The organism is Undibacterium sp. Ji83W (assembly GCF_049340385.1).
GTDB lineage: Bacteria > Pseudomonadota > Gammaproteobacteria > Burkholderiales > Burkholderiaceae_D > Undibacterium.
In genome coordinates this window covers 1-57,671 of the sequence record NZ_JBMPOZ010000016.1, presented here as the reverse complement: position 1 = coordinate 57,671, position 57,671 = coordinate 1, and the positions used below count along the sequence as shown (strand labels likewise).

The following is a 57,671-nucleotide window of genomic DNA, read 5'->3' as shown; positions in this document are numbered from 1 at the left end:
GTGGAACTTGCATTAGAGATAGCGCCACGATCTGCCTGCCATTGCTCAAAGCGGCCACCAACAATGGCTTTCCACTGAGGATTGATGCGCCAGGCATCTTGTGCATACAGGCTTTGTAATTGGGTATTGCCCTGGAAAGCAGAGAAGCGCTTGAGCGCGCCGCCGTTAATCCAGTCATCTGTATCAGACACCAGGGTACGCATCTGATAAGCCTCGCGCTGGTAACCAAATTCGGCAGTATGCTCTGCCGTTGGTCGCCAGATGCCTTTCAATGCCAGGGTGTTCCAGCCTGTGCCTGCACCATCTGTAATGCGGCCATTACCACCGCCGTTGGCCTGTGGGATGGCTACCGTCGGTGCGCGGACTATATCTTTGCTGTAGTCATACAGGCTGGCCGCCACTTCCCAGTCAAACTCGCCCCTGGTATTGCTCTTCAGGTTCAGGCCATGAGTGATATGTTCGAGCTGGTTTTTGCTGTTTGATATATCGGTAGGGGCCAGGGTGTATTTTTTACCGGCAATATTGATGTCACCGCTATATACCGCATTGCCCGCAGCATCACGCAGATAGCTTTCGACGCCACTATTCATATTATTGCGCCAGTAACCAAAGGTATAGCTGGCGCGCAAAGTTGGGCTAAAGTCATAGGCAAGCTTGATCTTTGCATGGTCTTGCGTGGTATGGTATTGGCCTGTCGCACCCAGTATCCACCAGTCCAGCCCTTGTGGATTTTTGTCGGCAATGGCACCTGTCACTGCGGTGCCCGCGCTGCTGCTGATACCAGTGGAAGCCAGTTTGTTGGCGAAGGCGATAGGGTGGCCATCGCTATCGAGTTGATTCACATTCAACCACCAGGAAAATGCCCCCTGTTTATTGCCAAGACTGGCGCTGAGCTGTTTGCCGCTATAGTTTTTGTCTGTGCCATATTGCTGGAAGTTTTCGCTAAAGCCCACCAGTTTGGCATGGGCTTCAAACTGCTTGGGCATGCGCGTCACGTAATCGACCACGGCACCAGCAGAATTGCCAGCATAGGCAGCAGAAAAGGGGCCATACAGTACATCCACCCTTTCGATTTCTTCCGGTGTTACCAGACCCCAGCGCGGGGTGAAGCTTGCACCATTGCCCAGCAGGTTAGACAGCAAGATGCCATCGGCATACACCATGGAGCGCGCACTGTTACCTGTGCCCGATGCCCGTGTCGCCAGCACGGCATGGTTGTAGTCGCCGACATAGCGTTTGCGCACCAGCAGGCTGGGCAGGTATTTCAGGGCATCTTCTGCATCAATGGCATTGATGGTCTGCTCCATGGTCTTGGCGCTGATGCCTTCTATGGTGGTCGGGATTTCCTTGGGCAGGGAAGAGGGCCTGTCGCCATTGATGATGACACGCTCGGCCTGGGTGGCATTTTCTGTTGCTTCAGCAGCGAAGACAGTCGCTGGTAACAAAGGGAAGGCGGCAGCCAGTGCCGCTGCCAATGCACGTAAGCGCAAAGGACGTAAAGAATAAGACATATGAATAATCTAAAAATTTGGAAGACGCATACAAATGCGCAAAACGAATCTGCGAATGCGCGTGGCAAAGCAGATTCGAACTAAACCGATTTTTTAGATGGCTGGCGGCCCGCGTGCGGGTAAAGGAGCGGCAACGATCGACGCCAGGCGCGCTGCGGGTATGGCGCGGGTGGCGTAGGATAAGGCGTGTGGTGCTGCAAAAACCGTGGTTTGCGGGAAGCCGGCAGGCAAACTGGCTGCCAGGCACATGGAGCAATCCAGCATGTGTGTCATGCCCTTGCCTGTTTCTTTGGCGCCACTGCCATCAGCTTTGATGAATTTATAGCCGGTGCTGGTACAGATCAGATTCATGCCCTGTTCGCCAGCTTTCACCACTGAAGATGCCATGGCGACACCCAGCGTCAGTACATACATAAGCAGTACTGCGCGCACCAGTTGGCGAAAACACGACAGGGGAAAACCTTGGGCGGACATAGGGCGGCATTGTACCATCCTTCTGTACTGCTACAAATCTGCTGTTGGAAGTCAGGAAAAATAAGCGAACTGACATCAAAGCAGACAATTTTGGGGCTATCATGGCGATTTTCGGGGCAAGCCTGGCCTGGACCACACAATGGCAGATAGCTAAACCCGGACGAGTAGTCCGGATAATAGTCAGGCATCAGCTCCTTTACTCAACAGGTATTTGGCATAAGTAGAAGGATAGATCTTGAGACAAGTTAGCCTGGGTCAGCAACTGACCCGCACCAAGCCCATAGACCATAACGAACAAGTCACTGATGATCAGGGCCACGCCCTGCACCGGTCGTTGGGATTGTTTGCCCTGACCATGATAGGCGTGGGTTCTACTATTGGTACCGGTATTTTCTTTACCATGGTTGAGGCTGTGCCCAAAGCCGGGCCTTCAGTTATCCTGTCCTTCATCATCGCCGCGATTACGGCTGGTTTGACTGCCCTGTGCTATTCCGAGTTGTCTTCCCGTATCCCGGCATCCGGTTCTTCTTATTCTTATGCCTATGCAACGGTCGGTGAATTTGGTGCCTTCATCGTTGCTGCCTGCCTGTTGCTGGAATATGGTCTGGCAGCCAGTGCCACGGCGATAGGCTGGTCAGCCTACCTGAATAATTTCCTGACCAATGCCCTCGGTTGGCAGATACCGGAAATGCTGCGCTCTCCCATGATAGTGGCAGGTGCCAATGGGGTAGAGTTTCATGCCGGGCAGTTCAACTTGCCGCCCATGGTATTGGTAGCGATATGCTGCATACTGCTCTTGCGTGGTGCCAAGGAATCCGCCACTGTGAATGCGGTCATGGTCATGATCAAGCTGGTGATCCTGACATTCTTTGCCATCGTGGCATTCTCAGGTTTTAATGCCGAGCATTTCACCCCTTTCTTTAATACGGATAACAGCAAGGGCCTGGCCGGCATGGCTGGCGTAACCGCAGCTGCTGGCACCGTATTCTTTTCCTTCATTGGCCTCGATACCGTAGCAACGGCCGGGGCAGAAGTCAAAGACCCCAAACGCAATGTGCCTCTGGGCATCATGGCAGCACTCATCGTCGTGACTGTATTTTATTTGCTGGTAGCCGTTGCCGCAGTTGGTGCCCAGCCTGCCAAGATGTTTGAAGGCCAGGAAGCTGGTCTGGCGGTGATCTTGCAAAACGTCACAGGCAAAGCCTGGCCTGCATTGATTTTGTCTGCCGGTGCCGTGATCTCGGTATTCAGCGTGACTCTGGTGACTATTTACGGTCAAAGCCGGATTTTGTTTGCGATAAGTAAAGACGGCTTGATCCCAAGTTCCTTCCAGCGTGTGCATGCCCGCACACGTACCCCTGTCAGCAATACCATCATGGTTTGCGTGCTGGTGGGTATAGTCGCTGGCCTGGTTGATTCTACCTTCCTGTGGGATATGGTCAGCATGGGTACCCTGGTCGCCTTCATGGTGGTGTCGGTTGCCGTACCTGTCATACGCAGGCAAAAACTGGGTGAAGGCGCGGGTGGTTTTCGCGTGCCTTTCGGCCCTTACCTGATACCGGGCATGAGCATACTGGCCTGCCTGTATATCCTCAAAGATTTGTCGGCAACGACTTACCATGTCTTCTTTATCTGGATGGCAGTCGCTATCGTTATTTATTTCCTGTATAGCAGAACCCATTCACACTTGAATAAACAGCAATAAGCCTGATATTCCTGAAGCGCCCGGCTTGTGGCGTCTTCAGGAAAAGAGCGAGATTATGAAACTGCCATCAATAAGTTTTGCCGCTATAGTTATCTCTACAGCATTCTCTGCATTCACCTCTATTGCGTCGGCAGAAAACATAGGTAGCGTAGACACAGCCTTCAAACTCATAGGTCCCGACCATAAAGTGGTGGTTGAGGCCTATGATGACCCCAAAGTGAATGGCGTTACCTGTTATATATCACGTGCCAAGACGGGTGGTATTTCTGGTGGCCTGGGTCTGGCAGAAGACAAGTCTGAAGCTTCCATCGCTTGCCGCCAGGTTGGCCCTATCAGTTTCACAGGGTCGCTCAAGCAACAGGATGAAGTCTTTAATCAAAGCTTGTCCATCCTGTTCAAAAAACTGCGCATCGTCCGCCTGGTTGATCAAAAACGCAACGCTTTAATCTATCTGACTTATTCCGACAAACTGATTGATGGTTCACCCAAGAATAGTGTCACTGCTGTTGCGGTAGATCGCAGTACTCCCATACCTGTCAAATAGTGAGCCGGAAGCGAGCCGGAAGCCAGCGAGAAGCAAGCCGGAATCAGGCAGGCTCTGATATGTAAAAAATGTTTGGGTTTTTCTACCCAGCAATGAATTACGCTTACAATAGCAGACTGTAAGCGTAAGCCTCCCCTAGCGTATCAACTGTACTAATATGACAAGCCCTGCTGCAGCCCCCAGGCTGACCACTGAACAATCTGTTGATGCGCTCGTCAAGACGATACGCATACCGCCGCGTCCCAGCTTGCTGGCAGACGTACAGGCCGAGCTTGCAGCCGATGACCCGGACCCGCGCAGACTGACTGGTATTATTTCCAATGATGTGGCCATGTCCGCATCTTTATTAAAGCTGGCAAACTCGTCTTTCTTTGGTTTGCGGCTGAAAGCCAAATCGGTGGAGCATGCAGTCAATTTATTAGGAATTACCCAATGCGGTAATTTGATGACAGGGATTATTGCCAGGCAAAGCATACAGGTTGAAAAAATATCACTGGTCAAGTTCTGGGATTTTTCCACCAAGCGCGCCCAGGCCATGACACAACTGGCAAGACGCATGCGTGTATGCCCGGCTGACATGGCACATACGTTTGGTTTGTTCTGCGACATAGGCATACCCTTGTTGCTGGAACGCTTCCCTGATTATGCCGAGACCCTGGAACTGGCCCATGAGGAAGCTCAAGAGACCTTTAGCGCGGTAGAAGAGCAGCGTCACAATACTTCGCATACTGCCATAGGTTCCCTGATGGCCCGTACCTGGGGCTTGCCTGAAACAGTTTCACTGGCGATACTGTTGCATCACGACTATAACGTGTTGCATGATCCGAATACCGAAGATGCAGTCAAGAGTCTGATCGCGCTGGCCTTATTGGCTGAGTATGGAATACAAAAATACCATGGTCAGGAGTATTCTTGCGAATGGGAAAAAGGGGGCGAAGCCGCCTGTGAATTTCTGGGTCTGTCTGCCGATGAAGTGGACGACCGATTTGAAGAGCTACACGAATTATTCAATCACGTGCACTGAACTTATTCTTGCTGCTGACCACAATTCTCTAAAGAGCCGTCCAGTATCATGGACGGCTTTTTAACAAGTTGGCAGGCAACATGAAGATAGCCCGTAATAATTCAAACACGCCAGTCACCGCTATGCCCAATACACGGAAGGGTAGCAGCAATAGCCACACCAGTGGGTACAACACCAGAGCCAGTATGGCTAAAGGCCAGCAGAGTACAAACAAGATAATCCAGATCAAAAAGCCTAGCATCATTTTTCCTTAAGCGATGATGAGGTGCAACAAGCTGCTCAGGATAACCAGGGCGATAGTAGCGATAACAACGCCGTCCATGTTTGCTGAGATGTTCATGATATTTCCTTTCAATTCGGGTGGGAGTGATTGCACTGTAGATCGCCGTCATGCAGGCCGCCAGCAGCAAGCGACGAAGTGCAATTTCCTAGTATCGGAATGCGTTTGGGGCGGATGAATTGAGGGGGGCTTAATTGCGATGGCACAGGAGGGCACAGGAGTTTAGCGCCTTTAGAGTGGTCACTTGATTGTGGCTTCTTTCTCCAGCAATTTCCTGTATTCACTGGACTTTTTTAATTGCAACAAAGCCTTGTTGAAACGCTCCAGTGCTGCAGTCATATTCATGCTTTTCAGGAAAGCCAGGTGCAGCGGATCACTGACCAGCGGGCGTGGCAAGATGACAAATTTATCGCGGTTGCTGATCAGTTCGGGGGAAGATGCAATCAGCCTTTCATAACCGGCCATGCCATTGCCTATGATGGCGGCATCCATGCGTCCATACATCAGCTTCAGCAAACGGGTTTGCTGGTTAGGGTCCCGTTCCATCTGAAAGATACCATTTGCTATTGCGGCATCAATGTCATCGCCATAACTGGCCGCCGCTGCGCCACCTATGGATTTGCCCTTCAAGTCCTTGAGTTCCTTGAAAGTAAATTCCTTTCCCTTCAACACCACCATTTGCAGATCGTCGTTGTAGATAGCCTCTGAAAAATCAAAGGCTTTTTCTCTTTCAGCATTGCGTGAAATATTTGTTATGCCGCCATGTCCGGCCACGGCTTCATGCATGGCACGCTTCCAAGGCAGCAGCACCAGTTCATATTGATCTCCTGTTTCTTTGGATAGGGCAGCAAAGATACTGGGAATGATGCCAGCCGGTTTGCCCTGGACTTGATAAATCACTGGCGCATAAGCCTCGTCACCAAAAATCACCAGTTTTTCTGGATAGGAGTCTGTAGCAAACAAGAGCAGGGCGATGAACAAGAGCTTGCGTATCCACATGTGATGCATGCAGGTCTCCCAGAGTGAATTGCATGGTAGTAGATGTCAGCATAGTACAAAAATGATATCTAATTTGAATGTTTTATAAACAAAAATCATGTGCGGTGTTTTTTAGCGACAGCTTTTTCCGGGATAGACAGGACAAATAAATCCTTGACAGTGGTAGTCAAAACTCGCAAACTCTTATTATTAGTCAACTGCATAATAATTATTAAATAAAGAAAATGGCACGCCCATCTCAACAACTCGATGAAGTTTTATTGCAAAGTGGCCGCGCCTTGTTTGCGCAACATGGCTGTGGTGGTTTGTCACTGCGCATGCTGGCCGAGCATGCTGGTGTGAATGTGGGCATGTTCCATTACCACTTCAAAAACAAGGACAATTTCCTGACTCAATTGCTGCAAACCATGTATGAGGAAGTGTTTGCGCAACTGCAAGCGGAAGTTAATCATGAAGGCTCACCTGTACAGCGCCTGCGCGAAGCCCTCTACCTGTTGGGGCGCTTGCTGCGCGAACACGGCAACTGGATAGGGCGGGTCTGGGCAGACGCCGCCTTGGGTGAAAAAGTCGCCAGACAGTTTCTTGAAAAGAATGGCGCACGCCATGTATTGCTGATCACTGGTTTGCTGATGCAAGCCATGCAGGCAGGCGAGATAGCCATGATGCCGCCTGCCCATGCGTTGTCATTTTTGATGGGCAGTGTTGCTGCCCCCATGGTCATCGTCCCGCGCGCATTGGACATGGGTTTTGTCCCGGCCATGCTGCAAGAACCCCTGAGCCAGGTATTAAGCGATGCCGCAATTGCCGACCGCGTCAACCGCGCCTTGTATGCCCTGGCTGCAACGAATGAGGAGTTACAACGTGTATAAAAAATTCAAACCCGCGATGACATTTACTTTGGTTCTCGCCATGTCTGTCATGCTGACCGCCTGCAATGAAAAGACATCAACAAACTGGTCAGGCTATGCAGAGGGGGAGTACGTCTATATTTCTGCGCCGCTGGGCGGAAAACTCGACAGCATCAAGGTCCAGGCAGGTCAGCAAGTTACAAAAGACAGCTTGCTGTTTGCCCTCGATGCCGAAGCTGAAAATGCTGCCCATGACGAAGCCAGTGCCCGCCTCATGAGCGCGCAGGCACAAGCCAGCAATACAGAAAAAGGCAGACGCACAGAAGAGATTGCCGTCAACCAGGCGCAACTGACGAGTGCCCAGGCACAAGCAGCACTGGCGAGGCAAGAACTGGCACGCCAGCAGCAATTGGTGGGGCAGGGCTTCGTCTCCAAATCACGCATGGACGATGCACAAACCAATGTCAAACTCAGCGAAGCCCGCGTGGCAGAATTGAATGCGGCACTGAGTGTAGCAAAACTGCCAGCGCGCGTAGATGAACGCGCCGCTGCCCAGGCCAGCGCTGACGCAGCAAAAGAAGCATTGCGCCAGACTACCTGGCGCTCGGGACAAAAATCACAAAACTCACCTGCGAACGCACTGGTGGCGGAAGTGTTTTTCCGTCAGGGTGAATATGTGCAGCCAGGTCAACCGGTATTGTCCCTGCTGCCGCCAGAAAATCGCAAAGCCAGGTTCTTTGTGCCGGAAGGCGAACTGGGCAAGATCGCTGTCGGCCAGGCAGTCAGCCTGCATTGCGATGGCTGCGCAGCAGCTATCCCCGCTCATATTTCCCGGATCGCCAGCCAGGCTGAGTACACACCACCCGTGATTTATTCAAATGCGCAAAGAGCCAAACTGGTGTTCATGGTCGAAGCCAAACCTGACCAACCCGGCAAACTCTTGCTGCATCCTGGGCAACCTCTGGATGTATCACTGCTGGCTTTAGCAACGACAGGAAAAGCACAGTGAATGCCGCACTGACTTCCGCACTGAATACCGGCGTCGATACGGATAATCTCGCCATCAATGTGCATGGCTTGAGTAAATCCTATGGGGGCCGCGCCGTGGTTGACAAGGTCGAACTGCAAGTCGCCAAAGGCCGCATCTGCGGTTTTCTGGGACCGAACGGCAGCGGCAAGACTACCACCATACGCATGCTGTGTGGCTTGTTGACGCCCGATGCTGGCACCGGTTCCTGCCTGGGTCTGGATATCATCAAACAGGCAGAGCAGATCAAGCGCCAGGTAGGATATATGACGCAAAAATTCGGGCTGTATGATGATTTGTCGATACGCCAGAACCTGGATTTCGTGGCACGCCTGTTTGAACTGCCATCCAGAAAAAATGCGGTTGACCAGTCGCTGGAAAGACTGGGTCTGACAGCTCGCCAGCATCAACTGGCAGGATCATTGTCAGGCGGCTGGAAGCAACGCCTGGCACTGGCTGCCTGCCTGATTCATGAACCTCGCCTGCTGTTGCTGGATGAACCAACGGCTGGCGTGGATCCCAAGGCGCGTCGCGATTTCTGGGATCAGATCCACTTGCTGGCCGACCAGGGCATTACCGTTCTTGTCTCTACCCATTACATGGATGAAGCCGAACGTTGCCATGAACTCTGCTATATCGCTTACGGGAAAATACTGGCACGTGGCACTGAGGCAGAAATCATACGCGACTCCAAACTCAAGGTCTGGACACTGCAAGGTGAACAACTGGGTTCCTTGCTGGAACCATTGAAGTCTGCACCCGGTGTATTGAGTGTGGCTGCCTTTGGCAATGCGGTTCACGTAGCCGGGCTGGATGAAGCACTGGTCTTGCAGGCGCTCGATACCATCAGGCATCAGGCCAATATACAAATCACACCCAGTGCCGCCAATCTGGAAGATGTCTTCATCAGCCTGATCGCCAGTGCACCTGATAATTTTTCCAAGGATGACATCCGACAAAAGGTAGCAGCATGAAGCGCTTTTCAATGGCCCGCATGTTCGCCATCTTCATCAAGGAATTCCAGCAAATGATGCGCGACCGCCTGACCTTTGCCATGGCAGTCGGCATCCCGATTTTGCAGCTCATCCTGTTTGGCTATGCCATCAATACTGACCCCAAGGGTTTGCCAACCGCCGTGGTCAGCACAGACAACAGCCCCATGGCACGCAGCTTTGTCGTTGCCATGCAAAACACGGGATACTTCCGTATCGATTCGGTAGGTCAGAGTGAACGCGAGGCAGAAGCCTTGCTGGAAACCGGAAAAATACAATTCATGCTGGTGATACCGTCACAATTCACCGAGCAACTGGTGCGCGGTGAAAAACCGGCCTTGCTGATATCTGTCGATGCGACCGATCCTTCTGCCTCTGGCAATGCCATCGCCGCGTTGAACGTCATTGCTACTCAGGCTCTGCATCATGACTTGAAAGGCCCTTTGCAATACCTGCAAACCGCCACTCCTGCTTATGAGGTGCGTGTGCATCGTCGATATAATCCCGAGGGCCTGTCACGCTACAACATCGTCCCTGGCCTGATAGGCACCATACTCACGATGACCATGGTCATGCTGACTTCACTGGCCATGACAAGAGAGCGTGAACGCGGCACCATGGAAAACCTGCTGGCAACGCCAGTGCGCCCGGCAGAAGTCATGGTAGGAAAAATCTTGCCCTATGTGCTGATAGGTTACATACAACTCGGCGTCATCATCAGCGCCGCCTTCCTGTTGTTTGAAGTGCCGATGATGGGCAGCTTCAGCCTGCTGATGAGCATGATAGGCGTCTTCATCCTGGCCAACCTGGCAGTCGGTTTCACGTTTTCGACGATAGCCAAAAACCAGTTGCAAGCCATGCAGATGACCTTCTTTTTCTTCCTGCCATCGATGCTTCTGTCCGGCTTCATGTTCCCCTTCCGCGCCATGCCGGAATGGGCGCAAGTCATAGGCGAAGCCCTGCCCCTGACGCACTTTCTGCGCATAGTACGGGGTATTTTATTGAAAGGGAATACTGCAGGCCAACTCGCACCAGAGCTATGGCCCATGCTGATATTCTTGCTGCTGGCGGGGTTTGTGGCTTTGAAGAGGTATAGGCAGACTTTGGACTAAGTTTGAAAACACCAATGCCAGGGTTCATATTGAAACCCGCTGCTATTCCCTGGCGGGTAAGACAGATGAAAACCAAAGCGCCCGGCATTATTTTGCAACCAGGCAAAGGCTGCCGTGGTGTCGAAAGAAATTTCCAATTCCGGGTCTTCTGGTGTGGCGATGTCGATGGCGCGGCCAGTGTGGTGTTCGCTGTAGCCGGGTGGGGCGCAGACCAGTAATATGTCTTTCAGTTGCTGGCCCTCGGCCAGCTTGTCGCTGATGATTTCAGTTTGTCTGGCGACGCTGCGGAAGGCTGAAATCATTAGCAGTGCTATGCCATCCTGGCTGGCGGCAGCCTTCATGGCTTGCCAGGCCAGATTGGTGGCAGGGGTCAGCAGGTATTGCCTGCCATCTTCGCCGGTTTCTGCCAGTACCAGTTCTGTGGCTTCTTGCTGCAGTAGCAGGCCACGCTGTTCCAGCAGTTGCGGCGGGATGGTGAAGTTTGCAGCGTGACCAACTGCCATGCTTATTTCGCTTTCAGGTTGGCGAGCAGGGTGTCGAGCATGGCGGCGGTTTCTGCATCTGGCATGCCATCAAATTTTGCTGGCCTGTACTTGGTCTGGAAGGCAACCAGCACGCTGCGGGTGGCTTCATCAAGCAGACCTGTTTGTGGAATACCATAACCATATTGTGCAAGCTTTTGCTGGAACCATTTGATGTCGGGTAATTGCAATTCATAGGCTGTCATGCGTTGTGCGACTTCATCTGCCTTGGGCCAGGGGATCAGGCCAGCATCGGCCAGTTGCTTCCATGGGAATAGCGGGCCAGGGTCGGATTTGCGTAAAGGGGCGATGTCGGAATGGCCGAGTATGTATTCAGGGCGTATCTGGTAACGCAGGGAGATATCCTTGACCAGGGCAATCACGCGGTCTATCTGGGCTTGCGGGAAGGGGAAGTAAATGCGGCCTTCTGGCGTATCCTTGAAGCCGAGATTGACGATTTCTATGCCTATGGAACTGGCGTTCAGGCGGCTATAGCCTTTCCATTCGCTGAGGCCAGCATGATAAGCCAGATGATTCTCTGGCACCAGTTGCCATACCTTGATGGGGTCTTCATCACCGACCAGATAATTTGCGCTGACTGCCTGCTGGCTGAGTACCCGCAATGAAGTGGGCTGATCCAGTGCGGTGTAATGCAGGATGATGAATTGCACACGTTCTTCCTGACTCTTGGCAGAAATGCTGGCATCGAGTTTGCCCATGGGGCCAACCGTAGCACAGCCGCTGATGAAGACGCTGACAGCAGCAAATACGCTATATAGACTGATTTTATTCATGATTGTTTTTTGAGTTGTCGGGCAGCGAGTCGTGCTGCGGAAAAATGGGCTTCGCAAGTGCTCTGGCGAAGGCTGATTTCTGGTGGCAGATGCAGGCGCAGGGATTCTACTATGGCAGGATGCAATTCCTGCACCCTGCCACTGAGTGCAATGGGTTTATTACCAAAACGGGTGCACATGGCCATGCCCAGGCGCGCCAGTTCTTTGCCCGCGCTTTGTAATATGGCCATGGCGACCGGGTCACTGTCGGCAGCGGCGGCGACAGCCATAGCCAGCTTGCCGATGTCGCCACGGCTGCGGTGATAAATAAAGTCACGCGACATGTTCCAGTCATTGCCACCGATGAGCTTGAACAGGCGCTTCGCCATTTCTGAATTTTTCCAGTGATCGGGATGTTCATCTTCGGCACGCCAGAGTTTGCGCATGGCTTCACGCGCTATCCAGAAACCGCCACCGGCATCATCCAGCAAATAACCACGGCCACCGGCGCGGTGAAACTCACCATTGCCATCAATATAGGCTGCGATGGAGCCGGTGCCTGCATAGATCAGGTAACCCGTACCAGGTTTGAAAATATCGAGATAGGCAATTTCTATATCATTACTGACCAGAATTTGTTCTTTTTCCAGATCAAAGCAATCGGCCAGCATATCTGGCAGGGTATGGGCATCGCCGCCAAAACCGGTAATGCCTGCGCGTATGCTGCTTACCTGACCATGGCTGCGGGTGGCGGCGGCCAGACCGGCAAATACCTGGTGTACGGCTTGTGCACCCTCAGCGTTATCGGTTTGCAGGGCAGTCAGGCCAGCAGCAGTACCGCTGGCAAGGATTTGTTCATCTTTAGTCGCCAATGCCCAACGGGTTTGCGTGCCGCCCGCATCTATGCCCAGCGCGATGTAGGTCGTTTGCTGTGGTAAGGGCGTTTGCTGGTCAGATGACATAAATGTAGGTTGGGGTGCTGATTTCTGGGGAATTTGATGAAACATCGTGGATCTGAATCGCAATAACTGGCAGTTGTTCGTTTATCATAGGGCGCTTCTGGCACTGGCAGCGAATGAAAAGATGCATCCGGCTTATAACTTTTTGCTATGAAGCAGCAGCAAAATTTCAATCGCAATCCCGGTATTTTACTGGGAAGATGAGCCCTACCACTTAAGAAAAAGATCAAGATGACAAGCGAGACAGTTACTGCGGTCAACAATCCTGAAGTTCCTGCGGGCGGGGTCTGGCGCTGGATACCCTCATTGTATTTCAGCCAGGGGATTCCATACGTCGTGGTAATGACACTTTCAGTCATTATGTACAAAAACCTCGATATTTCCAATTCTGATATTGCCTTATATACAAGCTGGCTATATCTGCCCTTTGTGATCAAGCCTTTCTGGTCACCTTTTGTGGACATGTTCAAGACCAAGCGTTTCTGGATTGTTACGCTGGAACTGGTCATTGGTGCCATGTTCGGGCTGGTGGCCCTGACCATACCCATGCCAGCGTTCTTCCAGGCGACCCTGCTGGTTTTCTGGCTATTGGCATTTAGTGCTGCTACTCATGATATCAGCTCGGATGGTTTTTATATGCTGGCGCTGGAACAGTATCAACAGGCCGCTTTCGTTGGTGTGCGCAGCATGTTTTTCAGGATGTCCATGCTGACTGGACAGGGTGCCCTGGTTTATCTGGCTGGCACACTGCGCGACATGACTGGCGATGCCAGGTTTGGCTGGATCGTCGTCTTTTGTGTGCTGGCTGTGATGTTCATCAGCTTGTCTGCCTACCATAAATGGGCCTTGCCACGCCCAGCCAGCGATTGCGCGCATGGTGACCCAAACCAGGTAGTGGCAACATTCTTTACGATTTTTGGCAAGTTCATCAAGAAGAAAAACATCTTGCTGACCATTGCCTTTCTCTTGTTGTATCGCTTTGGTGAAGCGCAACTGGTGAAGATGGCACCGCCATTCTTGCTCGACAGTGTAGATAAAGGTGGCCTTGGTCTTTCTACTCAGGCGATTGGTATCGTATATGGCACCATGGGCATGATTGCGTTGACCATAGGTGGCCTCGCAGGTGGTGCCCTGATCTCGCGTTTTGGCTTGAAACGCATGCTCTGGCCGATGGCGCTGGCGATCAATGTGCCGCATCTGGTGTATGTCTATCTGGCCTTTGTGCAGCCACAAAATATCTACCTGATCGGGGCTGCTGTCGCCATAGAGCAAATGGGTTATGGCTTTGGCTTTACAGCCTATGTGCTATATATGATCATGATCGCTGATGGCGAACACAAGACCGCGCATTATGCGATTTGCACAGGCTTCATGGCACTGAGCATGATGTTGCCCGGCATGTTCAGTGGCCGCTTGCAAGAGCATCTGGGCTATGCCCATTTCTTTGTCTGGATATGTATCGCTGCCGTGCCTACCTTTGTCGTCACAGCTCTCATTAAAGTGGACCCGGCTTTTGGCAAAAAAGCTGAATAGAGGCTGAATAAAATATGAACAGAACCGCTTACCCCTATCATTTTCAGAGCACCAGCTACAGTTCACCACAGCCTGGCAGCAGTGTCATTATCACTGGCGCAGTACATGGCAATGAAACCTGCGGCACCCAGGCCATACGCCGCGTCATTACAGAACTCGAAGGGGGCAGCTTGCAATTGCTGGCTGGACGTTTGACGCTGGTGCCGGTATGCAATCCGCTGGCCTACAAACTGGGGCAAAGGGAAGGGGAGCGTAACCTCAACCGTCGCCTGATACCGACTAGCGATGTACAGGAATTTGAAGACCACGTGGCAAACTGGTTATGTCCCCTGATGGCCCAGCATGATGTCTTGCTCGATCTGCATTCTTTCCGTGGACAGGGCGAACCCTTTGTCCTCATAGGGCCAGAAAATAATCGTGACCCCATAGAATCCTTCAGCCACGAGCAGCAGGAACTGGCCATGGCCATGCGCCTGGGTGTACACAGGCTGGTCGATGGTTGGTTAGGAACTTATGCTCGTGGCGTACAGCGTCGGCAGGAGCGACTCGCTCACGATGCTGATGCCAAAACCGTGGCAAATGCAAATACACAGTTTGGTGTGGGGACCACAGAATACATGCGCTCAGTCGGTGGGTATGCCATGACGCTGGAATGTGGCCAGCATCTTGACCCGCAAGCACCCGCAGTAGCTTATGCAGCCATCGTCAACAGCCTGCGTCATCTGGGTGTGATCGCTGGCGAAGTGCCAACACCTGTAACACGGATGGAAGCCCTGCGCATTTATGATGTCATCGATAAATTGCACGATGGCGATAGTTTTGTGCGCGAATGGCGCAGCTTTGATGAATTGAAACAGGGTGAGCTGATAGGCCTGCGCGCCGATGGCAGTGAAGTCCGGGCAGATCAGGATGGCCGCATTATCTTCCCTGACGCTGGTGCCAGTGCTGGTGAAGAATGGTTTTACCTGACCAAACCCAACCCCCGACTGGCCTTGGCCGAATTTGGAAAGGCCAAAGCATGAGTTTGCGTTTTTTATTTGTGGCATTGCTGGGTGTTTCTGCCTTGATCAAGGTTTTGCCCGCACATGCAGCAGCCAGTACTGAAAAAGTCTTGCGTGTATTGGTGACGACGCCAGAGAGCAGCCTGGACCCGGCTGTGGCATCGGACGTACCTTCCGTCAGCATCAATGAAAATATTTTTGAACCCATGCTGCGCTATGACTACCTGGCGCGGCCTGTGAAGCTCAAGCCCAACACCCTGAAAAGCATGCCAGAAATCCTGGATCAGGGTAAAACCTATGTCCTGCATCTACAACCGGGCATCATGTTTACGCCTGATCCCGCATTCAAGGGCAAGCCCAGGGAATTGACGGCAGAAGATTACATCTACAGCATCAAGCGTATCTATGACCCAACGGTCAAGTCGCCCTGGCTGTTCATGTTTGAAGGCAAGTTGCTGGGTGATGAAAAACTCAGGCCAGCCAAAGATGGTAAAAGCCAGGACTTCAACCTGCAAACCAGCATACCCGGTTTGCAGGCCGTAGATAAATACACGCTGCGCGTACGCCTGAACGCACCGGACAGTAATTTCCTGTTCATCCTGGCGACTACGGCAACTGGTGCAGTGGCCAGGGAAGTGGTCGAGGCTTATGGCAACCAGGTCGGCAATCATCCCATAGGAACTGGCCCTTTCATACTCGGCCAATGGCAGCGCAGTTTTCGCATAGAATTACTGGCGAATCCGCAATACCGCAAAGTCGTGTTCAATGACCAGGGTACGGATGACGTCACCAGGAAAATCGCCGCCAACCTGACGGGGCAGACTTTGCCACGTGTCAGCAAGGTAGAAATCAAGATCATGGAAGAACAGCAGTCGCGCGTGCTGGGCTTCCTGAACCACGAATTTGATTATCTGGAGCAAGTGCCACCACCGCTGTCAAATATGGTGCTCGATGATGGCAAGCTCAAGCCTGCATTGCAGCAGCAGGGCGTGCGCCTGTCGCTGTTCACGCCACTGCAAACCTATTACATGTGGATGAATATGGAAGACCCGGTAATAGGTGGCTATACCCCAGAGAAAATCGCCCTGCGCCGCGCCATTGCCCTCAGTTATGACAGCAAGGAAGACATCGCCCTGATGGAAAAAGGCCTGGCAATACAGGCGCAATCTCCATTGCCACCGAATGTGCTGGGTTACGATGCCAGCTATAAAACCCCGGTGCAATATGATGTGAAGCTGGCCAATGCCTTGCTCGACAAGTTTGGTTACAAGCGAGCGGCAGATGGTTACCGCAAGCTGCCTGATGGGCAAGCACTGTATTTGCAAATGCATAGTCTGGCCAGCACGACTGGCCGCTTGCGCGATGAAGTCTGGCGAAAGAATCTGGATGCTATCGGCATTCACGTCAGCTTCAAGACTGACAAGCATTCAGAAGTCTTGCGTGCTGCCCGTCTGGGCAAGGTCCAGATGACCGAGGCCAACTGGATTGCGGACTTCCCCGATGCCGAGAATTTTTACCAGCTTCTGTATGGCCCCAATGCCGGTCGTGCCAATTATTCGCGCTTCAACCTGCCAGCTTTTAACAAGCTGTATGAAGAAGCCATGCGTCTGAGCGACAGCCCGGAGAGAACGGCCATTTACCGACAAATGGCGCAACTCATGCATGGTTATAGCCCCTGGGTGCCACGCATACATCCGGTAACGGCAGATTTATCCCAGCCCTGGCTGCAAAACTTCTATAGACATCCAGTGGATTTCACAAGCTGGCGCTATGTCGATGTGGATGTTGCAGCTCGTAATAAAGTACTAAAATAAATTGTATTGATAGTCTGATGGAAGTTCAAAGCTTGATCATTCCATCTGGTTATATGTCATCGGTAAGTTTTCATTGGCAGGTGCAGGTGACTCACCCTATGCTGCGATTATGAAAAACTCTGTTGTGTGGAGAATGTGTGCGTTGTGAATTGATTGCGGATCATCCTGATTTTTGCCGGCTCGACACCGTCGGCGGCATAGTTATCGATTTACGTTATGTTGGGGCTGACAATTTTGTCGGTCGCGAGTTATATGGTGATCTGGACTGTAGCTGGCTGCACCGCGAAGCGGTAGCCGCCCTGCAATCCGCAGCCGACTGGTTGCAGGAACATCACCCTCACTTACGCATTTTGGTGCTGGATGCTCTGCGCCCGCACCGTGTGCAGGAAATGCTATGGCAACATCTGGATGGCACACCCTTGCGCATGTACGTCGCCGACCCGGCACGGGGTTCCATCCACTCCTTCGGCATGGCGGTGGATGTGACTCTCATTGATGCCAACGGCAAGGAGCTGGACATGGGCAGCGGCTTTGATGCCCTCGAAGAAAAATCCCACCCAGCTCTGGAACAAAGGATGCTGGCCGAAGGGCAACTCACCCAGCATCAGTTGGACCAGCGTGGCATATTGCGGGCAGCAATGGCACACGGCGGTTTCAGGGGTATCAATAGCGAATGGTGGCATTTCAATTGTGGCGACCCTGTAGTCGTGCGTGAAACCTATTTGCGTATTGATTGAGGATGAAGTCATATCCTGTCCGATACGTGCTATTGCTTTTATCCTTGATGGCAAGCACGGCCATGGCGCAAGTCAATCCGACCACTGAGCAGCTGGTGACACAGCAATTGGCTACAATTGTCGCGCAGCCTGATACAGCGCTTTCCAGCCTGTCTGTACTGGCAATCAAGTCTGGTGAGGTCGTTTATCAGCAACAGTTCGGTCAGCGCTATATCGACCAGCAAAATCCAGCCAATAGCCTGCCAGTTGACAATCAAACCCTGTTTCGCGTTGCCTCGGTTTCCAAGATGGTTGCCTCCATAGGTGCGATGTGTCTGGTAGAGCAGGGCAAGCTGGATCTGGATGCCGATATCAGCAACTACCTGGGTTTCAAACTCAGGAACCCGCATTATCCAGATATAGTCATTACTACCCGCATGCTGCTGAGTCACACCTCGTCCCTGCGGGATGACGGTGGCTATAATTTCCCGGCAGATGTCACTATGCAGAGTTTCCTGCAGCCTGATGGCAAAAACTTTGCACAAGGTGTGCAATGGGCTGATCCGGCGACAGCCAAACCGGGAGAGAATTTTGCTCCTGGTCTTTATTTTCATTATGTGAATTTGAACTGGGGCGTGCTGGGTACGGTCATGGAAGCCGTCAGCGGCCAGCGCTTTGATGTGCTCATGCAAAATCTGGTCTTGCAGCCTTTGCAGATAGAAGGTGCTTATCACCCTGAACTTTTATCGGCAGATGCCTTGTCACGGCTGGCTGTCTTGTACCGCAAGCAGGCCAATGAAGTCTGGAATCTGCAAGGCCCGTGGGTGGCGCAGACAGATGATTTTCGCAATAATCCTCTACTTAAAAGACAATTGCAAAGCTACCGGACAGGTACAAATGCAACTTTGTCCAGCCCGCAAGGTGGCTTGCGCATCAGCGTGCAAGGCTTGAGTCGCATCATGTTGATGCTGATGAACGAGGGTGAACTTGACGGCGTGCGTTTGCTAAAACCTGCCAGTGTCAGGGCTTTGACTGCGGAGCAATGGCGCTACGACGCAAAGACTCACAATGGGGATGATTACCGTGGCCTGTTCCTGTCCTGGGGGCTGGGTTTCCAGCGTTTCACTGATACCAGCGCTGCGCATTATGGCGACAGGCTGGTACAGGCCAGGCCTGTCTTCAAACCTGTCGGTCATCTGGGCTTTGCCTACGGCTTGCAATCGGCTTTCCTGTTTGATCCTGCAACACGCAATGGCATTATCTATGCCATAGGCGGGGTCGCCGCAGACCCTGATAAAAATCAGGGAGCTTATTCCAGCCTGAGTATCTGGGAAGAGCAGATACTCACTGCGACTTACAAATTGTTCTAGCTGGTGCGGGCAATAAACTCAGCCCCAGCTTCCTTGATACATTCTACAAAGGCGCGCGCAGAGCGTGACAGTGGCGTTGATTTCACCGTCAACAAATACAAATCCACAGGCACATTCGGCGACAGCGGGCGACATTGTACTTTGCTATGGTCAGATGTGGCGGCAGTAAAGGGATCAATGACGGCTGCGCCAGCACCCAGCTCCACCAGCGTCCTGGCCAGCAAGTACGTCTGCACCACGGTATAAGAAGTAAAGCTCAGGCCCTGTTCTTCGCAGGCATCCATGACGCGGCTGACTAGATGGTCGTCAAGGTCCAGCGCAATCAGGTTCTTGGGCAGGTCAGCAACTGGCAGGGCAGTATTGTCCAGTTTTTTTGCCCAGCTACCCAGCGGTGCGATGGCAGTCATGCTGCCACGTATCAAGGGTTCTGAGGCTATATTCGGGTGGCAGGGATCATACAGGGACAACGCAAAATCCACATCGCCGAGCAACAGCGCATTCACAATCTCACTGGTGTGATGGGTCGCCAGTGTGCAATGCACGTTAGCAAATTTTTTGCGCCAGGTAGCCAACGCCGTGGGCACAACAGTAATCGACAAGGTCGGTGTGGATGCCAGCCTGACGGCTTCGTCAGGATGGTTTTTCAGATTACTCGCCAGCCTGCGTACAGATTGCAAATCGCGGTTGAGCTTGTCAACTTCAGCAAACAGCTTATGTGCTTCTGGTGTCGGGTGCAGCTTGCCCTTGATGCGTTCGAACAGTTTCAGGCCCAGTTGTATTTCACAATGCTGCAAGACCTTGGTGGCCGCTGGTTGTGAAATATTCAGCAATTGTGCGGCACCACTGATCGTACCTGCCTGCATGATGGCATGAAAAACTTCGATATGACGCAAACGCATGGTGAAAGTCCATTCAGCAAAAAATCGAGCTTGATTGTAACGCCTGACGGGGAATATTGTCGCGCTTATCGCCGCGTCTGCGGTTTATGGCGTTATGGCTTGCTAAGCAGGGCAAGGCGCAGATCATCGCCACAGGCAAGCAGTTTTTGATGGGCAGCAGCGACGCTGATATTGTTCAGGATAGCCAGTATCGCTGTCTTGACGTGGAAATCACATTCTTCCAGTATGCGGCGGCAATGCGCTTCATCCCGGCCAGTCGCATGCATGGTCAGGGCAACGGTGCGTCGCAGCAGTTTGACATTGGTCGGTTTGACATCCACCATGAGGTTGCCATAAACCTTGTGCAGACGCACCATCAAGGCGCTGGAAAAACTGTTCAGGGCGACTTTTTGTGAGGTGCCTGCTTTCAGGCGAGTGCTGCCAGAAATCACTTCGCTGCCTGTATCCAGGGTGATACCTATCTCGGCCTGCGAAGTCACAGGTGCATCTGGGTTATTGGCAAAGCCTATGGTCAGGGCACCAGCCTGGCGTGCTGCCTGCAAGGCGCCCAGCACATAGGGTGTGGCACCGGATGCGGCAATCAATATCACCACATCATTGGCCGTCAAACCCAGTTGCTGGATTTCTTTTGCACCCTGGTCAGCATCATCTTCTGCACCTTCGACTGCAACAAACATGGCCTGCTTGCCACCTGCCAGCAAGGACAGGGCACGTTCATTAGGCCATGAAAAGGTCGGTAATAATTCGACACCATCCAGCACACCCAGGCGGCCAGAAGTGCCGGCACCCACATACACCAGGCGGCCACCTGCCAGTATGCGCGGTGCGGCGGCATCCACAGCCGCCGCGATTTGTGCCGCGGCCAGGCTGACTGCACGTATTGCATTGAACTGATCATCAATGAAGGCATCAACCAGTTGCGTGGTCGGGTATAAATCCAGTCCTGTGTGGTTAACGCTAGGTGCTTCTGTATTCAGCATGGCTTGATTCCTTTTCTCTCATTACCTTATGTCCTCTGCCCGCAGAGCACAAATGAAAGCTGATACCCGGCCCATAACTTCAGGTAATGCATGCGGCTGCATGAATTATTTGCAGATACCCTTTGATCAGCTTATGCTGGCTTATCGTTAAAGCACAGATAAACAATGCAAATTCTTCGCCGTCACTTGATATTGATACTGGCTGCCAGCTTGCTGCTATCAGCTTGCCAGTGGGGTTGGCTGCAAGGCGGCGATACCCGCCATCAATTGATCATTTCAGTCCCTGATCAAAAAATGGTGTTGCTGGAAGATGGCAAGCCTGTAGCGACTTATGCGATTTCCACAGCCAAACGTGGCATAGGTGATATGCCTGATAGTTATATGACGCCAGGCGGCCGCATGCAGATCGCCGAGAAAGTCGGTGCTGGCGTACCCTTGGGTTCAGTATTCAAGGACCGCAAGCCTACCGGCGAGATTGTGGCTGCAGACGCGCCTGGGCGTGATCCTGTCGTGACACGCATACTGTGGTTGCGGGGTACCGAAGTGCGCAACCGCAATGCCTATCCGCGCTTTATCTATATTCACGGTACGCCGCAGGAAGGCCTGCTGGGCACGCCAGCAAGTTATGGCTGCATACGTATGCGTTCTGTGGATATTGCTGAATTGTTTGAGCGCGTGGGAGTAGGGGCAGTAGTCGATGTAGTTGAAAAGGCCGTAGATACGGCAACATCTTGATTGTCTATTTGAAAATATCTTTCAGTATTTACAATTTGATGACAATTTGAGTACATTTTTGAGCTGATTCAATAGATGGCCGGGCGTATGATGGCCAGGTGTTTCTATTCTGACAGCTCAATTGAAAGCTCAAAATGCGTCCTACATTATTATGCTCATGCTTGTTGCTTAGCCTCATTTCTGCCTGTGGTGGTGCAGGTACCACCGCTACAGCCACCACTATTGAGAGCAAACCTCAAGCAGTCAGCACAGCAAAGTCTTCGCTGATACGTAACGCTGCCCCACAAGCCAGCGATGCCGACCTGGCTGCAGCAGTCGCCGGTAATACCGAATTTGCCTTGAAAATCTTGCCATTGCTGGATGCGCAAGGGGACAGCAATCTGGTGTATTCACCTTATAGCCTGACACTGGCACTGGAGATGGCGGCAGCCGGTGCCAAGGGTGATACCCTCAGTGGCATGGAGAAGGCGCTGGCTTTCCAACTGCAGCAAAGCCGTTTGCAACCGGCCCTGAATCGCCTTGATTTACTGCTGGCAGATAAGACCTCGACTGCCGCCAAACCGAATGCACAATTACCCAACCTGAATATCGCCAATGCCCTGTGGGCGCAGCAGGGTTACAGTTTGCAAAGCAGCTACCTGGATGCACTCAGTGTGAATTTTGGCGCTGCTGTGAACTTGCAGGATTTCGTTAGTGCTGCTGAACCTTCACGCCTGACGATCAATAACTGGGTAGCTGACCAGACCCAGCAAAAAATCAAGGATCTGATACCTGCCGGTGGCGTTTCACCGATGACACGCGTGGTACTGACAAATGCGATCTGGTTCAAGTCAGACTGGGCGCAGCCATTTACCAAAGAAGCGACAAAAAACCAGGATTTTACTGACCGTAAAGGTAGCGTGAAAAACCTGCCCTTCATGAATTTGACCAGCAATTTCCCGTATGTGCAGGGCAAGGGCTATCAGGCAGTGGAGCTGCCTTATATAGACAACAAACTGGCCATGCTGCTTGTTGTGCCTGATGCCGGCAAGTTTGACAGTTTTATCCAGGGCCTGAGCAGCACTACGATCAGCGACATTACGACAGGCTTGAAAGACAATTACATTGCCCTGAGCATGCCCAAGTTTAACTTCAGTGCCAGCCCGGCGATGAATTCCAGTCTGAGCACTCTGGGTATGGGCGCTGCCTTTGATGCAAGTAAGGCAGATTTTTCCGGGATAAACGGCAACCGCGAATTGTCGATTTCTGGTGTCGTGCACAAGGCCTTCATCAACGTCGATGAAAAGGGAACCGAGGCTGCCGCTGCTACGGGTGTATTGATCGGTGTCACAAGCATTAATGTGACGCAACCCTTGAAGCTGACGCTGGATCGCCCCTTCCTGTTCATGATCAGGGACAGGCAGACTGGCCTCATCATTTTTATGGGTAAGCTCATGAATCCTGCTGCAAGCTAATCGATAGATGCTTTAGTTGTAGCGCATAAAAAAATCCCTTGGCATTGATTGATGCCAGGGGATTTTTGTTTTAGCTCATTACCTGTTCTTTTTACTTGAACTTGTAATTCGCCAGCAAAGTAAATGAACGGCCGCGTGGATCAGCTACGCGTGGTTCCCACGAGCTGCCTGCACCGGTATTGCTGTCATAAGTGATGGCAAATGGCGGGTCGGTATTGAAAAGGTTTTTCAAACCGGCAGTCAGCGTCAGGTTCTTGATGCCGCTATAAGTCACACTCATGTTGTAGATGATGTAGGCTTTGACGTTAGGATTGTAGTTAGATGGCATGACCAGGCCACTTTGTACGCCCGGCAAGACCTGATCCTTGTAGCCAGCACGGTAAATCTGCGTGAAAGTACCTGTCCAGTCGCCCTGGGTGTAGTTGACAAAAGCTGTGTGCTTCCATCTCAGGCCAAGGTCGCCAGTGAAGGTGAAACGGCCAACTTCGCTTTCGCCATAAGGTGCGTTGGCCATAGGGCGGGATTTTTTCTCCAGCAGGTAAGAGCCATCCAGACCGGCAGCCCATTTGCCATTCAAAATTTCACCATTGGCTTTGGCACCAACTTCTACACCACGGGTAATGCTGGAACCTGCATTGACCCAGCGTTGATCAACAAAGATCAAAGCACCTGTGCTGTCGCGCAAGAACTGATCCCTGAACAGGTCATAGTTTTGCAGCATGGTGGTGAGGTCTATGGACGTAATGGAATTCTCCTTGCGGATTTCCCAGATATCAGCATTGGCACTGAAGTTACTGCTTGGTGCCCACACCACGCCTACCGTAGCTTGCTTGGCTTTTTCAGGACCCAGCGTGGTTTTACCACCAGTCAGGATATTTGGCGTAATGGCGGCACAACCAGGCTTGCTGCTATCGACCTTCAAAGTCGGGCAAGTGGCTGGATCGGCCAGATCTTTACCGGCATAAGGTGAATCGGTAATGCCGTTAAACAACTGGTTGAATGATGGCGCACGGAAGCCAGTGTTGTACGAACCACGGAACAGCAGTGTATCTGTCGGTGTATAGCGGAAACTCACTTTTGGATTGAAAGTACTGCCAAAGCCAGAGTAATGATCCTGGCGACCTGCAACGGTAACTTCCAGTGATTTCAAGACTGGCACCAGCACCTCTGCATACACGGCGCGGATATCACGGCTGACTTTAGGCAAGGCATTGCTGTCGTCAAATGGCGCATTCAGGATAGCAGGCCGTACGCTGGCTGCCCTGGCGTCGCCATTGAAGGTATATTCTTCCTTGCGCAAGTCAGTACCTATAGCAGCCATGACAGCACCGGCAGGCAATTGCCAGATTTCGCCAGACAAGGCAGCATCAGCCTGGGTCAGCGTGGTTTTGCCCCCATACAGTGTGACGCCTGCTGCTGAAGTGCTATTGATCAGGTCAAGCGCAGCTTGCGATTGCTTTTCACCAGGCTTGAGGAAAGGGTTGATGATGCCGGTACCCAGGGCATTTGCCAGTGCAACGGTGTAGTTATAACCAGTGCCCAGTTTGGATTCGGACTCACTATAGGCGCGTGACAGGCCGACGCGATAATCCCATTTTCCTATCTGTCCATCGGCACCCAGTTGCAGGCGACCAGCTTCTGTCCGGGTAGAGATTTCACGATTGCCGCATTCCATACAACGCCAGCGGTAGGCAATAGGTGCACCGCGATTGGCTTCTATGCTGGGGAATACTGCAACGATGGCATTGAATACATCGTTATAGGCTGAACCTGTGCTTGGGTAAAATGAAGACGCGGGGAAGTTGGTACCCGGTGACACCTGGTTAGGCGAAAAGCGTTTCGACACTTCAACCTGGGAGCCGACTGCTTCTGCAAACAATTGGTGTGTGCCTATCTTGAACGTGGCACGGGCGACAAAGTTATCGTTCTTGACTGGCTGTTGCAACACTGCAGCGCGACCCGTGTCCCAGGCGCAAGCATATTTGGATGATGCCACATCCCACAGCTTGGCATCATAAGCCGCCATGCCATCGACGGCACTACAGCCAGCACCACCTGGTAAATTCAATACGTTGATGGCATTCATGACCTGGGTAGTGCCAGGGAAGACCGGGCCACTATTGCTCTTGTTGCTGAGTATGGTGTTTGCCAGTGAGGTAGCAAATACGGTCGCATTCGGTGTGCCACGGGTATCCACCGACAAACCCCGGTTGGGCTGGAAGGTATTCACAAAATCACGCTGGTCACCGCGCAGTGCATCGTTCTCGCTATGGGTGGCTGTGAGCAGGACATTGTAGTTATCTTTGTCCAGATCACCAAAACCACCAACCACGGACACGCGCTTGATATTGCCGCCGCCTTGCTGGGAGATATCGGTGAAGGCCTGGGCTTCCAGGCCATTGTAATTCTTGCGCAGGATGAAATTGATGACACCACCAATTGCATCCGTACCGTAGATGGCTGAGGCGCCATCTTTCAAGACTTCAATTCTTTCCACCGCAGCCATGGGGATGGAATTCAAGTCAACTGCCGAACCCTTCATGCCATGGGTGGCAACGCGACGGCCATTCAGCAACACCAGGGTACTGTCTGCACCCTGACCACGCAGATTGGCAGAGGATGCACCATTGTTACCGCGTTGTGCGCCGGAGGTAACGTCAGCATTACTGGCCAGGTTGTCAGAACCATTGCCATTGATGTTCAGGTTGGCGATAAATTGCTCGGCAGTGACGATGCCCGCAGCTTCCAGCTGCTTGCGGGTAATGACCTCTATCGGCAAGGCACCTTCGGAGGCAATGCGTTTGATACTGCTACCGGTAATTTCTACTCTTTGCGGTGGTGGAGCAGGCTGTTCCTGCGCCAGTACCCATCCGCTGGTACCTGCAGAAATGCCTATCAGGGCGATGCACCTGGCTATGGTCTTTAACTTCACTGGTCTCTCCTTGGGTCGTACGACGTTGATGTGTGAGCGGTTTTACTTTCAACTATCGGCTATAGCCGCAATTGATATAAATTTTTTGTATATGCCAGACTAGGGTTTTGCTATTAAGAGTGACAAATGAAAATATCATGTCGGGCGATAACCAAAAGATATGGGGTCTGCCTGGATTGACGTGGCTGCTAGTGAGAACGCTGATTTCAGAGGGAAAGCCAGGAAAACAACAAAGAAAAATACGTATGGACCAGCTTGGCCATACGTATCTAAAAACCACACTTGCTTAACTGATTTATGTCAACCTTGTTTTAGGGCAAGCTTCAGGGCAAGCTATAACTTGCGCGCAATCCCTCTACACCAGTGCGACTGATGGCTGATACTGTCACCTGCCTGATGGCGCCAAGCTGAGGATCATCCGTGATATCGATGTTCATGTTCTGGGCCGGTACCACAGAAAACAGCCATTGCTGGTCAGTGCGTTTCCAGATGGCCAGCAGGCGGGTATTGCTGGTATAGCTGAGTTGCAGGCGTAATGATTTTTTGTCCGGAGTGGCTTCCAGCATCGGGCTGGCAGGCAGGCTATTGTCCAGCCAGGGGCTGGCAGGGATCAGAGCCTGTGAAGTATATTTCTCGCTCGCCAGGCGTTTGCGTATGTCTTTGCGGTTCTGGTTCAGCGCTGCCATGCTGAAATGTACGTGACCATTGCCGGCTTTTTCACGCATGGCATCTACCTGGTTCAAAATTTCATCGGCAGGCCAGGATTTGTCTGTATTGTCTATGCGGCTGGTGTACAGCCCTGGCCAGATATGCTTGCCAGTGGGGTTTTGTGCCAGCCAGTAATCGTGCAAGACCTTGAAGGCCTGTGGTCCCTGATTGATGGGCCAGTAAAGTTGCGGTGCCAGATAATCCAGCCAGCCTTTGGCCAGCCACAGTTCAACATCCGCATACAGCTTGTCATATTGGCTGAAACCGACAATGCCAGGCGGCAAGCGGTCTGGCCTGCCTATGCCAAACGGGCTGATACCGAATTTTACCCAGGGTTTTTCCAGGTGCACGCGCTGGTTGACTGCTTCCACCAGGCGGTTGACGTTGTCACGGCGCCAGTCGGCACGTGCCAGTTTGCCGCCCGACTGGAGATAGGCCACCCAGGACGGGTCATCCGGGAAATCCTGCTCTGCGCCATTGCTGCCCTTGACCGGGTAAGGATAAAAGTAATCGTCGATATGGATGCCATCGACATCATAACGGCGCACCACGTCACTGATGACATTCAGGGTTTGCTGCATTGCCAGGGGTTCACCCGGGTCCATCCATTGCAGGTCGCCATAAGTCTTTACAACTTGCGGTGCCAGTTTGCTGATGTGGTTGGTCGCCAGCGCCATTTTGGATTGCGCAGTGCGGGAACGATAGGGGTTGAACCAGGCATGCAATTCCAAGCCACGTGCGTGAGCTTGCTCCACCCAGAATTGCAGAGGGTCATAGTAAGGGGATGGTGGCCGGCCTTGCTCACCAGTCAAAAACTCTGACCAGGGTTCTATCATGGAAGGATAGATGGCATCCGCCGCTGGCCGCACCTGTAAGACGATGGCATTCAGTTTCAACTGCACCGCATTGTCGAGTATGGTGAGGACTTCGTTCTTTTGTTTTTCCGTGCTCAGGTCACGACGTGAAGGCCAGTCTATATTCGCTACGGTTGATACCCAGGCGGCGCGAAATTCTCGCGGCAAGGGCGGCGCGTCTTTGACTTGCACCGGGTAATTGACCAGGGCATTTTGCGGGATGATGGTCAGGTTTGTGACGCTTGTTGCAGCAGGTTTGACTGGCAGAGGTTTTTCTGGGGGCGTAGCCGTAGTGCAGGCGAGCAATAGCACACAAGTTGTGGCGGCTAGCGCAGGCAGCTTGAATCGTTGAAGATAAATTTTCAAATTAGACAAAGTAAAAGCAGGTCGTGACGAGGGTGGTAGCGAAAACATGGATAAGCCGGGACTATTAACGTGCAATTAAGTGCGAAAGACCTGAGATGCTACTGCATTACACTTTGACAAACCAGCGTTTCTTCCACATCGCCCAGGCAATCAGCAACATCAATAGATTAAACAGCACTGCATATAGTAGCGATGCATTCAGCGCATTGATGGGTAAAGCCTGGAGCGGTGCATAGATAATTGCATGCAGGCTGGGTTTGCTGCCGTCAGCCTGATCTACATGAATAAATCCCAGCATTTTGGCAATCAGGCCAGACAGGGTGAACAGGAACAGGGCATTCATGCCGTACATGACAAAGGGATGGCAGAGCTTTGCCATGGAATGCTTCAGCATGGCTGACGGATTGCCATCCAGCAGCCAGTAAAAACAGGCAAAGCTGATGAGCGCCCAGCCTGTCATGAAGATGCTGTAAGACGGTGTCCACAGACTTTTATTGATGGGCATGAACAAGGTATCCAGTACCAGGCCTATTGCCAGGCAGACCAGGCCTGCGGCAAAGAACCACGCAGTTTTCGTGGCGGTATCCTGCCTGCTACTGAGCCAGCGCCCGGCCCAGGCACCAAAGATCACAGAGCAGACAGCGGGCAGGCTGCTCAGTAAGCCCTCAGGGTCCCAGGTTTTTGCGCGTTTCCATAGATGCCCATCGAGCAAGAGCCGGTCCAGCCAGGCACCGGCATCGCGCCCTGGTTCCAGCGCGGCCCTGACCCAGACTCCGTCAGCATCTGGTACAGGTATGGCCAGCATGAGTATGGAATACAGGGCGATGAATATGCCAGCCCAGATTGCCTGCCATTTCCAGTCGCAATAAATCAATATGGGTGCCGCCAAAAGAGTACATAGAGCGATGCGCTGTAAAACGCCAGGGATGCGTACCGACTGGAAATCAAAGCCAGGGATAAGGTTGAGCGACAGACCTATCAGGAATATCCACAGCGCACGTTTAGCAGTTTGCCTGAGCAACTGTCCTTGGGCATAGCCAGACATCAATTTCTGATGCAGCGAGATATGCAGCGAAATGCCGACGATGAACAGGAAGAATGGGAAAATACAGTCAGTAAAAGTCCAGCCTGACCAGGCCGCATGTTCAAGCGGCGGGTACAAGTGCCCCCAGTCACCCGGATTATTCACCAGGAACATGCTGGCGATGGTGAAGCCGCGAAATGCATCGAGTGACAGTAATCTTGATTTATTCATCGCGCTGACAAGATGGGCTGAAAAAAAGGGCGCTTGCGCGCCCTTGGAAATCTCGTTCGTCTTGGGGGAGTCATGAGAGTAATCCAACGAGGAAAGAAGGATTAGGTACATCATAGACACTAATACCAGTTTACTGCGATTGACTTTTTATTCATCAGATATAAGCCCAGGTTATCCTCTCTTGATCATGCGTTTGGTTTTCTTTCTGTAAATCAACATTTTCAACAGAGCGCTTGAGGGCTGGGCTTGAAAGCATTTCTTTTTTTGTCGTTTATCTCTGCTGAGAAAGTTCTAAGCAGGGGTTAAGTTGCATATAATCTATTATTGAAATACTGTTTTCTTGAATGCCTGTTTGCAAATCAAGCATTCAGATTCTCACTTGAATATTTTTTCTTGATAAGCAGACAGATGAATACCACTGAATCAAATAATCGTGAAAACAGCCGTGACCACAAACGCCAGGCGGCATTGAAGCTGTTGGAAAAGACCGGCATCATGCGTAGTAATTATGCCCCGCCTTACTTGCGTCTGCTATGGCGCATGGGTTTTGATATTCCGCCGCCACACTTTGCCCAATTCTGGCAAAACGCACTGTTCACCGGATCGTTTTACGCAATCGCCTGGGGTGCGTTGATGTATTTTTTTGTCTGGTCCAAAACGACTATGTCGGCTACCGCCATGCTGAATTCGGCTTTGATTGCCGGTATTTTGTTTGGCTTGGCGCTAGCCAGTTATTACGCTTATGGCAAACGCAAGCATGGACTGCCATCCTGGCAAGAATTCAAACCGGATACGGTAGTTTGATGATGAAACATTTTTTGTCATCATTGTTATTTAGCCTGACTTTAGTTGCAGCAGGAGTTGCAACTACTGCGCAGGCGGCATCGCCACAAGCAGGGGCCGCAGTCACCGCATCGGCGGCACAGCAGGCAGCAATGCAGTTCGAATTGACCAGACTGATAGCGCAGTTTGGCGATGGCATTGCCGAAACCCATAGCGAAAACCCGGCACGTATCGTCTATGGGAATTTTTTCGATGACCATAAGAATGATGCCGTAGTCTTGTTTAATCTTGAGGGATATGGCGGCGCTAACCATCATGCGGAATTTATCGCCTTTTTTACCGAACTGGAGCAATTTGAAGTTGCAGGTAAGCGTAATCGACCATATTTACTGGTAGCAGTCACCAAACTGGGTGAGCGCGGCTGGCGCTCCTTTGATTTTAATAGTGCAAGCATCAAACAGGGTACTGTGACCCTGAAAGGCAAGGAAATGGCTTCCCGCGACGCCATGTGTTGTCCTTCATTGACGATCACCCGTAGCTTTAGTGTTGATGAATTCGACCGTATTGTTGAAAGCAAAGACGGAAAGCTGAAAGGCCGTATTACCCGCCCCTGAATCGCAAGCTCAAATTCGCAAGCTCAAATTCACAAGCTCAAATTTCTCACATTCAAATTTCACACGCTAAAAACATCTCACATTCACATTTCTCTGCTTTAACTTGGCTTTTAAGTCATCAGTTTTAAATTTCCCGAATGCAAAATAAGACACCATGTCTGAATTAACAACATAGTGCTTGTAGTGCGTATTGGATTGCAGGATACTTGTAAAAAACATTTGTAAGCAGACATTTCAGCCGCATTTTTTTGCGCGCATCTTCAGCACAGAATTCGATACAAAAATAGAAGTCGACTGGCAATATCAGCACAAATCAGCACGATGGAGGAGGCCAACATCGCTCCGCACACAGAAAAACTTGGTATAGCACGACTCAGTAACTGGGAAATCTTAGTATGAGACCGTTGATGAACAAGCACGTCAAATCCCGTCTTACCCTCAGCCTGCTATTCGCCATGGCATTGGGACTTAGCCAGCCATTGGCGGCGCAAGATACCGATAGCGTCATCGGGCGCTTTGATATCAGTCGTTATGATGTCAAGGGTAATAATTTACTGACCGCCACAGCCCTGGATAGCTTGCTGGCACCTTATACAGGCAAGGGCCGCAGTTTTGCCGATGTACAAAGGGCGCTGGAAGCACTGGAAAAAGCCTATCACCAGAAAGGCTATAGTCTGGTGCAAGTGGTCTTGCCTGAGCAGGAATTGAACCAGGGTGTCGTCAAGTTTATCGTCATACAGGCGCGCATTGCCAGTGTCAGCGTCAAGGGTAACCGCCATTTTGACAGCGACAATATCAAACGCAGCCTGCCGCAATTGCGCGTAGGTGATACGCCCAATATTAAAAAACTGTCTGAAAGTTTAAAGACAGCGAATGAAAACCCAGCCAAGAAAACCAGTCTGCAATTCGAGACTGCAAGCAAGGAAGGCGAAGTCAATGCCGTCCTGAACGTTGCCGACAGCAAGCCCTGGGCTGTAGGGGCTAATCTTGACAATGCTGGTGACAGCAATACTGGCAAGTCACATCTGGGTTTGTTGTTCCAGCATGCCAATGTCAGCGGGCGTGACGATGTACTCAGCCTCCAATATACAACCACGCTGCAAAAACCCAGTAAGTATGCAGTGTTTGGTGTTGGCTACCATCTGCCTCTGTATCAGCTGGGTGATAGTGTGGATCTGTATGCGAGTTATTCGAATGTTGATTCCGGCTCAGTCGCAGCAGGTATCTTTGACTTGAATGTCAGTGGCCGTGGTTCTGTGGTCGGTGGGCGCTATAACTTTAATCTGGGCCGTAGCGAAGATTTTGATTCACGCCTGAGTTTTGGCTGGGACTATAAGGCCTTCAAGAATAATGTCGCCTTGCAGGGCATACAACTGGGTAATGATGTCACCGTCCATCCCATCAGTATCAGCTACGCTGCCAATTTGAATTCAACTGCGGGCGATGCCAATGCCTATGTGACTGCAGTGCACAACCTGCCTGGCGGTGAAAAGGGCAAGACTGAAGATTTCCAGAGAGTGCGTAGCGGCGCGACGGCAGGATACAGCATCCTGCGCTATGGTTTTGGTTACAGCAAGGTCTTGCCGGCAGCCTGGCAATTGAAGCTCATGCTCAGCGGACAATACACCAGGGACAGCCTGGTACCCGGTGAGCAGTTTGGTGCCGGTGGTGCCAGCAGCGTGCGCGGCTTTACTGAGCGTGCGCTGGCCAATGACTACGGCACACTGGTCAGTGCAGAAATTTATACACCCAACTTGTGTGCAGGTTTTAGTACCAGTATTACCCAATGTCAGTTACTTGGTTTTTATGATGCCGCCCATCTATCGCGCAATAAGGCGCTGCCTGGGGAACAAAGTTCAGCTTCCATTTCCAGCATAGGTATAGGTATCAGGCTGGCCATGTCGCGCATGATGTCGCTGCAGATGGACTACGGCAAGTCCCTGCATGCACCGGATGAATTGAGCAAAGATGACAGGCGTTTGCATGTCAGGCTAGGCGTCAACTATTAATGATGGATGAGGAAGAGCATGAGAAAAGAAATCGATATGTTCGCTCAATCTGAATCTGTATTGAGACCGAACCTGAGGCAAACACTATTGCCCAAACTTATGCCAGTGTTGCTGGCAGCCTGCTTTAGTACAGGTCTTGTTGCCAGTCTGGCTTATGCAAATCCTGTTGGTCCGCAAATCGTCAATGGCAAGGTGATTTTCAATCAGGACGGCAAGGTATTTACAATTACCAATACACCGGGCGCCATTATCAACTGGCAGGATTTTTTCATCAATGCCGGCGAGACTACCCGTTTCATACAAGAGAGCGCAAGCAGCACGGTATTGAACCGTATCATAGGCCAAAATCCGACCCAGATTCTGGGTGCCTTGCAGTCCAATGGACGAGTGTTTTTGATTAACCCAAATGGCATCCTGTTTGGCAAGGGGGCGCAAGTCGATGTGAATGGACTGACTGTCTCCAGCCTGGGCATGACCGATACTGATTTCAAGTCAGGCAAGCTGAATTTTAATGCAGGCACAGTCGCTGGCAAAGTCAGCAATCAGGGTGCAATCACGACACCATCCGGTGGTCACGTATACCTGATTGCGCCTGATGTAGAAAACAGCGGCATCATTACTTCACCCAAAGGTGAGGTCTTGCTGGCGGCAGGGCGCTCGGTGAAACTGGTGGATTCGGCCAACCCTGATGTGCATGTGGTGGTCAGCGCCGATGCTGATCAGGCAGTCAACCTGGGTCAAGTCATTTCCCAGGGGGGCAAGGTCGGCATTTATGGTGGTTTGATCAGCCAGCGTGGCCTGGTCAGCGCCAATAGCGCCGTGGTCGGTGAGAATGGCAAAATTTATTTCAAAGCCAGCCAGGATACGATACTCGACGCTGGCAGCACCACCACAGCGACAGGCAAAGGCAAGGGCGGTGATATACAAGTGCTCGGACAACGCGTAGCGCTGGCTGGAAATGCACAGGTGGATGCCAGTGGTGACACTGGTGGTGGCCAGGTTCTGGTGGGTGGTGATTATCATGGCGATAATCCGTCCATCATGAATGCCAAACGTGCCTTTGTCTCCAGCGATGCCAGAATCAGCGCCGATGCTGTTAAAACCGGCGATGGTGGCAAGGTCATCGTCTGGTCTGATGAAGTCACGCGGGTGAACGGCAGTATTTCAGCACGTGGTGGTTTGCAAAGCGGGAATGGTGGTTTTGTAGAAACATCGGGCAAACAAAACCTGGATTTCCATGCGAAAGTTGATGTCAGTTCAGCAAAAGGCAAGGGCGGTACTTTATTACTCGACCCAGCCTCTATTACCATCGCCGGGGGAACTGGTGATGGTGCCTCTGATGGCACAGGTACATTTCAGGGTTCGGCAATAGGTACCATCAATTTTGCTGACGGTAGCCCAACCACTGTCTATCAATCAGAACTCCAGGGGCTGACTCCCGGTACGAATATCGTGCTGGAGGCGACAAATTTTATTAACACCAGCGGTACTTTTTTTGGTAGCCAGATATCGTTGCCAAACAATTCCAACATTACTTTAAGAACGCGTAATGCCTCTACTGATGTCAGTGCTACACGCGGCATTAACCTGACGGCTGCAGATCCAAATCTGGAAATCAAGACCAATGGTACGGGCACCATAACCTTGCAAACCGGTACTGGTTCGTCACCGCAGACTGCCGATATCGTGGTGGCCAGGCTCACCAGCAACGGCAGCCAGATCAGTACCAGTGCCAGCGGCAACACCATATTCAAAACCCTGCAAACAACACCGAGTGCGGTTGGTGTTGGTGGCGATGTCCTGGTCAATAGCACGGGCTTTATCAATGTCGGTACCGGTGGTATAGATGCACGTGGTAATTCTTCGCCCAATGGCAATGTCACGATTACTACAGGTGCGGATATTACGCAGCAAAACGGCAGCATCATCTATGCCAAAGATTTGAAGCTGAGTGCCGTGGGTGGCTTGCATGGCAATATATCTACTGATAGCATGGGTGTGCAGGCTGCCAAACTGAATGCCCTTAATACTGGTAGCGGTGATATCCGTATCGCCAGTATCGGCGCCAACCTGGTCATCAATGATGTAGGTGGAACTGGCTACGGTGTTAAACAGCAAACTTCAGGTGGCGCGATACACCTGAGTTCTCCTGGCGGTTTTACAACGCAAATCAACGCACCTGTTCTCACCAATAATGGCTTGATCAGCATTAACGGTCAGGGTGGTATCAGCTTGAATGCAGGTGGCAATATTAATAGTGCTGGTGGCAGCATTACTTTGCTGGCGACAGATGCTGATGCCATGACCAGTACCGCAGCAGGCACGCAGATCAATAGTTCCGGCGCTGCGATTTCGCTCAAATCAGACAAGATGGATTTGCTGGGCACGGTCAATGCCGGTAGTGGTGCCGTCACGCTGGATATGAATGGTGGTGGCACTATTCATCTGGCAACTGTTGCCACTAATCTGAATTCGGGTACGCTTGAACTTTCTGCTGGCGAATTGAATAATATCACCGCTGCACGTCTTAAAATTGGCAATATGGGTGGTGCCAGTATCGACATCAAAGGTGTCATGGGTTCTGGGGCAGGTGGTGCATTGCAGAATGTAAATACCTCCCTCACCTTAAATTCTGGCAATACTATTTCTCAGCAGCCTGGTGCTACCATCGATGGTGCCAGTTCCGTGCAGGCACGTGGTTATAGCGTCAACCTGAGCGAAGCTAATTTTATTGGTGTTGTATCTGGCTCGGCCAGCACCGGTAGTTTTTTGTACCGTTCTAGCAATCCCATCAATATTGCTACTGTAGATGGCTATAGCGGTATTAACAGTCCGTCCACCATTAAACTCACGTCCGACTCCGCTTCCGGTATCAGTCAGGCAGCGGGTAATGCCATTACAGGTAGTGGCCTAGCCTTGCAAACCAAAGGCTCAGTCAATCTGACCAATACCAGCAATAGTTTCAGTTCACTAGCCGCAGACCTTAATCCTGGTGGTCTGGGTAGCGGTAGCCTGAATGTGTTTAATTCTGGCAATCTGACTATCAGCAATCTCGCTGCCATCACTGGCATTACGACCAATAATCAGGCAGTAACTGTCAGTTCAGGTACCGGCACATTGACGGTTTCTGACAATGTCAATGCAGGTACAGGCAAAGTTGGCCTGATTGCTGATCAACTGGTACTTGGCGGGCCTGGTGGCATCACTGCCGGTGACTTTGGTGTACGTCCATTTACAACAGGGCGTGCAATCACGGTCGGTTCTGGCACATGCTCATCGGCACCTTGCCTGAGTGTGACTAACCTGTATAAGGTCAGCGCCGCCAATATAGCGATCGGCAGTGGCGATGCAGGCAATGCATCTGGCTCCATTTCTGTCGTTGGCATCACCGATACCAATACCAGTGCCATCACCGATATCAAGCATCTGACGACGACACGCATAGGTTTGCTGAGCGGTGGCGATATTACTCAGGTCAACCCCATTACAGTACAGGATCTTGGCCTGGTTGCCGGTAACAGCATCACGCTGAATAGCTCTAACGTGATTACCAATCTGGCGGCTAAAAGCAATACCAGTCTGAGCCTGGTAAATACCCAGGGTATCAATGTCACTACTTTAAGTGGTGTTAATGGTTCAAGCACGTACAGCCTGGCTGGTATCGCTACTACCGGCAACTTATACCTGACGGCCAACTCCGGCAATATCGCGCTGGGGGCAAATGTCAACAGCGGCAGCGGCACTACCACATTGGCTGCAGCCAACGGGGCAATTACCCAGGTAACAGGCAATATACTCAGTGCCGGGGCACTGGACGCAACAGCCAACGGTGGCATAGGACAAGGCACTGGTTTGAAAACCAGCATACCTGTCCTGCTGGCGAATAACACAGGGGCTAATACTGATATCAACATCAAAAATACCGGTGCCCTGAATATCCGCAATGTGCAGCAAAGCGCGGTTGGTAGCACCGGTAATATCCTGATCGATAATATCGGCGCAATCACGCTGGACAGTGCAGATGCAGTACGCACCAAGGCAGGCAATATCAGCCTGGTGGCACACAGCCCCCTGACGGTGAATGGTACGGTCGCCAGTTCGAATGGTGGCAATATCACATTGGAAGCTGGTGTCAGCGGTAGTACTGCCGACAAGCTGACTGTAGGTACTACCGGTTCTGTCACCACCAGTGGCAATATCTTGCTCAAGGCTGGTGATGCCATCCTGATTTCTGGTAACGTCAGCGGTGGTACGGTGACCCAGCAAGCATTCCAGAATGCGCCACTGCCTACGCTGGATCAGTGTATCGCCAACGCGGCGACACCTGGTTGCAGCTCAGTTTTACCCAGCATGGCTGCCTGTGTCAGCAATCCTAATTTGCCGGGTTGTAGCGTAGTTTTACCTAGCGTGGCGGCATGTCAGGCCAATCCTAGCCTGGCTGGCTGCAGTGTAGTGCTGCCCAGCCTGAGTTCTTGTATCGCTAATCCTTCGCTGTTTGGGTGCTCGAATGTCTTGCCTAGTCTCAGCAGTTGCCTGGCCAATCCGAATATCGCAGGTTGCAGTGCAGTCTTGCCTAGTTTGTCATCCTGCCTGGCCAACCCTTCCATATCTGGTTGCAGTGCAATTTTGCCTAGCCTGAATTCATGTATCAGTAACCCCAGCCAGTCTGGTTGTAGTGCTGTTCTGCCTAGCCTGACGCAATGTACTGCCAGCCCGAGTACGCCAGGCTGCAGCGTGGTCTTGCCTGCGTTGGCAGCTTGCCTGGTATCGCCAAATATTGCTGGCTGCTCGGCAGTCTTGCCATCCATCGCTGCTTGTACTGCCAGCCCGACTTTACCTGGCTGTTCTGCGGTATTGCCTAGCTTGTCTGCCTGTATAGCCAATAGCAGCCTGGCTGGTTGCAGTGCTGTATTACCAACATTGGCAGCTTGTACTGCCAGCCCCAGTTTGCCGGGTTGCAGCGCAATCTTGCCTAGCCTGAGTGCCTGTATTGCCACACCGACGCTGGCTGGTTGCAGCAATGTATTGCCGACGCTGACAGCATGTGTCGCCAATATTTCCCTGGCGGGTTGCAGCGTGGTCTTGCCAACTCTGGTTGCCTGTACTGCCAATCCTGCTTTGGCGGGTTGCTCATCCATCCTGCCTGGTCTGGCGGCTTGTCTGGCCAGCCCATCCTTGCCAGGGTGCAGTGCTGTTCTGCCGACCTTGACAGCTTGTATCGCCAACCCTGGTCTGGCCGGTTGTTCATCTATCTTGCCATCTGTTGCTGCATGTACGGCTACACCAAGTTTGCCAGGCTGCAGCGTGGTCTTGCCTAGCCTCAGCGCCTGTATTGCCACTCCTGCACTGGCAGGTTGCAGCAATGTCTTGCCTACGCTGGCGGCTTGTACTGCAGCGCCAACCCTGCCAGGATGCAGCGTCGTCTTGCCAAGTTTGACAGCATGTACGGCGAACCCGGCTACCCCAGGTTGTTCTGCTGTCTTGCCAAGTTTTGCAAGTTGTACCGCCAATCCAGCGCAAGCAGGTTGCAGCGCCGTGTTGCCGACCTTGGCAGTGTGCACCGCTACCCCATCAACTGCAGGATGCTCTGCGGTTCTGCCAGGTTTGAATGCCTGTATCGCCAACCCTGGTTTGCCTGGTTGCAGCGTCGTGTTACCTGGTCTTGCAGTTTGCGTCGGGTCACCGCTGACAGTTGGTTGTAGTGCTGTGTTACCTAGCCTGACTACATGCACTGCTAATCCGTCGACTCCAGGTTGCTCTGCCGTTTTGCCCGCACTGGCTAGTTGTGCGGCTAATCCGGGTTTGCCTGGTTGTGCTGCGGTCTTGCCAACCCAGGCGCAGTGCGCAGTCAATCCAGCTTTGCTGGGTTGCACGCTGGTCTTGCCTATCGGTGATCTCAGGACCGGGAATATCCTGAATAACTCAATTAATTTTGCCTTGAATAACTTTGTCAGCTCTACCTTGTTTATGACTAATGCTATCAGTAATCCGAATAGCTTCTTTGACACTGGTGGCAGTGATTCCGGCAGGGAAACCAGATTCGAGCAAAGAAGCAGTTTTGGCGGCACCAGGGATAACGGAGTATTAAAAAATGCTACAGATAAAAAACTCTACTGCAATTAAGTTTTTCTTTATTGCGGCACTGTGCCTGAGCTGCGCGCTGAGTTTTGCCGCGCAGATTGCTGGCACGGTGACCCATCTGAGCGGGCCATTGATCGCAAAAAAAGCAGATGGCACGGTAAAGATATTGTCCCTGCAATCCGGCATAGAACAGGGCGACACCCTGATTGCCGAGAAAGATACCTATGCCCGTATCAAGTTTGCCGACAATAGCGAAATCGTCTTGCGTCCGAATACCCAGATCAAGATAGACCAGTTCTCTTTTGAAGAAGACAAACCCAATAATGACGGCTTCACCATGACCCTGATCAAAGGGGGCTTGCGTGCTGTCACAGGTTTGCTGGGCAAGCGTAATAAAGAAAGGTTTGGCCTGAATACACCAACCGCATCGATAGGGATACGTGGCACAATTTTCATTGCCGAATATGTCCCACCTGAAGCGAATCTGGCTGCCTACAATCTGGCAACTACGGCAGCATTACAGTTGCCATCTGCGAAGGATGGCAATGCGGTGCGCAGTGATATTGAGGTTCCGGTTACGGCGATACAGCCATTGCAGCTTGCTGCAAATGAGACGCCAAATCCTGGAACAGGGCGTGCTCCTGGTTTGTATGTGCAAGTTCTGGATGGCACCATCTTCCTGCGGAATGACGCAGGTAACCTGGATGTCACTGCCGGGCAATTTGGTTTTGCCATCAGCTTCAGCAGGCCACCTATTCTTTTACCTAACAACCCCGGCATGCAATTCTCTCCACCGGGTAGCTTTCCGGTGAGCCTGAATCAGGATAATGCCAATAATGAAAGCAAGTCAGGCAGTTTGATTTGCGAAGTAAGATAGTTGATACGCAAACAGGATTTGCCTTGGCGGCAAATCCTGTCTTTGCTAAAAATTGACGTTCAAGTTCTTACTTGATCAGAATTGATTCAGAAGGCAGGCAAATCAGCACTGGCATGCTGACGCAAGGTATTGCGGGCTACTTCAAAGTCAGGGAATACCGACTGCACAGTTGCCCAGAAACGCGGGCTGTGGTTCATCTCACGCAAATGCGCAAGCTCGTGCGCAATCACATAATCAATAATCATTGGCGAAAAATGGATCAGACGCCAGTTCAGGCGTATCTTGCCTTGTGAAGTGCAAGAGCCCCAGCGCGTTGCTGCTGCAGACAAGGCCATGCTTTGATAGCGCACATTGAGCTTCTCGGCAAACACTGGCAGGCGCTCATTGAAAACCCGTTTGGCTTCTTGCTGCAGCCAGGCTTGTACCCGGTCTTTCAATTGCTGTTCACCAGCGTCTGCTGGCAGGTTGATAATCAACTCAGCCTGTTCACTTTGAAAGTGCGTACCACTGACAGACGCAGGCGCAATCCGTAAAGTAATTTCACCACCTAGATAAGGCAATTTCGCCCCATCCTGCCAGGTCATGCTGGGTTCCAGTTTACGCTGGGTACGTTCACGTCGCTCAGTCAGTTTGCGCAATATCCAGGCTTGTTTTTCCTGTATCGCCGTTTCTATATCGGCAATCGTCACCCAGCGCGGTGCCGTGATGCGCAAGCCATCTTCGTTGATCAAAAAACCTATGCTACGTCGTTTCGAGCGTTGCAAATCATATTCGAGCAAATAGTCCTGTATCAGGATGCGGCGTTTGTTGCTGGTGTTAACAAAGGTCGAAGGTGGTGGCGCGGCAGGCCGTGTTTCATCCCGCTGAGGTTTGTCATTGACCGGGAATGGTGCTGGCACTGGTGTTTTGGCCGGTGTGGGACGCAATTTGTCCGGCACCAGAAAATCACTGAATAAATCCAGTTGTAAAGCCATTTGTATGGCCCTGCCAATAGATGGAATGCGGGGTTTCATTTAAGCTTGGGGATTCCTGATTCAATAGCAAGTGTAGCAAGTGGAACTTGCGGTCAGCTTGTCCAACACTCCTTACGAATGGATAGCTGGTTTTTAAAAGCTGTAATTTCAATAGTTTGACCTATTTTTGCCTGTTCGTGTTTTTAGCCCCAAAACTGGTTTTTGGAAATTGCCTTTCTTTTATTCGTTGCAGTTCACTTGAATTTTCTGCAACTAGCTCAATTTTCCTGAACAAGGGATAGCTCATATCAATAATTTAGATTGCCACCTACTCAACAGGCTCTGATGAACAAGCTGACATCGCTGCATAATCACTGGAACAGTATTACTAAAAAGATTCGTTTTTTGTTGAATATTCCTGATAAGCAGCCGCTTGATTTTCCTTTCGCCCGTAGCGATATTGCCATGTTTTATCGCAGTACCAAGAGCGTCACCGCGAAACTCACCGATGAGCACACAGCCCAGGATATGTTACTGGATGCTTATGCCGATAAACTGGCAACGGGAAGCAGTATTTTCGCTCAACAAATATTACACAAGCGACTGCGAGAAGGTGTTCAGGACAACGACGGCAAACAGCGTCTGCTGGATCTGATCGCTGCCCCGCTTTTGCGTGGCAGATTGGAACAACATTGCCTACCGTTGCGGGAAGTGGAAACAGAGGTCAGCGAACAGCTTTTCGCAGACGCAATCCCGGTCCCGGCAAAGTGGTACAAGCTCATGTGGGTGCTACCACTCAGCATGACACTGTTGTTCATACTGGCGCTGACTTCAATAGCTTCTGCATGGATAGCCGTCTTGTTGATATGGTGTGTCCTGCTGGCGGTACAGACGCGCTACTACGACATGGTCACGCAATGGTCAAAGAAATTGCAGGGCTTGTATGCCTTATTGAAAAGTTTTGATTTGCTGGCCCAGCATTATTCATCGGATTCCCGAGCGGCGCATGCTGATCGCCTTAATGCAAATAAAATCATTTCCAGCTTGAGCAGAAGCAGATTGATGATATTCCCGGCACTGCGGGAATATGCAGACTGGTTCATGCTGGACAATATCAGGCATTTTTTCAAGACCTGTATTGTGGTAAAGAATAACCAGGATTTTTTGTGCAAGATATACCTGTACGTGGCAAATCTGGAAGCAGATTTGGCTCTGGTCAGGCATCTGCAATCTGTCCCTCAATATTGCTGGCCGTCGGTCGCAGGTGGGAAGCAATTGCACCTGCAACAGGTCGTGCATCCCCTGTTGCAGCAAGCTTCAGCTTTACACGTTGCACTGGAAGGCAAGGGCGCTTTTATTTCGGGGCAAAATGGCATAGGCAAGAGCACTCTATTGCGCACCATAGGTTTGAACCTCATCGCTGCCCGTGCTTTTGGTTTTTGTTATGCTGCTTCTGGCGCCATTCCGGTGGGAGCAGTGTATTCCAGCATGCAAAGCGAAGATTCTTTGATCGCAAATGAAAGCCTGTACCAGGCAGAACTCAGGCGTGCCAAAGAATTGCTGGATGTTGCAAGCAAGAATTTGCAGACTGTGTTCATCATTGACGAAATTTTCCGTGGCACGAATCACCAGGAATCCATCTCGGCTGCTGCCGCAGTTTTACAAAGCCTCTCTGCTTCAAACATAGTGATCGTCTCATCACACAATCTGGTGCTGGCACCTCTCTTGAATACCTGCCTGACGCCATTATGTGTCACTGCAGAGCACGGTGATAAATCCAGACTGCAACTGACTGAGGGCGTTTTGGCTGACCCCAACGGGATAAGTTTGCTGGGTTCTTATGGTTTTGGCGATGACATAAAAAACAAAGCCAGTCGGGTTTTCGACTGGCTTAGCGACTACCTTAAACATCCCGACAAGTGCGAACAAATATTGGAAAATCGCGCCCTGTCTTGACTGAGATTACTTGGTTTCAGACTGATAAACGTGCGGAGAAATTACACGCATTTCGGCCTCTATCCATTTCTCGACTTCCTGCATCAGTTCAACCGCATTCATGCCGTTGGGTGGGATAGGTTTGCCAACGGACACAGTGACCGTGCCAGGCAATTTGGTGAAAGAATTTTTGGGCCAGCATTCACCCGAATTCAGCGCGATGGGCACTACTGGCGTATTTGTTTCTACTGCCAGGCGGGCACCACCGCCTTTGTATTGGCCTTTTTTGCCAACAGCGATACGTGTACCTTCAGGAAACATGATGATCCATTGCCCATCAGCGAGGCGCTTACGGCCTTGCGTCACGACGTGGGCAAAGGCATCCTTGCCCTTGCTGCGATCAATAGGGATCATGCGTAGCATGGAGATGGCCCAGCCAAAGAAAGGAATATAAGTGATTTCTTTTTTGAAAACGAAGACCAGTGGGCGCGGTGTTGCCATCAGCAGGAAGATGGTTTCCCAGGCAGACTGATGCTTGCACAGCAGTATGGCCGGGCCATCGGGAAAGTTTTCAAATCCCTTGGTCTGGTAACGTATACCGCAAATCACTTTTGCTGCCCAGATGATGGTGACATTCCAGCGGGCGGTAATGTAGTAGCGCTTGTTATATGGCAAGAAGGCAAACAGCATGCTGATGGGTGCCCAGACAATGGTGACTATTGCCATCACCAGTATGAAAATCAGCGAACGAATAAAACGGGTAAAGCTAAGCATGTAGTCTCCATTGCAGCGATGCTGGTTGAGTTTTATTAGTGACTCAGATCGCGATATTAAATTCAGATGGCGAGTTTTCCACCAGTTTGTCGACCATGGCGGCCAGATCGGCAAAGACTTGCGTACCTGGCGGCAAGCCACCTTTTTCCTGGGTATTGCTGCCTTTGCCGGTCAGCACCAGATGCGGTTTGCAACCGAGAACGAAGCCAGCCTGCAAGTCGCGCAGGGAATCGCCCACGCAATGCACACCCTTGAGATTGGTGTCATAACGACGGGCAATCTCTTGCAGCATGCCGGGCTTGGGTTTGCGGCAGTCACAATTGTCATCTGCCATATGCGGACAAAAGAAAATCGCATCTATCGTGGCACCGACTTGCTGGGCGCTGGTGTGCATTTTTTGATGGATGGCATTCAACGTGGCCATATCAAACAGTTTGCGACCTATGCCAGACTGGTTGGTTGCGACCACCACCGTATAGCCCGCCTGGTTAAGGCGGGCGATGGCTTGCAGTGAACCTGGTATCGGCTTCCATTCTTCGGGAGACTTGATAAAGTCGTCCGAGTCCTGGTTGATAACGCCATCGCGGTCAAGGATGATGAGTTTCATCTGCAATCCTGGTTAGTGGTGCACTGTTTTAACATGCCTCAAGCTGCCAGCTTGGAAATGTCGGCAACCTGGTTCATCATGCCATGCAGGCTCGCCAGCAAGGCCAGGCGGTTGTTACGCAGGGCCAGGTCTTCTGCATTCACCATGACATCATTGAAGAAGCTGTCCACCGCTGCACGCAGGGCAGCCAGGGTTTTCAAGGCACTGGTGAAGTCACCTTTGGCAAATGCCGCATCCACTTCCGGTTTGACATCGGCCATGGCCTTGGCCAATGCCTGCTCGGCAGCTTCTTGCAATAGCGCTGGCTGGACTGCGCCTGGCGTACCCTCGGCTTTTTTGAGGATATTGGTAATACGTTTGTTGGCAGCAGCCAGTGCTTCTGATTCTGGCAGGGCAGCAAAGGCTTGTACAGCTTGCAGGCGTTCAACGATGTTATCCAGCGTGTCTGGTTGCTGGGCAACCACAGCTTCGACTTCATTTTGTGAAAAACCCTTGTCGCGCAACTGGCCGCGCAGGCGATCAAACAGGAAGTTCAGTACATCGGCTGTCGGATCTTTGAAATTGGCATTGCCAGCAAACAGCGCTACTGCTTGTGCCAGCAAGGTATTCAGTGACAGCGGCAAGCGTTTTTCCACCAGCATGCGCAAGATGCCCAGGGCATGGCGGCGCAGCGCAAATGGGTCACGGTCACCGGTAGGCTGCAAGCCTATGCCCCAGATCCCGACCAGGGTTTCCAGCTTGTCTGCCAGGGCTACGGCGGTACCTGTCAGCGTCGCAGGCAATGTATCACCTGCGAAACGTGGCTGATAATGTTCAGACGCGGCGGCGGCCACATCAGCGTGTTCGCCATCATGCTGGGCATAGTAAGTACCCATGATGCCTTGCAGCTCAGGGAATTCACCGACCATATCGGTCAGCAAGTCTGTCTTGGCCAGCAGGGCGGCGCGTTCGGTCAGCGCGACATCGCCATTCAGAGTGGCGGCAATCTGGCCTGCCAAAGTTTTAACGCGTTGCGTACGTTCTGCCTGGCTGCCCAGTTTATTGTGATAGACCACATTCGCGAGCATTGGCAGGCGTGATTCCAGGGTCTTTTTCTTGTCCTGTTCAAAGAAGAATTTGGCATCTGACAAGCGTGGACGTACCACGCGCTCATTACCCTGGATGATGTATTGCGGGTCGCTGGTTTCCAGGTTGGAGACGATCAAAAAGCGTGAACGCAATTTGCCAGATGCATCTGTCAGGGCAAAATATTTCTGATTCGTTTGCATGGTCAAAATCAGGCATTCTTGCGGTACAGCCAAAAACTCTTGTTCGAAATTGCATTCATACACTACCGGCCATTCGACCAGGGCCGTGACTTCATCGAGCAGGGATTCTGGCATCAATACTTGGTCTGCACCTGCTTTACCCAACAGGGCGGCGCGTATCTGTTCTTTACGCTCATTGAAGCTGGCGATGACCTTGCCTTCGGTTTTCAGGCTGGCGGCATAGTCTTCTGCCTTGGCAATGCTGACTTCACCTGCAGACAAGAAGCGGTGGCCCATAGTGGTGCGGTTGCTATCCAGACCAAGCAAATGCAGAGGTACGATATCTGCACCGTGCAGGGCAATGATCTTGTGTACCGGGCGCACGAAATGCACAGTCTCGCCATCAGGGCGCTGGTAGCTCATGACTTTGGGGATAGGCAGTTTGCCTATGGTTTCTTCCAGCGCAGTTTGCACTGCCGGTGCCAGCGCAGTACCAGCCGCTGTATAGCTGTAGAAGAAACTCTCAGCCTTGCCATCGACAGCACGCTCCAGGTCACTGACCTGCAAATTCGGGAAACCGAGTGCTGCCAGTTTCTTGCCCAGCGGTGCTGTCGCATTGCCAGCCGCATCCAGTGCCACGGAGACCGGCAATACTTTTTCACGCATCAGCTTGTCTGGGGACGTGGAGCGTACACCAGTGATGCTGACAGCCAGGCGGCGTGGTGAGGCATAGCTGGTCGCTATAGACTCAGCTTCGAGGAAATCGCGTGACTTCAGACCAGCGACGATACCGGCGCTGAATGCCTCACCCAGTTTGGCCAGTGCCTTGGGTGGCAGCTCTTCGGTAAATAATTCTACTAACAGTGTTTGGCTCATGTTTCTTATCCTACGTTCCGGCGCTGTGCCAGAATCTGTTTAATGATGTTCTTGTTGGCTATGCGTACTGCTTATGCAGAAGCAGCAACCTTAGCGGAAGCAGCGGGAACAGGCTTGTGCTTGTCATCCTCAGCGCACATGGGGAAGCCCAGTGCTTCACGCGATGCATAGTAAGCCGCAGCCACGGCACGCGAGAGATTGCGTATGCGGCCTATGTAGGCAGCACGCTCAGTCACAGAAATCGCACCACGTGCATCCAGCAAGTTGAAAGTATGCGCAGCCTTCAAGATCATTTCATAAGCAGGCAGGGCCAGGGATTTTTCTGTCACTTCCAGCAGGCGCTTGGCTTCTGCTTCGTAATTGCTGAACAAAGAGAACAGGAAATCAGTGTTCGAATATTCAAAGCTGAAAGTTGATTGCTCAACTTCATTTTGATGGAATACATCGCCATAAGACAGGCGCACGGTCTTGCCGTTTTCTTCACGTTCGGTCCAGACCAGGTCATAGATATTGTCTACACCTTGCAGATACATGGCCAGACGCTCCAGGCCATAGGTAATTTCACCCAGGATAGGCTTGCAATCAATACCACCAACTTGCTGGAAATAAGTGAATTGTGTGACTTCCATGCCATTCAGCCAGACTTCCCAGCCCAGGCCCCAGGCACCGAGGGTAGGGTTTTCCCAGTCATCTTCAACAAAACGTATGTCGTTTTGCTGCAAATCCAGGCCCAGGGCTTTCAGAGAACCCAGGTAGAGGTCAAGGATATTTTCCGGTGCAGGCTTCAACACCACCTGATATTGGTAATAGTGTTGCAGACGGTTAGGGTTTTCACCATAACGGCCATCCTTGGGGCGGCGTGATGGTTGTACATAAGCCGCACGCCATGGTTCAGGCCCGATGGCACGCAAGAAAGTGCCGGTATGCGAAGTACCCGCGCCCACTTCCATATCGTAAGGTTGCAGCAGGGCGCAGCCTTGCTTGTCCCAGTAATCTTGTAATGTCAGGATAATTTGTTGAAATGTGAGCATCGTGCTATCTGCCTTTGTCACTTCTTGAAGAAGCGATGAATAAAGTTTGCCAAACCTTAGATTTTAACGGCTTTTGCGCTGGATAGGCGAATTTGCTTGATGTTGTTTTGTTAATTTCATGGGGTAATTTGCCTAAATACCCAAGACCTCTCACCACAGAGACACCGAGGCACAGAGAAAACCAAGAGGGTGCTTATTATTTTTGCAAATATTCGTTTTATATCAACTGACGCAATTGCAGCATAAATAGGCTGCTTTGTGATGGCGGTTTTTGTTGCAATTGCCTGGGCTACGCGGTATAAAAATCCACCTGCCAATAAAAAAACAGTATGCTGAATGGGAGACCGCAAAGCAATGGCTATAGTTGACCAGACCCTTACCCTGGATGCCGAGTCACAGCGGCTGGAAGAGTGGTATCTCTTGTTGGGGGAGCTTTCCCATTGTCTGTGGTACACGCCAGAATTGCCTGAGATGTTGCGTGGCTTCTGTCGTATCCTGGTGCAGCGTGCTGGCTATTTGTGTGCTGAGGTGGAACTGGACTTGGGTGACAAGTCAGAAATTTACCGCTTTCGTGCTGACAGACTGGCTGGAAAAGAGACAAAATACCTGGTTTTGCCCTTGCAGCGTTATGGTGATGTGCTGGCGCAATTACGTGTCGGTGCTGACTTTGATCTCAGCGAAAGTAGTGATGCCTACAACATACTGAGCCGTTTTGCCAATGAATTGGCGCAAGCCATCCATGCCCTTAGCAGTACCCATGAGCACCATGATCTGCAAGATAATATGGAAATGCTGGCACTCTCTGTGCAGCAAAGCCCGTTTGCGGTAGTGATTACCAATGCAGATGGTGAACTCGAATATGGCAATGACAGCTTTTGCCGTATTTCTGGCTATGCATTGAACGAGGTGCTGGGCAAGCATGTGTTCTGGAATTCTGGCGACCCTGCTGATGAAAAAGTCATGCGCATCATCAAGGCACTCAAGGTCGGTGAGCATTGGCAGGGCGATGTGCTCAGCCATCGCAAGGATGGCACGGCATATTGGGAAAGACAGATGGTCAGCCCGCTATGCAATGCAGACGGCCATATCACCCACCTGATCGCTGTCAAACAAGATATCACTGACAGCAAATTCCAGTTGAAAGAAGTCGAACAAGCCCTGCTCCTGCGTGAGCAAGCCCTGGTATCCAGCAGCAACGGCATCATGATTACCCGCAGTGACGACAGCGATCATTCCATCGTCTATGTGAACCCGGCTTTCGAGCGTATCACTGGCTACACAGCGCAGGAAGTCATAGGCCGGGAAGGACGTTTCCTCGTCAGGGAAGATCTGGCACAACCAGATCTGGAAGAGATACGTACGGCATTGCGGGAAAAAAGAGCCGGGTGTGCGCTGCTGCGCAATTACCGCAAGGACGGTACGCAATTCTGGAATGAATTACATATCTCGCCCGTCAAAGATGCGACGGGTGCCGCCACTACGCATTTTGTCAGTGTCATCAATGATGTCAGTGAGCGCGTCAATTACCAGAAAGAGCTGGAATACCAGGCTACCCATGACAGCCTGACTGGTCTGGCCAACCGCAATTTGCTCAACGATAGGATCACGCAGGCCATCGCCTGGGCCAAGCGCCAGGATTTGTCGGTGGGTTTGATGTTGCTCGACCTTGATCATTTCAAGCTCATCAATGATGCATCTGGCCATGGTGCCGGGGATGAAATGTTGAAGCAGGTAGCCAACCGGCTCAGTCATTGCGTGCGTGAAACCGATACTGTGGCACGTCTGGGCGGTGACGAGTTCGTCATCATTCTGACTGATTTGCCTGAGACTGGCGATGTTGATATCGTCGCTGAAAAAATCCTGGCCGCACTGTCACGTCCGTTTGAAATCAATGGGCATGATGTGTTTGTCACGGCCAGCATAGGGATTTCACTTTATCCACGTGATGGTGATCATGGCGAGATTTTGCTGCGCTATGCCGACATCGCCATGTACCGCGTCAAGGAACATGGACGCAATAGTGTGCGCCAGTTTATTCCAGAGATGGGTGTCACCGCCATCAGCCGCCTGAATATGGAAGGTGCATTGCGCCGTGCGCTGGAAAGACATGAACTTACTCTGCACTATCAACCCAAGATAGAACTGTCGACCGGTCATATCGTTGGTGCAGAAGCGCTGGTGCGCTGGCATCACCCGCAGATAGGCTTGATACATCCAATTGAGTTCATCCCGCTGGCAGAAGAAACCGGGCTCATCTTGCCATTAGGCGAGTGGGTACTGGCAGAAGCATGCCGCCAGCAAGTCAACTGGAAAAAATCCGGCATGGCAGATTTGAAGATCGCCATCAATATGTCGCCACGCCAGTTCCGGCAAGAGGATTTGTCTGACCGTGTTGCGGCAATTTTTGCCGAGACAGGTGCCGATCCATCCTATGTCACACTGGAGTTGACTGAGAGCATGGTCATGCAAGATGTGAACAGTACCCTGGTGGCATTGCGTGCCTTGAAAAAACTGGGGGTATCGATATCACTCGATGATTTTGGTACAGGTTACTCCAGTCTTTCTTACTTGCGGCGCTTCCCTATTGATGAGCTGAAGATAGATAAATCCTTCATCAATGACATCCATGAAAATCCCGATGATGCGGCGATTGCCAGCGCCATCATTGCCATGGCCTTGAGCCTGAGTTTGAGTGTCGTTGCCGAAGGAGTGGAAAAGAAAGAACAGGCCGAACTCTTGCGCAAAATGGGCTGCAGCCAAGTGCAGGGATATTATTTTGGCCGCCCCATGGATGCGGCAGGCTTTGCTACCCGCTATCGCGAGCACATCAATGAGTAAGACTATGAATAAGCTGATCTGGCGCACCGGCAAGGTAAGCGAAATCCCTGAGTTGCTGATGGCAGCAACACTGGAAAAATCAGCCGCCGTCGGCGCGGCAACTGTCTATCATTTCAAACACGATGGGCAGGAAAAACTGGCGATTTCCCTGCCCGATGGTCAGGCACTAATCATCGAACCGCTGCCCAGCGGACGACCACGCCGCCGCCGTGTTGACCCACTGAAAGCTGAGCCGCCAAGCCAGCTTGCAGATGTCATCGATAACAGCTGAATGGTTCAATAGTTTAGTGGCCAGGTGCATGTTCACTATCCAGCAAAGCCATGGCATGATCATTGTAGCGATTACCCGCTACTGCATCGCTGGGAACTGCAGCCGCTATTGCCTGTAAATCTGCTGCATTCAGCTTCACATCGAGCGCACCCAGGGCTTCTGTCAAACGGTCACGACGGCGTGCGCCCACCAAAGGGATGATATCTTCACCTTGCGCCAGTACCCAGGCAATTGCCGCTTGCGCCACGCTGATCCCCTTGCTGCTGGCGATGCCACGCAAAGCTTCTACCAGAGCCAGATTACGCTCCAGATTACCATCCTGGAAACGTGGACTGACACTGCGGAAATCCTTGATGCCAGTAGTGCGTTCCGGGCTCCAATGGCCGCTGAGCAAACCACGTGACAGTACGCCGTAGGCAGTGATGCCTATGCCCAGTTCGCGGCAGGCTGGCAAAATTTCCGCTTCTATGCCGCGTGAAAACAGCGAATACTCTATCTGCAAATCACTGATGGCATGGACGGCTGCCGCACGGCGCAGGCTGGCAGCACCTGCCTCCGACATGCCGATGTGGCGCACATAACCGGCTTTCACCATGTCGGCGATGGCGCCGATGGTGTCTTCGACGGGTACTTGCGGGTCTATGCGCGCAAGGCGGTAGACATCAATATGATCAGTGCCCAGGCGTTTCAGGCTATAGGCCAGGGCGTTCTTGACGGCTGCGGGTCTGCCATCCATACCTATCCAGTTACCTGCCGGGTCACGCAACGCACCGAATTTGACGCTGATTTTTACCTTTTCGCGTGGCAGGTTTTGCAGGGCTTCCTGGATGAGCAATTCATTATGGCCCATACCATAAAAATCGCCTGTGTCGAGCAAGTCTATCCCTGCATCCAGTGCAGCATGGATAGTGGCTATGCTTTCACCGCGGTCAGCCGGGCCATATAAATCCGACATGCCCATGCAACCCAAACCCAGTGCTGAAACCGCCGGGCCTTGCTTGCCCAATAGACGTGTTGCCATTTTGTTTTGTGTCATGTTGAAACTCCTTCTGCCATGTTTTGCATTTGTGCCTCAGCGGGTTTGCTGAAGATGTAGTCATTGTAGTTAGATAGGATTTATAGATAAATACGTTAAAATTGCCATTACTGTGCAAAAAATCTAAACAATTGATGTGTTGAGGAGGATCATGGATAAATTCCAGGCTATGCAAGTCTTTATCGCCGTGGTCGAGCAAAGCAGCTTTACCCGCGCTGCCGAGCAATTGCAAATGCCCAGAGCCAGCGTGACCCTGAGCATCAAGCAGTTGGAAACCCATCTCGGCACGCGCCTGTTGCAAAGAACCACGCGCCAGGTCAATACCACTGCAGATGGCGATGCCTATTACCAGCGTTGTGTGCGCTTGCTGGCTGACCTGGAAGAAACTGAATCGGCATTCAGCCATAGCCTGCTCAATCCAAGTGGCAAGCTCAGGATTAATTTGCAAGGCTCGCTGGGCAAATATTTCGTGGTCCCGGCCTTGCCAGGCTTTAGCGCCAAATATCCTCTGATAGAACTGGAAGTCGGCATGAGTGACCGCCTGGTTGACCTGGTGCGTGAAGGCGTCGATTGCGTCTTGCGCGGTGGTGAGTTGCGTGATTCCAGCATGATCGCCAGACGGGTCGCATTGATGACGCAAATTACCTGCGCCAGCAGCAGTTACCTGCAAAAGCATGGTGTGCCCAGGACGCTGGATGATTTGCCTGCGCATCTGGCAGTGAATTATTTTTCATCTCAAACGGGCCGAAATATGGATTTTGAATTTGTCACGAATGGCAGCACAGGCGGGAAAACCCAGACATTGCCATTGAAAGGGCAATTGGCGGTCAATGATGTCGATGCCTATGTCGCAGGTGCAGAAGCCGGTTATGGCCTGATACAACTGCCGCGCTTCCACGTTGCTGCCCAGCTGGCGGCGGGCAGCATGCAGGAAGTTTTATCAGAGACGCGGCCACCGCCTATGCCGGTATCCATACTTTACCCTCACCACCGGCAGTTGTCGCCACGAGTCAGGGTATTCGTAGAATGGCTGACTGAGCTGATGGAAAAGCATGCAGACAAATTCAAGGCCTAAATAATATTAAAAATATATCGTTTATCAAGCTGGCTTGCAGTTTGTGGCTTATTTTCAATGTTTTTGTCCTTACACAAGCCACAGTCGCAAGCCAATACCTGACATATTCACCCTGTTTCCCTTATCATGCTGTCATGACAGAAGATCAGGAAGTTCTCCTCCCCCCTTATCCTGGTATCCAGGAAAAAGACATACTGCTGGTACAGACGCCAGCAGACGCAGAGCAAGCCTATGCAGAGATGCTGGCAGCCGATATTTTGGGTTTTGATACCGAATCCAAGCCGGTATTCTTCAAGGGCCAGCAATCCGATGGACCGCATCTGATACAACTGGCTACCGACAGCAAGGCTTATCTTTTCCCTATGATCAAGACGCAAAACACCGATGCGGTGAAAGCCTTGTTGGAATCGAAAGAGATACTCAAAGTTGGTTTTGGACTCAGCGATGACATGAAACGCCTGAAAATCAAACTTGGCATCCTGCCGCAACATGTGCTTGACCTCGCACGTGCCATGCGTGAGAGCAAGCAGCGCGACATGGGAGCAAAAGCTGCTGTCGCCAAATTTTTTGGCATGCAGCTGCAAAAATCCAAGAAGACATCGACCTCCAACTGGGCCGCCCCGGCTTTGAATGACAGGCAAATCATGTATGCCGCCAATGATGCGCAAGTGGCATTGCTGGTGTACAGAAAATGGCTATCACTTAAGCAGGGATGAGGCAGGGCTGAACTTTACAGCGTCTCGACGGTCAGATGGCTCACGATAGCTATATTGACAGGGGATGTATGCTGGCCAAAAAGAAAATGTTTTTATTGCTTGCGGGTGCATGTTTCAGTTTGTTTAACCAGACTGCACAGGCAGATGGACTGGCAGATTTAAAAGCTGCATTGACTCGTTTGCCGGGGCAAACGCCAGTGAAAGCTATCGTTGAAGCCAAAACCTGGAGCCGCCAGGGGGAAGGCAAAGATGCGGATGAGCAAAATGGCCAGGCCAGCATCAGCCTTGATGACAGTCCACGTGGCTTGCAACTTTTATACAGCAAAGATTTATTGACGCGCCTCGAAACCGAAGAGCGCGCCAAGGAAAAAGACCCCAAAGCCAAGACCCCCACCATCGCTGCCATCAGAGAAGTCAATTCATCAGAATTGCGCCCCATGGTTTCTGCCGTTGGTAATCTTTCGCGGGTGCTTGAGAAAGCCATATTCAAAAGTGAAAAAGCCGACGCTAACTACAACGGCAAGCCCGCACGCCTGCTGAGTTTCGAGATACCTGTTGAAAAGCTCAGCGAAAAAGACCGCAAATACGTCAAGAAATTCGAAGGCAGCCTGGAAGTCTGGATAGGCCAGGATGGCATCCCGCTGGCCAGCCGCATGCATCAGGCTATCTCCGGGCGTGCATTCGTCGTAATCAGTTTTGAAACAAAAAATGAAGAAGAACTGGTGTATGGCGTCAGCGGTGACCGGCTCGTCGTGACCAAAAAAGAAAGCAGGAACAGCGGTTCAGGTGCCGGTGAAAAAGGTGAGATGCGCGTCGTCAAAACCCTGCAGGTGCAATCTTGATATGTTTGGACTTGCTGCAACGCAACACCGATAATTCATAATTGTTTTGTCGATTTAATTTGGTTTGACATTACAATGTGGTGATGTAAAGTTCGTCTCCCAGAAAGGTAATTCCAGTGTTTAGCACGCCTTATTCCTCTCCTTTTTCTGTGTCTTCCGTTTCCTCCTTCGGCCACTACAAACAGCTTCATCTGCGCAACCTGGCTGCTACGGCCTTGCTGGTATGTCTGGCCAACGGTGCCTATGTTCCCGCTGTCCATGCTGCCCCGGTATTGGCAGATGGCGCGGCAGCCGCAGTCATTCCGGTGAATGCAAAAAAAGTCATCAGCCATGATGTCTATGCAAACTGGCGCAGCATACAGGGCAATGTCCTGAGCCGCGACGGCAACTGGGCAGCCTATGCCTTGGTAGGACAAGAGTCGGATGGAGAGGTCGTCGTCAGGAATCTCAAAGATGGCCGTGAATGGCGTGCACCACGCGGCACGACACCAGCCTTCAGTGCGGATGGTCGTTACCTGGCTTTTGCGATTGCGCCAACCAGGGTAGAACTGGACAAGGCCAAGAAAGAAAAGAAGAAGGGTGATGACTTGCCCAAGTCGGGCCTGGGTATCATGAATCTGGCGACTGGTAAAGTTGAAAACCTCGACAGGGTAAAACGTTTTGCCTGGCCGGAAGAGGGCGGCAATTTCCTGGCAGTCTTGTTCGATGCACCCAAGGAAGCAAAGAGAGATGCGAAGAAAGATGCCGAGCCTGCTGCCAAGGACGATGAAGATCAACAAGCTGCTGCCGCCTCAGCCGCAGCAAAGAAAAAAGACACGGGCACAGAGTTTTTATTGATTGATGTTGCGAATGCCAAACGCACCAGCTTCAAGGAGGTCGCTGATTTTACCTGGTCAAAAAATGGTGAATTACTGGCCTTCAATGTCATCACTAAAGATGCACAAAAAGATGCACATAAAGATACAGCGCGCGAAGGTGTTTACCTGATCAGCCCGCAAGACCCGACTCCACGTACTATCATGGCAGGTGCGGGCAGTTACAAGCACATGAATTTTGATGAGGCTGGCCGTCAACTGGCTTTTGTCAGCAACCGTGATGACCTGGCAAAGAAAAATGTGGAAGCCGAAAAGTCCGGCAAGAAAAATGCTGACGCCGACAAAGCTGACAAGGCCGATAAATCTGATAAAGCCGACAAGGCTGAAAAAGAGATTACTGCTTTCAATCTGTATTACTGGCGCGCTGGTGATAGCGAAGCCAAAGCTGTCGTTACTGCAGATACCGCTGGCATGGCGGCAGGCTGGTTACCCAGCGAACACGGTAGCCTGAGTTTTAGCAAAGATGGTCAGCGCCTGTTCTTTGGTACGGCAGAGCTTGCCAAGGCCGATCCCAAGGATGCACCAGAACCTTTCAAGGTTGATCTCTGGCACTGGAAAGACCCTGAGCTGCAATCGATGCAAAAGGTCAGGGCAGAGAAAGAAAAACAGCGCAGCTATAAAGCGGTCTTCCATATTGCCGACCAACGTTTGGTCCAGCTTGCCAACAAGAGTATCCCGAATGTATTGATCAATGATAATCCGCGTTTTGCCATGGGTGCCAGTGATGTGCCTTACAAGATGCAGCAATCATGGGATGCCCTGTATCACGATGCCTATGCCGTAGATTTGCAAACCGGCCAGGCGCGTTTGCTGGCGCAAAAATTGCGCTATGTGCCCAGCCTGTCGCCAGGCGGTAAATACGTCATGGCCTTTGATGCCAATAGCAGCATCTGGTATTGCTGGTCAACCGCGGACGGCAGCAAGATCAACCTGACAGGCAAAATCAAGGCACGCTTTGAAGATGCCAAACGCGATACGCCAGAAGTCAAGGATGCCTATGGTTTTGCGGGCTGGACAGAAGATGATGTCAGCGTAGTCTTGTATGATCAGTTCGATTTGTGGGAAGTCAATCCGCAGACTCAGTCCAGCCGTAACGTGACGGCTGGCTATGGCCGCAAGCACAACCTGGAATTGCGTTATGTTCCCGTGGATATGGAGAAAAAACCACCTGCAGACGAACCATCACCAGTGGCCGAGGCCAAGGCTTTGCCGACAGACTCATGGATACTGGCAGCCACAAATGAGGGTAATCGCTCTACCGGCTATTATCAGCAAAATCCAAAATCTGGCGAGCCGGTAAAACTGATACATGGCGATAAATTGTTTGCTGGCTTGATTAAAGCCAAGAAGGCAGATACGGTCTTGTTCACCCAGCAAAGCTTCACGGAATTCCCGGATTTGTGGAGCAGTAACCTGGCTTTGCAGAATCCGCAAAAAATCAGTAATGCCAATCCCCAGCAAGCCCAATTCAACTGGGGCAAGCAGGAAATGATTGAATACACCAGCCTCGATGGCAAGAAGCTCAAAGCCTTGCTGGCCAAGCCTGAGAATTTTGATCCGGCAAAAAAATATCCGATGATGGTCTACATCTATGAAAACATGTCGGAAAGTTTGCATAAATATGTCCCGCCTGCACCTAGCCAGAATATCAATGTCACCCGTTACCTGAGTAATGGTTATATCGTGCTGCGCCCGGACATCGTCTATAAGACGGGGCATCCGGGTAAGAGTGCCTATAACACCGTGGTGCCTGCAGTACAAAAAGTGCTGGCGCAAGGCTATGTCGATCCTAAACGTGTGGGTATACAAGGCCATAGCTGGGGTGCTTACCAGATCAATTACCTGATCACGCAGACCAATATGTTCCGCGCGGTGGAAGCGGGTGCATCCATGGCGAACATGATCAGCGGTTACGGTGGCATACGCTGGGGCACAGGCATGAGCCGCGCCTTCCAGTATGAGAAACAACAAAGCCGTATTGGTGGCGCGCCCTGGAACAAGACGGCAGAGTACATAGAAAATTCACCGATATTCTTTGTCGATAAAGTGCAGACGCCTTATCTGACCATTCACAACGATGATGATGATGCAGTGCCATGGTATCAGGCCATAGAGTTTTTCACCGCCTTGCGCCAGTTGGGCAAGGAAGCCTACTGGTTCAATTTCAATGGTGAAAAACATGGTCTCAAAGAGCGCGACAATATGAAGTTTTATACCGTGCATATGGCCGAATTCTTTGATCATTATTTGCTCGGCAACCCTCGTCCTGAGTGGATGGACACGCCTGTGCCTTATCTGGAGCGGGGCAAGCGGGATGTGATGGGGCAGTTCAAGCCTGCTGCAGCAAAGGCTGAGTGATTTTTGGGGAGTCGCTTGTGGCTCCTCGCTAGCTGCCAGCGTTTCAATTATAAGATAAACGGCAATCTTAAATTCGTCGCTCCAGCGTAGGCTGGAGCCTAGTGGCGTTCGTTGCAAATTTTAGTTGTTGATAATACGATTGTCCTCCGTGGATACAAGCCGGGTCTCGGCCCGGCAGCCGAAATACTTTCTTTGCGTCGCCAAAGTAAGTATTCAAAGAAAGGCGACCCAGGCGTAGCCGCCCCTACGGGGTTCCTGTAGTGGTCAAGTAAATCAGGACAAAGAAATAGGAGAATTTACAGCGTAGTGACGTTCGAAGACAGAGGGAGATAAATATCCCAATGTGGAATGCAAACGTGTGGTGTTGTAGAAATTCGTTATATAAGCAACGATGTCCTGTCTTGCTTCCATTTTATTAGCATAGCTGCCTTGCCAGACGCGTTCCATCTTCAAATTAAGGAAGAAACGCTCTGCAACAGCATTGTCC

General features: G+C 51.5%; 45 protein-coding genes (1 of these 45 running past the window's edge). 26 read left to right on the top strand and 19 right to left on the bottom strand.

Annotated elements, in window-relative coordinates:
* Together ACO0LD_RS22495 and ACO0LD_RS22490 are read right to left on the bottom strand one after the other, a co-directional pair.
* Positions 1–1,511: the 5' portion of a TonB-dependent receptor gene (locus ACO0LD_RS22495; protein WP_423010406.1), read on the bottom strand. The gene continues 793 nt to the left of window position 1, outside the view; only the first 1,511 of its 2,304 coding nucleotides appear in the window; the start codon lies at positions 1,509–1,511; the stop codon falls past the left edge of the window.
* A gap of 93 nt (positions 1,512–1,604) precedes the next feature.
* Complete coding sequence (locus ACO0LD_RS22490; RefSeq protein ID WP_423010405.1) at positions 1,605–1,925, bottom strand: DUF2946 family protein; 321 nt, start codon at positions 1,923–1,925, stop codon at positions 1,605–1,607.
* Between the two features lie 295 nt (positions 1,926–2,220).
* On the opposite strand from ACO0LD_RS22490, the gene ACO0LD_RS22485 reads away from it, so the two are divergent.
* From ACO0LD_RS22485 to ACO0LD_RS22475, 3 genes are all read left to right on the top strand, one after another.
* Complete coding sequence (locus tag ACO0LD_RS22485; protein ID WP_423010404.1) at positions 2,221–3,690, top strand: APC family permease; 1,470 nt, start codon at positions 2,221–2,223, stop codon at positions 3,688–3,690.
* Between the two features lie 55 nt (positions 3,691–3,745).
* Positions 3,746–4,234, top strand: a complete 489-nt coding sequence (locus ACO0LD_RS22480) for a CreA family protein (RefSeq protein ID WP_423010403.1) — start codon at positions 3,746–3,748, stop codon at positions 4,232–4,234.
* Between the two features lie 157 nt (positions 4,235–4,391).
* A complete protein-coding gene (locus tag ACO0LD_RS22475; protein WP_423010402.1) occupies positions 4,392–5,258 on the top strand; it encodes an HDOD domain-containing protein in 867 nt (288 codons plus the stop codon).
* Between the two features lie 46 nt (positions 5,259–5,304).
* Here ACO0LD_RS22475 and ACO0LD_RS22470 read toward each other — a convergent pair whose 3' ends face one another.
* Together ACO0LD_RS22470 and ACO0LD_RS22465 are read right to left on the bottom strand one after the other, a co-directional pair.
* Positions 5,305–5,502 (bottom strand): hypothetical protein, encoded by a 198-nt coding sequence (locus tag ACO0LD_RS22470; RefSeq protein WP_423010401.1) that lies wholly within the window; start codon positions 5,500–5,502, stop codon positions 5,305–5,307.
* 276 nt (positions 5,503–5,778) lie between these two features.
* Positions 5,779–6,546, bottom strand: a complete 768-nt coding sequence (locus tag ACO0LD_RS22465) for a substrate-binding periplasmic protein (RefSeq protein WP_423010400.1) — start codon at positions 6,544–6,546, stop codon at positions 5,779–5,781.
* 215 nt (positions 6,547–6,761) lie between these two features.
* Between ACO0LD_RS22465 and ACO0LD_RS22460 the strand changes: the two genes are divergently transcribed.
* From ACO0LD_RS22460 to ACO0LD_RS22445, 4 genes are read left to right on the top strand one after another with little or no spacing between them, the layout of a single operon-like run.
* Positions 6,762–7,406: a TetR/AcrR family transcriptional regulator gene (locus tag ACO0LD_RS22460; protein ID WP_423010399.1), complete on the top strand. Its 645-nt coding sequence runs from the start codon at positions 6,762–6,764 to the stop codon at positions 7,404–7,406.
* Complete coding sequence (locus ACO0LD_RS22455; RefSeq protein ID WP_423010398.1) at positions 7,399–8,394, top strand: HlyD family secretion protein; 996 nt, start codon at positions 7,399–7,401, stop codon at positions 8,392–8,394. Before ACO0LD_RS22460 ends, ACO0LD_RS22455 begins: the two co-directional genes overlap by 8 nt.
* Positions 8,391–9,386, top strand: a complete 996-nt coding sequence (locus tag ACO0LD_RS22450) for an ABC transporter ATP-binding protein (protein WP_423010397.1) — start codon at positions 8,391–8,393, stop codon at positions 9,384–9,386. Before ACO0LD_RS22455 ends, ACO0LD_RS22450 begins: the two co-directional genes overlap by 4 nt.
* A complete protein-coding gene (locus ACO0LD_RS22445) occupies positions 9,383–10,516 on the top strand; it encodes an ABC transporter permease (RefSeq protein ID WP_423010396.1) in 1,134 nt (377 codons plus the stop codon). The genes ACO0LD_RS22450 and ACO0LD_RS22445 overlap by 4 nt, the downstream gene beginning before the upstream one ends.
* Here ACO0LD_RS22445 and ACO0LD_RS22440 read toward each other — a convergent pair.
* The 3 genes from ACO0LD_RS22440 to ACO0LD_RS22430 are packed head-to-tail and all read right to left on the bottom strand — an operon-like array spanning position 10,513 to position 12,772.
* Positions 10,513–11,019: a M15 family metallopeptidase gene (locus tag ACO0LD_RS22440; RefSeq protein ID WP_423010395.1), complete on the bottom strand. Its 507-nt coding sequence runs from the start codon at positions 11,017–11,019 to the stop codon at positions 10,513–10,515. The two genes, ACO0LD_RS22445 and ACO0LD_RS22440, sit on opposite strands and share 4 nt — an antisense overlap.
* 2 nt (positions 11,020–11,021) lie before the next feature.
* Positions 11,022–11,831 carry an N-acetylmuramoyl-L-alanine amidase gene (locus tag ACO0LD_RS22435; protein WP_423010394.1) on the bottom strand — a complete coding sequence of 270 codons (810 nt, stop codon included), beginning with the start codon at positions 11,829–11,831 and terminating at the stop codon, positions 11,022–11,024.
* Positions 11,828–12,772 (bottom strand): N-acetylglucosamine kinase, encoded by a 945-nt coding sequence (locus tag ACO0LD_RS22430; RefSeq protein WP_423010393.1) that lies wholly within the window; start codon positions 12,770–12,772, stop codon positions 11,828–11,830. Before ACO0LD_RS22430 ends, ACO0LD_RS22435 begins: the two co-directional genes overlap by 4 nt.
* A gap of 228 nt (positions 12,773–13,000) precedes the next feature.
* Between ACO0LD_RS22430 and ACO0LD_RS22425 the strand changes: the two genes are divergently transcribed.
* The 5 genes from ACO0LD_RS22425 (at position 13,001) to ACO0LD_RS22405 (ending at position 19,203) form a co-directional block, all read left to right on the top strand.
* Positions 13,001–14,302: an MFS transporter gene (locus tag ACO0LD_RS22425; RefSeq protein WP_423010392.1), complete on the top strand. Its 1,302-nt coding sequence runs from the start codon at positions 13,001–13,003 to the stop codon at positions 14,300–14,302.
* Positions 14,303–14,316: 14 nt separating this feature from the next.
* A complete protein-coding gene (locus ACO0LD_RS22420) occupies positions 14,317–15,324 on the top strand; it encodes a succinylglutamate desuccinylase/aspartoacylase family protein (protein WP_423010391.1) in 1,008 nt (335 codons plus the stop codon).
* Positions 15,321–17,117, top strand: a complete 1,797-nt coding sequence (locus tag ACO0LD_RS22415) for an ABC transporter substrate-binding protein (protein ID WP_423010390.1) — start codon at positions 15,321–15,323, stop codon at positions 17,115–17,117. The genes ACO0LD_RS22420 and ACO0LD_RS22415 overlap by 4 nt, the downstream gene beginning before the upstream one ends.
* Positions 17,118–17,254: 137 nt before the next feature.
* The gene (locus tag ACO0LD_RS22410; RefSeq protein WP_423010389.1) at positions 17,255–17,854 is read left to right on the top strand and encodes a M15 family metallopeptidase; all 600 of its coding nucleotides are present in this window, start codon (positions 17,255–17,257) and stop codon (positions 17,852–17,854) included.
* A gap of 47 nt (positions 17,855–17,901) precedes the next feature.
* On the top strand, positions 17,902–19,203 hold the full coding sequence (locus tag ACO0LD_RS22405) for a serine hydrolase domain-containing protein (RefSeq protein ID WP_423010489.1): 1,302 nt from the start codon (positions 17,902–17,904) through the stop codon (positions 19,201–19,203).
* Here the strand turns inward: ACO0LD_RS22405 and ACO0LD_RS22400 are convergent.
* On the bottom strand, positions 19,200–20,102 hold the full coding sequence (locus tag ACO0LD_RS22400) for a LysR family transcriptional regulator (protein ID WP_423010388.1): 903 nt from the start codon (positions 20,100–20,102) through the stop codon (positions 19,200–19,202). The genes ACO0LD_RS22405 and ACO0LD_RS22400 overlap by 4 nt on opposite strands.
* Positions 20,103–20,194: 92 nt before the next feature.
* Positions 20,195–21,082 (bottom strand): N-acetylmuramic acid 6-phosphate etherase, encoded by an 888-nt coding sequence (locus tag ACO0LD_RS22395; protein ID WP_423010387.1) that lies wholly within the window; start codon positions 21,080–21,082, stop codon positions 20,195–20,197.
* Positions 21,083–21,247: 165 nt separating this feature from the next.
* On the opposite strand from ACO0LD_RS22395, the gene ACO0LD_RS22390 reads away from it, so the two are divergent.
* Positions 21,248–21,817, top strand: coding sequence for a L,D-transpeptidase family protein (locus tag ACO0LD_RS22390; protein WP_423010386.1), 570 nt, complete (start codon positions 21,248–21,250; stop codon positions 21,815–21,817).
* Between the two features lie 134 nt (positions 21,818–21,951).
* The gene (locus ACO0LD_RS22385) at positions 21,952–23,271 is read left to right on the top strand and encodes a serpin family protein (protein ID WP_423010385.1); all 1,320 of its coding nucleotides are present in this window, start codon (positions 21,952–21,954) and stop codon (positions 23,269–23,271) included.
* 91 nt (positions 23,272–23,362) lie between these two features.
* Here the strand turns inward: ACO0LD_RS22385 and ACO0LD_RS22380 are convergent, their stop codons facing one another.
* The 3 genes from ACO0LD_RS22380 to ACO0LD_RS22370 all read right to left on the bottom strand — a co-directional run bounded on the left by ACO0LD_RS22380 (position 23,363) and on the right by ACO0LD_RS22370 (position 29,386).
* Complete coding sequence (locus ACO0LD_RS22380; protein ID WP_423010384.1) at positions 23,363–26,203, bottom strand: TonB-dependent receptor domain-containing protein; 2,841 nt, start codon at positions 26,201–26,203, stop codon at positions 23,363–23,365.
* 323 nt (positions 26,204–26,526) lie between these two features.
* Entirely contained in the window at positions 26,527–28,077 is a 1,551-nt protein-coding gene (locus ACO0LD_RS22375; protein ID WP_423010383.1) for a glycoside hydrolase family 10 protein, read from the bottom strand.
* 160 nt (positions 28,078–28,237) lie between these two features.
* Entirely contained in the window at positions 28,238–29,386 is a 1,149-nt protein-coding gene (locus ACO0LD_RS22370) for an acyltransferase family protein (protein WP_423010382.1), read from the bottom strand.
* A 408-nt stretch (positions 29,387–29,794) separates the two neighbouring features.
* Here ACO0LD_RS22370 and ACO0LD_RS22365 point away from each other — a divergent pair, with 408 nt between their 5' ends.
* The 5 genes from ACO0LD_RS22365 (at position 29,795) to ACO0LD_RS22345 (ending at position 39,750) form a co-directional block, all read left to right on the top strand.
* Complete coding sequence (locus ACO0LD_RS22365) at positions 29,795–30,190, top strand: DUF6404 family protein (protein WP_423010381.1); 396 nt, start codon at positions 29,795–29,797, stop codon at positions 30,188–30,190.
* Entirely contained in the window at positions 30,190–30,783 is a 594-nt protein-coding gene (locus ACO0LD_RS22360; protein ID WP_423010380.1) for a hypothetical protein, read from the top strand. Before ACO0LD_RS22365 ends, ACO0LD_RS22360 begins: the two co-directional genes overlap by 1 nt.
* Positions 30,784–31,190: 407 nt before the next feature.
* Positions 31,191–32,792, top strand: coding sequence for a ShlB/FhaC/HecB family hemolysin secretion/activation protein (locus ACO0LD_RS22355; protein WP_423010379.1), 1,602 nt, complete (start codon positions 31,191–31,193; stop codon positions 32,790–32,792).
* Between the two features lie 18 nt (positions 32,793–32,810).
* Positions 32,811–38,915, top strand: coding sequence for a filamentous hemagglutinin N-terminal domain-containing protein (locus ACO0LD_RS22350; protein WP_423010378.1), 6,105 nt, complete (start codon positions 32,811–32,813; stop codon positions 38,913–38,915).
* The gene (locus ACO0LD_RS22345; protein ID WP_423010377.1) at positions 38,884–39,750 is read left to right on the top strand and encodes a FecR family protein; all 867 of its coding nucleotides are present in this window, start codon (positions 38,884–38,886) and stop codon (positions 39,748–39,750) included. The genes ACO0LD_RS22350 and ACO0LD_RS22345 overlap by 32 nt, the downstream gene beginning before the upstream one ends.
* Positions 39,751–39,836: 86 nt before the next feature.
* Here ACO0LD_RS22345 and ACO0LD_RS22340 read toward each other — a convergent pair whose 3' ends face one another.
* The gene (locus ACO0LD_RS22340; RefSeq protein WP_423010376.1) at positions 39,837–40,763 is read right to left on the bottom strand and encodes a M48 family metallopeptidase; all 927 of its coding nucleotides are present in this window, start codon (positions 40,761–40,763) and stop codon (positions 39,837–39,839) included.
* A 285-nt stretch (positions 40,764–41,048) separates the two neighbouring features.
* Between ACO0LD_RS22340 and ACO0LD_RS22335 the strand changes: the two genes are divergently transcribed.
* The gene (locus ACO0LD_RS22335) at positions 41,049–42,659 is read left to right on the top strand and encodes a MutS-related protein (protein ID WP_423010375.1); all 1,611 of its coding nucleotides are present in this window, start codon (positions 41,049–41,051) and stop codon (positions 42,657–42,659) included.
* Positions 42,660–42,665: 6 nt separating this feature from the next.
* Here ACO0LD_RS22335 and ACO0LD_RS22330 read toward each other — a convergent pair whose 3' ends face one another.
* The 4 genes from ACO0LD_RS22330 to glyQ all read right to left on the bottom strand — a co-directional run bounded on the left by ACO0LD_RS22330 (position 42,666) and on the right by glyQ (position 47,173).
* Positions 42,666–43,412: a lysophospholipid acyltransferase family protein gene (locus tag ACO0LD_RS22330; protein ID WP_423010374.1), complete on the bottom strand. Its 747-nt coding sequence runs from the start codon at positions 43,410–43,412 to the stop codon at positions 42,666–42,668.
* Between the two features lie 43 nt (positions 43,413–43,455).
* A complete protein-coding gene (gene gmhB, locus ACO0LD_RS22325; protein WP_423010373.1) occupies positions 43,456–44,019 on the bottom strand; it encodes a D-glycero-beta-D-manno-heptose 1,7-bisphosphate 7-phosphatase in 564 nt (187 codons plus the stop codon).
* A 38-nt stretch (positions 44,020–44,057) separates the two neighbouring features.
* The gene (gene glyS / locus ACO0LD_RS22320; protein ID WP_423010372.1) at positions 44,058–46,142 is read right to left on the bottom strand and encodes a glycine--tRNA ligase subunit beta; all 2,085 of its coding nucleotides are present in this window, start codon (positions 46,140–46,142) and stop codon (positions 44,058–44,060) included.
* 71 nt (positions 46,143–46,213) lie between these two features.
* A complete protein-coding gene (gene glyQ, locus ACO0LD_RS22315; protein ID WP_423010371.1) occupies positions 46,214–47,173 on the bottom strand; it encodes a glycine--tRNA ligase subunit alpha in 960 nt (319 codons plus the stop codon).
* A gap of 354 nt (positions 47,174–47,527) precedes the next feature.
* Here glyQ and ACO0LD_RS22310 point away from each other — a divergent pair, with 354 nt between their 5' ends.
* Both ACO0LD_RS22310 and ACO0LD_RS22305 read left to right on the top strand, forming a co-directional pair.
* Entirely contained in the window at positions 47,528–50,011 is a 2,484-nt protein-coding gene (locus ACO0LD_RS22310; RefSeq protein ID WP_423010370.1) for an EAL domain-containing protein, read from the top strand.
* A 4-nt stretch (positions 50,012–50,015) separates the two neighbouring features.
* Entirely contained in the window at positions 50,016–50,282 is a 267-nt protein-coding gene (locus ACO0LD_RS22305) for a hypothetical protein (protein WP_423010369.1), read from the top strand.
* Positions 50,283–50,295: 13 nt separating this feature from the next.
* Here ACO0LD_RS22305 and ACO0LD_RS22300 read toward each other — a convergent pair whose 3' ends face one another.
* On the bottom strand, positions 50,296–51,303 hold the full coding sequence (locus ACO0LD_RS22300) for an aldo/keto reductase (RefSeq protein WP_423010488.1): 1,008 nt from the start codon (positions 51,301–51,303) through the stop codon (positions 50,296–50,298).
* A 166-nt stretch (positions 51,304–51,469) separates the two neighbouring features.
* Here ACO0LD_RS22300 and ACO0LD_RS22295 point away from each other — a divergent pair, with 166 nt between their 5' ends.
* From ACO0LD_RS22295 to ACO0LD_RS22280, 4 genes are all read left to right on the top strand, one after another.
* Positions 51,470–52,393, top strand: a complete 924-nt coding sequence (locus tag ACO0LD_RS22295) for a LysR family transcriptional regulator (protein WP_423010368.1) — start codon at positions 51,470–51,472, stop codon at positions 52,391–52,393.
* Positions 52,394–52,527: 134 nt separating this feature from the next.
* Complete coding sequence (locus ACO0LD_RS22290; protein WP_423010367.1) at positions 52,528–53,109, top strand: 3'-5' exonuclease; 582 nt, start codon at positions 52,528–52,530, stop codon at positions 53,107–53,109.
* Positions 53,110–53,177: 68 nt separating this feature from the next.
* Positions 53,178–53,951: a hypothetical protein gene (locus tag ACO0LD_RS22285; RefSeq protein WP_423010366.1), complete on the top strand. Its 774-nt coding sequence runs from the start codon at positions 53,178–53,180 to the stop codon at positions 53,949–53,951.
* A 116-nt stretch (positions 53,952–54,067) separates the two neighbouring features.
* The gene (locus tag ACO0LD_RS22280; RefSeq protein ID WP_423010365.1) at positions 54,068–57,184 is read left to right on the top strand and encodes a prolyl oligopeptidase family serine peptidase; all 3,117 of its coding nucleotides are present in this window, start codon (positions 54,068–54,070) and stop codon (positions 57,182–57,184) included.
* 273 nt (positions 57,185–57,457) lie between these two features.
* On the opposite strand, the gene ACO0LD_RS22275 is transcribed toward ACO0LD_RS22280, so the two are convergent.
* A partial coding sequence (locus ACO0LD_RS22275; RefSeq protein ID WP_423010364.1) for an IS3 family transposase occupies positions 57,458–57,671 on the bottom strand: 214 nt, incomplete at its 5' end.

Excerpts from the sequence above, each read along its gene's own strand:
- ACO0LD_RS22460 (WP_423010399.1), top strand. The coding sequence starts at position 6,762 with ATGGCACGCCCATCTCAACAACTCGATGAAGTTTTATTGCAAAGTGGC.
- ACO0LD_RS22395 (WP_423010387.1), bottom strand. The coding sequence starts at position 21,082 with ATGCTGAATACAGAAGCACCTAGCGTTAACCACACAGGACTGGATTTA.
- ACO0LD_RS22345 (WP_423010377.1), top strand. The coding sequence starts at position 38,884 with ATGCTACAGATAAAAAACTCTACTGCAATTAAGTTTTTCTTTATTGCG.
- ACO0LD_RS22285 (WP_423010366.1), top strand. The coding sequence starts at position 53,178 with ATGCTGGCCAAAAAGAAAATGTTTTTATTGCTTGCGGGTGCATGTTTC.
- ACO0LD_RS22295 (WP_423010368.1), top strand. The coding sequence starts at position 51,470 with ATGGATAAATTCCAGGCTATGCAAGTCTTTATCGCCGTGGTCGAGCAA.
- ACO0LD_RS22290 (WP_423010367.1), top strand. The coding sequence starts at position 52,528 with ATGACAGAAGATCAGGAAGTTCTCCTCCCCCCTTATCCTGGTATCCAG.
- ACO0LD_RS22340 (WP_423010376.1), bottom strand. The coding sequence starts at position 40,763 with ATGAAACCCCGCATTCCATCTATTGGCAGGGCCATACAAATGGCTTTA.
- ACO0LD_RS22475 (WP_423010402.1), top strand. The coding sequence starts at position 4,392 with ATGACAAGCCCTGCTGCAGCCCCCAGGCTGACCACTGAACAATCTGTT.
- ACO0LD_RS22300 (WP_423010488.1), bottom strand. The coding sequence starts at position 51,303 with ATGGCAACACGTCTATTGGGCAAGCAAGGCCCGGCGGTTTCAGCACTG.
- ACO0LD_RS22435 (WP_423010394.1), bottom strand. The coding sequence starts at position 11,831 with ATGAATAAAATCAGTCTATATAGCGTATTTGCTGCTGTCAGCGTCTTC.
- gmhB (WP_423010373.1), bottom strand. The coding sequence starts at position 44,019 with ATGAAACTCATCATCCTTGACCGCGATGGCGTTATCAACCAGGACTCG.
- ACO0LD_RS22490 (WP_423010405.1), bottom strand. The coding sequence starts at position 1,925 with ATGTATGTACTGACGCTGGGTGTCGCCATGGCATCTTCAGTGGTGAAA.
- ACO0LD_RS22400 (WP_423010388.1), bottom strand. The coding sequence starts at position 20,102 with ATGCGTTTGCGTCATATCGAAGTTTTTCATGCCATCATGCAGGCAGGT.
- ACO0LD_RS22440 (WP_423010395.1), bottom strand. The coding sequence starts at position 11,019 with ATGGCAGTTGGTCACGCTGCAAACTTCACCATCCCGCCGCAACTGCTG.
- ACO0LD_RS22370 (WP_423010382.1), bottom strand. The coding sequence starts at position 29,386 with ATGAATAAATCAAGATTACTGTCACTCGATGCATTTCGCGGCTTCACC.
- ACO0LD_RS22405 (WP_423010489.1), top strand. The coding sequence starts at position 17,902 with ATGGCAAGCACGGCCATGGCGCAAGTCAATCCGACCACTGAGCAGCTG.
- ACO0LD_RS22365 (WP_423010381.1), top strand. The coding sequence starts at position 29,795 with ATGAATACCACTGAATCAAATAATCGTGAAAACAGCCGTGACCACAAA.
- ACO0LD_RS22355 (WP_423010379.1), top strand. The coding sequence starts at position 31,191 with ATGAACAAGCACGTCAAATCCCGTCTTACCCTCAGCCTGCTATTCGCC.
- ACO0LD_RS22465 (WP_423010400.1), bottom strand. The coding sequence starts at position 6,546 with ATGCATCACATGTGGATACGCAAGCTCTTGTTCATCGCCCTGCTCTTG.
- ACO0LD_RS22430 (WP_423010393.1), bottom strand. The coding sequence starts at position 12,772 with ATGTCATCTGACCAGCAAACGCCCTTACCACAGCAAACGACCTACATC.
- ACO0LD_RS22425 (WP_423010392.1), top strand. The coding sequence starts at position 13,001 with ATGACAAGCGAGACAGTTACTGCGGTCAACAATCCTGAAGTTCCTGCG.
- ACO0LD_RS22360 (WP_423010380.1), top strand. The coding sequence starts at position 30,190 with ATGATGAAACATTTTTTGTCATCATTGTTATTTAGCCTGACTTTAGTT.
- ACO0LD_RS22415 (WP_423010390.1), top strand. The coding sequence starts at position 15,321 with ATGAGTTTGCGTTTTTTATTTGTGGCATTGCTGGGTGTTTCTGCCTTG.
- ACO0LD_RS22480 (WP_423010403.1), top strand. The coding sequence starts at position 3,746 with ATGAAACTGCCATCAATAAGTTTTGCCGCTATAGTTATCTCTACAGCA.
- ACO0LD_RS22390 (WP_423010386.1), top strand. The coding sequence starts at position 21,248 with ATGCAAATTCTTCGCCGTCACTTGATATTGATACTGGCTGCCAGCTTG.
- ACO0LD_RS22420 (WP_423010391.1), top strand. The coding sequence starts at position 14,317 with ATGAACAGAACCGCTTACCCCTATCATTTTCAGAGCACCAGCTACAGT.
- ACO0LD_RS22310 (WP_423010370.1), top strand. The coding sequence starts at position 47,528 with ATGGCTATAGTTGACCAGACCCTTACCCTGGATGCCGAGTCACAGCGG.
- glyQ (WP_423010371.1), bottom strand. The coding sequence starts at position 47,173 with ATGCTCACATTTCAACAAATTATCCTGACATTACAAGATTACTGGGAC.
- ACO0LD_RS22445 (WP_423010396.1), top strand. The coding sequence starts at position 9,383 with ATGAAGCGCTTTTCAATGGCCCGCATGTTCGCCATCTTCATCAAGGAA.
- ACO0LD_RS22470 (WP_423010401.1), bottom strand. The coding sequence starts at position 5,502 with ATGATGCTAGGCTTTTTGATCTGGATTATCTTGTTTGTACTCTGCTGG.
- ACO0LD_RS22385 (WP_423010385.1), top strand. The coding sequence starts at position 21,952 with ATGCGTCCTACATTATTATGCTCATGCTTGTTGCTTAGCCTCATTTCT.
- ACO0LD_RS22305 (WP_423010369.1), top strand. The coding sequence starts at position 50,016 with ATGAATAAGCTGATCTGGCGCACCGGCAAGGTAAGCGAAATCCCTGAG.
- ACO0LD_RS22335 (WP_423010375.1), top strand. The coding sequence starts at position 41,049 with ATGAACAAGCTGACATCGCTGCATAATCACTGGAACAGTATTACTAAA.
- glyS (WP_423010372.1), bottom strand. The coding sequence starts at position 46,142 with ATGAGCCAAACACTGTTAGTAGAATTATTTACCGAAGAGCTGCCACCC.
- ACO0LD_RS22330 (WP_423010374.1), bottom strand. The coding sequence starts at position 43,412 with ATGCTTAGCTTTACCCGTTTTATTCGTTCGCTGATTTTCATACTGGTG.
- ACO0LD_RS22350 (WP_423010378.1), top strand. The coding sequence starts at position 32,811 with ATGAGAAAAGAAATCGATATGTTCGCTCAATCTGAATCTGTATTGAGA.